52 protein-coding genes and 3 pseudogenes (1 of these 55 cut by a window edge) are annotated in these 56296 nt (G+C 60.4%); 10 read left to right on the top strand and 45 right to left on the bottom strand.

The window, feature by feature from the left end; all coding sequences use genetic code 11:
• Positions 1-16, bottom strand: partial view of a DNA-binding protein gene (locus P1P91_RS08240; RefSeq protein WP_311881880.1) — the start only. 1028 nt of this gene lie to the left of the window's left edge; only the first 16 of its 1044 coding nucleotides appear in the window; the start codon lies at positions 14-16; the stop codon falls past the left edge of the window.
• A 195-nt stretch (positions 17-211) separates the two neighbouring features.
• Between P1P91_RS08240 and P1P91_RS08245 the strand changes: the two genes are divergently transcribed.
• A complete protein-coding gene (locus tag P1P91_RS08245) occupies positions 212-1396 on the top strand; it encodes a tyrosine-type recombinase/integrase (RefSeq protein ID WP_311881881.1) in 1185 nt (394 codons plus the stop codon).
• 45 nt (positions 1397-1441) lie between these two features.
• Positions 1442-1858: a SufE family protein gene (locus tag P1P91_RS08250; protein WP_311881882.1), complete on the top strand. Its 417-nt coding sequence runs from the start codon at positions 1442-1444 to the stop codon at positions 1856-1858.
• A gap of 91 nt (positions 1859-1949) precedes the next feature.
• Here P1P91_RS08250 and P1P91_RS08255 read toward each other — a convergent pair.
• A pseudogene (locus P1P91_RS08255) lies at positions 1950-2516 on the bottom strand (Na+/H+ antiporter NhaC family protein); the annotation flags it as partial.
• A 660-nt stretch (positions 2517-3176) separates the two neighbouring features.
• Between P1P91_RS08255 and ltrA the strand changes: the two are divergent.
• Positions 3177-4442: a group II intron reverse transcriptase/maturase gene (ltrA, locus tag P1P91_RS08260; protein ID WP_311881884.1), complete on the top strand. Its 1266-nt coding sequence runs from the start codon at positions 3177-3179 to the stop codon at positions 4440-4442.
• Positions 4443-4527: 85 nt separating this feature from the next.
• Here the strand turns inward: ltrA and P1P91_RS08265 are convergent.
• The 4 genes and pseudogenes from P1P91_RS08265 to P1P91_RS08280 all read right to left on the bottom strand — a co-directional run.
• Positions 4528-4878, bottom strand: a pseudogene (locus P1P91_RS08265) (integrase core domain-containing protein); the annotation flags it as partial.
• A 16-nt stretch (positions 4879-4894) separates the two neighbouring features.
• Complete coding sequence (locus tag P1P91_RS08270; protein WP_311881886.1) at positions 4895-5974, bottom strand: IS110 family RNA-guided transposase; 1080 nt, start codon at positions 5972-5974, stop codon at positions 4895-4897.
• A gap of 178 nt (positions 5975-6152) precedes the next feature.
• Positions 6153-6446, bottom strand: coding sequence for a DDE-type integrase/transposase/recombinase (locus P1P91_RS08275; protein ID WP_311881888.1), 294 nt, complete (start codon positions 6444-6446; stop codon positions 6153-6155).
• 128 nt (positions 6447-6574) lie between these two features.
• Complete coding sequence (locus P1P91_RS08280; protein WP_407650522.1) at positions 6575-7543, bottom strand: reverse transcriptase domain-containing protein; 969 nt, start codon at positions 7541-7543, stop codon at positions 6575-6577.
• 73 nt (positions 7544-7616) lie between these two features.
• Here P1P91_RS08280 and P1P91_RS08285 point away from each other — a divergent pair, with 73 nt between their 5' ends.
• Entirely contained in the window at positions 7617-8366 is a 750-nt protein-coding gene (locus tag P1P91_RS08285; RefSeq protein ID WP_311881892.1) for an IS5 family transposase, read from the top strand.
• Here P1P91_RS08285 and P1P91_RS08290 read toward each other — a convergent pair.
• The 14 genes from P1P91_RS08290 to hutI form a co-directional block, all read right to left on the bottom strand.
• Complete coding sequence (locus P1P91_RS08290; RefSeq protein ID WP_456068223.1) at positions 8349-8945, bottom strand: reverse transcriptase domain-containing protein; 597 nt, start codon at positions 8943-8945, stop codon at positions 8349-8351. The genes P1P91_RS08285 and P1P91_RS08290 overlap by 18 nt on opposite strands.
• 656 nt (positions 8946-9601) lie before the next feature.
• The gene (locus P1P91_RS08295; RefSeq protein ID WP_311881894.1) at positions 9602-10060 is read right to left on the bottom strand and encodes a helix-turn-helix domain-containing protein; all 459 of its coding nucleotides are present in this window, start codon (positions 10058-10060) and stop codon (positions 9602-9604) included.
• On the bottom strand, positions 10057-10548 hold the full coding sequence (locus P1P91_RS08300) for a transposase (RefSeq protein ID WP_311881896.1): 492 nt from the start codon (positions 10546-10548) through the stop codon (positions 10057-10059). Before P1P91_RS08300 ends, P1P91_RS08295 begins: the two co-directional genes overlap by 4 nt.
• A gap of 55 nt (positions 10549-10603) precedes the next feature.
• Entirely contained in the window at positions 10604-11935 is a 1332-nt protein-coding gene (locus tag P1P91_RS08305; RefSeq protein ID WP_407650523.1) for an IS1380 family transposase, read from the bottom strand.
• 134 nt (positions 11936-12069) lie between these two features.
• Positions 12070-13602, bottom strand: coding sequence for a histidine ammonia-lyase (hutH, locus tag P1P91_RS08310; protein WP_311881897.1), 1533 nt, complete (start codon positions 13600-13602; stop codon positions 12070-12072).
• A 13-nt stretch (positions 13603-13615) separates the two neighbouring features.
• A complete protein-coding gene (locus P1P91_RS08315; RefSeq protein WP_311881898.1) occupies positions 13616-14929 on the bottom strand; it encodes an aminotransferase class I/II-fold pyridoxal phosphate-dependent enzyme in 1314 nt (437 codons plus the stop codon).
• 57 nt (positions 14930-14986) lie between these two features.
• Complete coding sequence (locus P1P91_RS08320; protein WP_311881899.1) at positions 14987-16330, bottom strand: YjiH family protein; 1344 nt, start codon at positions 16328-16330, stop codon at positions 14987-14989.
• A 145-nt stretch (positions 16331-16475) separates the two neighbouring features.
• Complete coding sequence (locus P1P91_RS08325) at positions 16476-17402, bottom strand: electron transfer flavoprotein subunit alpha/FixB family protein (RefSeq protein WP_311881900.1); 927 nt, start codon at positions 17400-17402, stop codon at positions 16476-16478.
• On the bottom strand, positions 17399-18151 hold the full coding sequence (locus P1P91_RS08330; protein ID WP_311881901.1) for an electron transfer flavoprotein subunit beta/FixA family protein: 753 nt from the start codon (positions 18149-18151) through the stop codon (positions 17399-17401). The genes P1P91_RS08325 and P1P91_RS08330 overlap by 4 nt, the downstream gene beginning before the upstream one ends.
• 24 nt (positions 18152-18175) lie before the next feature.
• Entirely contained in the window at positions 18176-19315 is a 1140-nt protein-coding gene (locus P1P91_RS08335; protein ID WP_311881902.1) for an acyl-CoA dehydrogenase family protein, read from the bottom strand.
• Positions 19315-20430 carry a CaiB/BaiF CoA transferase family protein gene (locus tag P1P91_RS08340; protein ID WP_311881903.1) on the bottom strand — a complete coding sequence of 372 codons (1116 nt, stop codon included), beginning with the start codon at positions 20428-20430 and terminating at the stop codon, positions 19315-19317. Before P1P91_RS08340 ends, P1P91_RS08335 begins: the two co-directional genes overlap by 1 nt.
• Before the next feature lie 69 nt (positions 20431-20499).
• The gene (gene hutU, locus P1P91_RS08345) at positions 20500-22179 is read right to left on the bottom strand and encodes a urocanate hydratase (protein WP_311881904.1); all 1680 of its coding nucleotides are present in this window, start codon (positions 22177-22179) and stop codon (positions 20500-20502) included.
• 38 nt (positions 22180-22217) lie between these two features.
• Complete coding sequence (gene hutG / locus P1P91_RS08350) at positions 22218-23144, bottom strand: formimidoylglutamase (RefSeq protein ID WP_311881905.1); 927 nt, start codon at positions 23142-23144, stop codon at positions 22218-22220.
• 7 nt (positions 23145-23151) lie between these two features.
• A complete protein-coding gene (gene hutI, locus P1P91_RS08355) occupies positions 23152-24381 on the bottom strand; it encodes an imidazolonepropionase (RefSeq protein WP_311881907.1) in 1230 nt (409 codons plus the stop codon).
• Between the two features lie 265 nt (positions 24382-24646).
• On the opposite strand from hutI, the gene P1P91_RS08360 reads away from it, so the two are divergent.
• On the top strand, positions 24647-26032 hold the full coding sequence (locus P1P91_RS08360) for a YjiH family protein (RefSeq protein ID WP_311881909.1): 1386 nt from the start codon (positions 24647-24649) through the stop codon (positions 26030-26032).
• Positions 26033-26123: 91 nt separating this feature from the next.
• A complete protein-coding gene (locus P1P91_RS08365) occupies positions 26124-26873 on the top strand; it encodes an IS5 family transposase (RefSeq protein ID WP_311881913.1) in 750 nt (249 codons plus the stop codon).
• Positions 26874-26904: 31 nt separating this feature from the next.
• Here the strand turns inward: P1P91_RS08365 and P1P91_RS08370 are convergent.
• Together P1P91_RS08370 and hutC are read right to left on the bottom strand one after the other, a co-directional pair.
• Positions 26905-27654 (bottom strand): annotated as a pseudogene (locus P1P91_RS08370) (IS5 family transposase).
• Positions 27655-27782: 128 nt separating this feature from the next.
• On the bottom strand, positions 27783-28493 hold the full coding sequence (gene hutC, locus P1P91_RS08375; protein ID WP_311881915.1) for a histidine utilization repressor: 711 nt from the start codon (positions 28491-28493) through the stop codon (positions 27783-27785).
• 103 nt (positions 28494-28596) lie between these two features.
• Here hutC and P1P91_RS08380 point away from each other — a divergent pair, with 103 nt between their 5' ends.
• Positions 28597-29250 (top strand): DUF938 domain-containing protein, encoded by a 654-nt coding sequence (locus tag P1P91_RS08380; protein WP_311881916.1) that lies wholly within the window; start codon positions 28597-28599, stop codon positions 29248-29250.
• Here P1P91_RS08380 and yidD read toward each other — a convergent pair.
• From yidD to gorA, 10 genes are all read right to left on the bottom strand, one after another.
• The gene (yidD, locus tag P1P91_RS08385) at positions 29238-29543 is read right to left on the bottom strand and encodes a membrane protein insertion efficiency factor YidD (RefSeq protein ID WP_311881917.1); all 306 of its coding nucleotides are present in this window, start codon (positions 29541-29543) and stop codon (positions 29238-29240) included. The genes P1P91_RS08380 and yidD overlap by 13 nt on opposite strands.
• A complete protein-coding gene (gene hisI / locus P1P91_RS08390; RefSeq protein WP_311881918.1) occupies positions 29543-30010 on the bottom strand; it encodes a phosphoribosyl-AMP cyclohydrolase in 468 nt (155 codons plus the stop codon). The genes yidD and hisI overlap by 1 nt, the downstream gene beginning before the upstream one ends.
• Positions 30011-30016: 6 nt before the next feature.
• On the bottom strand, positions 30017-30481 hold the full coding sequence (locus P1P91_RS08395) for a Fur family transcriptional regulator (protein ID WP_311881920.1): 465 nt from the start codon (positions 30479-30481) through the stop codon (positions 30017-30019).
• A gap of 24 nt (positions 30482-30505) precedes the next feature.
• The gene (locus tag P1P91_RS08400) at positions 30506-31501 is read right to left on the bottom strand and encodes an alpha-L-glutamate ligase-like protein (RefSeq protein ID WP_311881922.1); all 996 of its coding nucleotides are present in this window, start codon (positions 31499-31501) and stop codon (positions 30506-30508) included.
• Positions 31498-33021, bottom strand: coding sequence for a UUP1 family membrane protein (locus P1P91_RS08405; RefSeq protein ID WP_311881923.1), 1524 nt, complete (start codon positions 33019-33021; stop codon positions 31498-31500). Before P1P91_RS08405 ends, P1P91_RS08400 begins: the two co-directional genes overlap by 4 nt.
• A 50-nt stretch (positions 33022-33071) precedes the next feature.
• On the bottom strand, positions 33072-33914 hold the full coding sequence (locus tag P1P91_RS08410) for an ATP-dependent zinc protease family protein (RefSeq protein ID WP_311881924.1): 843 nt from the start codon (positions 33912-33914) through the stop codon (positions 33072-33074).
• A gap of 305 nt (positions 33915-34219) precedes the next feature.
• Positions 34220-34615, bottom strand: a complete 396-nt coding sequence (locus P1P91_RS08415) for an ectoine synthase (RefSeq protein WP_311881925.1) — start codon at positions 34613-34615, stop codon at positions 34220-34222.
• Between the two features lie 131 nt (positions 34616-34746).
• Positions 34747-36015, bottom strand: coding sequence for a diaminobutyrate--2-oxoglutarate transaminase (gene ectB / locus P1P91_RS08420; RefSeq protein ID WP_311881927.1), 1269 nt, complete (start codon positions 36013-36015; stop codon positions 34747-34749).
• 114 nt (positions 36016-36129) lie between these two features.
• Positions 36130-36714, bottom strand: a complete 585-nt coding sequence (gene ectA, locus P1P91_RS08425; RefSeq protein WP_311881929.1) for a diaminobutyrate acetyltransferase — start codon at positions 36712-36714, stop codon at positions 36130-36132.
• Between the two features lie 165 nt (positions 36715-36879).
• On the bottom strand, positions 36880-38262 hold the full coding sequence (gene gorA, locus P1P91_RS08430; RefSeq protein WP_311881931.1) for a glutathione-disulfide reductase: 1383 nt from the start codon (positions 38260-38262) through the stop codon (positions 36880-36882).
• 184 nt (positions 38263-38446) lie between these two features.
• On the opposite strand from gorA, the gene can reads away from it, so the two are divergent.
• The gene (gene can, locus P1P91_RS08435; protein WP_311881932.1) at positions 38447-39094 is read left to right on the top strand and encodes a carbonate dehydratase; all 648 of its coding nucleotides are present in this window, start codon (positions 38447-38449) and stop codon (positions 39092-39094) included.
• Positions 39095-39110: 16 nt separating this feature from the next.
• Here the strand turns inward: can and msrA are convergent, their stop codons facing one another.
• From msrA to P1P91_RS08465, 6 genes are all read right to left on the bottom strand, one after another.
• Entirely contained in the window at positions 39111-39722 is a 612-nt protein-coding gene (msrA, locus tag P1P91_RS08440; RefSeq protein WP_311881933.1) for a peptide-methionine (S)-S-oxide reductase MsrA, read from the bottom strand.
• Between the two features lie 78 nt (positions 39723-39800).
• A complete protein-coding gene (tamB, locus tag P1P91_RS08445; RefSeq protein ID WP_311881934.1) occupies positions 39801-43907 on the bottom strand; it encodes an autotransporter assembly complex protein TamB in 4107 nt (1368 codons plus the stop codon).
• Between the two features lie 9 nt (positions 43908-43916).
• On the bottom strand, positions 43917-45740 hold the full coding sequence (gene tamA / locus P1P91_RS08450; RefSeq protein ID WP_376717469.1) for an autotransporter assembly complex protein TamA: 1824 nt from the start codon (positions 45738-45740) through the stop codon (positions 43917-43919).
• A gap of 93 nt (positions 45741-45833) precedes the next feature.
• The gene (locus P1P91_RS08455; RefSeq protein ID WP_311881936.1) at positions 45834-46607 is read right to left on the bottom strand and encodes a hypothetical protein; all 774 of its coding nucleotides are present in this window, start codon (positions 46605-46607) and stop codon (positions 45834-45836) included.
• On the bottom strand, positions 46607-47962 hold the full coding sequence (locus P1P91_RS08460; RefSeq protein ID WP_311881938.1) for a nucleotide sugar dehydrogenase: 1356 nt from the start codon (positions 47960-47962) through the stop codon (positions 46607-46609). Before P1P91_RS08460 ends, P1P91_RS08455 begins: the two co-directional genes overlap by 1 nt.
• A gap of 14 nt (positions 47963-47976) precedes the next feature.
• Entirely contained in the window at positions 47977-48873 is an 897-nt protein-coding gene (locus tag P1P91_RS08465) for a UTP--glucose-1-phosphate uridylyltransferase (RefSeq protein WP_311881939.1), read from the bottom strand.
• A 95-nt stretch (positions 48874-48968) separates the two neighbouring features.
• Here P1P91_RS08465 and ubiG point away from each other — a divergent pair, with 95 nt between their 5' ends.
• Complete coding sequence (gene ubiG / locus P1P91_RS08470; protein WP_311881941.1) at positions 48969-49703, top strand: bifunctional 2-polyprenyl-6-hydroxyphenol methylase/3-demethylubiquinol 3-O-methyltransferase UbiG; 735 nt, start codon at positions 48969-48971, stop codon at positions 49701-49703.
• A complete protein-coding gene (locus P1P91_RS08475) occupies positions 49700-50431 on the top strand; it encodes an HAD-IA family hydrolase (RefSeq protein WP_311881942.1) in 732 nt (243 codons plus the stop codon). Before ubiG ends, P1P91_RS08475 begins: the two co-directional genes overlap by 4 nt.
• Here the strand turns inward: P1P91_RS08475 and P1P91_RS08480 are convergent.
• From P1P91_RS08480 to tolQ, 7 genes are read right to left on the bottom strand one after another with little or no spacing between them, the layout of a single operon-like run.
• Positions 50391-51152: a YciK family oxidoreductase gene (locus tag P1P91_RS08480; protein WP_311881943.1), complete on the bottom strand. Its 762-nt coding sequence runs from the start codon at positions 51150-51152 to the stop codon at positions 50391-50393. The two genes, P1P91_RS08475 and P1P91_RS08480, sit on opposite strands and share 41 nt — an antisense overlap.
• Positions 51153-51179: 27 nt before the next feature.
• On the bottom strand, positions 51180-52016 hold the full coding sequence (ybgF, locus tag P1P91_RS08485) for a tol-pal system protein YbgF (RefSeq protein ID WP_311881944.1): 837 nt from the start codon (positions 52014-52016) through the stop codon (positions 51180-51182).
• Between the two features lie 37 nt (positions 52017-52053).
• Positions 52054-52638, bottom strand: a complete 585-nt coding sequence (gene pal, locus P1P91_RS08490; protein ID WP_311881945.1) for a peptidoglycan-associated lipoprotein Pal — start codon at positions 52636-52638, stop codon at positions 52054-52056.
• 30 nt (positions 52639-52668) lie between these two features.
• A complete protein-coding gene (gene tolB / locus P1P91_RS08495; RefSeq protein WP_311881947.1) occupies positions 52669-53928 on the bottom strand; it encodes a Tol-Pal system beta propeller repeat protein TolB in 1260 nt (419 codons plus the stop codon).
• 56 nt (positions 53929-53984) lie between these two features.
• Positions 53985-55103 (bottom strand): cell envelope integrity protein TolA, encoded by a 1119-nt coding sequence (tolA, locus tag P1P91_RS08500; RefSeq protein WP_311881948.1) that lies wholly within the window; start codon positions 55101-55103, stop codon positions 53985-53987.
• Positions 55096-55533 carry a protein TolR gene (gene tolR, locus P1P91_RS08505; RefSeq protein WP_311881949.1) on the bottom strand — a complete coding sequence of 146 codons (438 nt, stop codon included), beginning with the start codon at positions 55531-55533 and terminating at the stop codon, positions 55096-55098. The genes tolA and tolR overlap by 8 nt, the downstream gene beginning before the upstream one ends.
• Positions 55534-55562: 29 nt before the next feature.
• Complete coding sequence (tolQ, locus tag P1P91_RS08510; RefSeq protein ID WP_311881950.1) at positions 55563-56255, bottom strand: protein TolQ; 693 nt, start codon at positions 56253-56255, stop codon at positions 55563-55565.
• Between the last annotated feature and the right edge of the window lie 41 nt (positions 56256-56296).

Genomic DNA, 56296 nt, shown 5'->3' on the forward strand with positions numbered 1-56296 from the left:
TACCGGTGCGTGCCATGCCTGTGCTCCTTGTGTGTTGACCCGGAGCATTGTCGGGCCGGGGGTGGCAAAAAGCAATATTACATAATGCGTATTACGTAATATTATTTACATTAAAAGGCATAAATTCAAGATTACCCGCCTTATCTTGAATTTTTATCCGCGCAGCGCCAGACTGAGCGCAGACTAGCTGCCACCGGAGCCCATAGCTGCCATGACAGACCCGCTTGCAAAGCTCGATAAAGCGCTCTCGAGCGGCTGCGCAGAAGCGCACCTCGTACTGCCGGCGCGCGAAGGCAGGAGTGGCGCGCTTATCCGCGCGTCGAACGACGCAGAAGCGGTAGCCCAGTGGCTGGCGGAATACCGGGACACGCCCCAAACCTGGCGGGCCTACCGCCGGGAAGCCCGGCGCCTGCTTTTGTGGCTTGACAAGCAGGGGGCAGGCCTTGGCGACGTTGACCGCGAAACGCTGCGCCGCTTCGAGGCGTTTCTGGCCGACCCGCCGGCCAGCTGGACAGGGCCCGCGCGGCCGGAAGGGCATCCTGGATGGCGACCGTTTCGCGGCGCGCTGTCGCCCGCCAGCCGCCGCCAGGCGCTGGTGATATTGCAGGGGCTTTACGGCTGGCTGGTGGAAGCCGGCTGGGTGACACACAACCCTTTCCGGCTGATGCGCGATAAATCGCGCCGGTTGAACAATCAGGCAGGGCGCATCGAGCGTTATCTGGAGCGCAACCTGTGGGACTGGTTCTGGCGGTGGTTAAACCGGCCGCCGGCGGCGGATGCCACGCCCCGGCAGCGCTACGAACAGGCGCGTCGGTGCGTTGTGTTTGGCTTTGCCTATCTATTAGCCCCTCGCATTGCCGAAATGGCGGCCGCGGGCATGAACGATTTCTTCCTCCTGGAAGGACGTATCTGGTGGCGAGTAACAGGGAAGGGCGGCAAGCTGGCCGAAGTACCGGTGCCGGACGACTTTCTTGCCTGCCTCAAACAGTGGCGAGGCGCGCTGGGGCTTTCTGCGCTGCCGACCCATGACGAGGACACCCCGCTGATTCGCGCGCTGGACGGCAGGCGGGCCGTTGGTGATAACCAGCTGTACCGGCTGATACGCCGGACGTTCGACCGCGCGGCCGAGGCGCTAAAGGGCGAGGGCGGTTCGGCCGCAGCGGTCAACACCCTGCGCCGGGCCACGCCGCACTGGCTGCGCCATACGTCCATCACCCATCAGGCCCAGGCGGGCATCGATCTTCACTATCTTGCCGAAAGTGCCCGCCACTCAAGGCTCGACACCACCTCGCGCTACCTGCACACCGAAGAGGCACGCTGGCACGCCGAGCAGCAGCGCCACCGTCTGACGCCGCCAACGGACGAAGACGCGCCCCGCGTTTCACCGGGGCGCTAACGCGTTATAATGCGGCTATATTCACCTGACGAAAAAGGACTCGCCATGAGCGCCGAAGAAGCTCAGCAAGAGCTCGTCGAAGAGTTCGAAATGTTTGACAACTGGATGGATCGCTACCAGTACATCATTGACATGGGCAAACAGCTGCCGGCCTTCCCCGAGACGTGGAAAATCGAGGAATACAAGATCAAGGGCTGCCAGTCCAATGTCTGGATGAATCACGAAAAACAGGACGGCCAGCTGACGTTTTACGCCACCTCGGATGCGGCCATTGTGTCGGGGCTGATTGCGGTACTGCTGCGCATCTACAACGAGCGCAGCCCGGCAGAAATCCGCGCGGCGGAGCCGCATTTTCTCACCGATCTGGGGCTTGATAAGCACCTTTCGCCCACGCGCAGCAACGGCCTGCACGCCATGCTGCAGCGAATTTTCCAGGTGGCGGAAACAGAAGCCGCTGACTAGAAAACTTGAGCGGTGAGGTGATTTAGTGACAAGACAGGCCGCAAGTAGACGCGGCCGGGCTGCAAAGCCCGACCGCGTAGATTGACCCATGTTAAAGCACCATGGCGGCCAGCCATCCCGCTGCCAGCAGGGGCAGATTAAAATGTAGAAAGGTTGGCACTACGGTATCCCAGATATGGTCGTGCTGCTCATCGGCATTGAGACCAGCAGTCGGACCTAGAGTAGAGTCGGATGCCGGCGAGCCGGCATCACCCAGGGCGCCCGCAGTGCCGATCAGGGCGATCGTTGCTAGTGGCGAGAAACCATAAGCAATGCAAAGTGGTACATAGATCACAGCGATAATCGGTACCGTCGAAAAAGATGAGCCGATACCCATGGTAACCAGCAGCCCGACGAGTAACATTACGATAGCGGCTAGAGCCTGGCTATCGCCAATCAGGGCAGTTGAGCTTTCTACCAGGCTTGATACTTCACCAGTGGCCACCATCACCGAGGCAAAACCCTGGGCTGTGACCATTATGAAACCGATCAATGCCATCATACGCAAGCCAATAACGAAAACGTCATCGACTTCATTCCAGCGAAAAAAACCTGAAAGGCTCAAGATGGCAAAACCAATCAATCCCGCCAGCAGCATTGAGCCCAGCATTAGCTGTGCGACCAAGGCAGCCACGATGGCCAGCAGGCTAAGACCAATCTGACTCGTTTTGAGCTCGATCTTTTGTGGTTTCTGGTCGGTGTCTGCAATTGCCCTTGTCTTGTACTCTCGGGGCGATGACTGTCAAGCTTGTTGGAAGTGTGCCCTGAAGGCTGAGCATGAGTAACGTGCCAGTCATGCTGTATCTGTGATGAGGGCGGGCCCCTCGGATACGCCGATCAGGCGGTGTGTCCAAACCACCCTGAGCTGCTGGCGTCAAGAGCGTCGGTGGTGAGCGTCAGTGGAAAAGGCAAGGCGAGACCTTGTCAGGTGTGAATAGCGGAGACGAACGAAAGTGAACCACCGACGAAGTGTCGATAATTGCAACCGATATCAAAACTGGGGTCTTTCCAATGCCCCAGGACAAGTCAGGCGGCAACCTGAACGTGGGCCTGATGGTATCCGGCATAGAGGTGGCGTGACCGTTATTCAGGCGCAGATACGGAACAGGGGAACCTGTCACGTCGATGCCAAGGGAGCGATTCAATCAGAGGCCCTGAGAGAATCTGAGTACCGATGCGACGTACAGGGGCGGAGTCGTGCGTAGTAGTGATGAAAAGGCTGTAATGGCCTTGGAGCGAAGGCACGGCCCTATCCAGCCGGAGCCAGGAGACAACTGTCATGAGGCAGGATGACCTTCAGGTGACGGCAAAGCCATTCGAGATACCCAAGCGGATACTTTGGGAGGCATGGAAACGCGTGGCGGCCAATAAAGGTGCGCCGGGCGTCGACAAGGAGAGCATTCAAGCCTTTCAGGAAAAGCTTGGCCCCAAGCTGTACAAGTTGTGGAATCGCATGAGTTCGGGTAGCTATCATCCTGCACCTGTTCGCCAAGTTCTGATACCGAAAGGTGATGGGCAGTTCAGGCCGTTGGGGATTCCCACGGTCGGCGACCGGGTGGCGCAAATGGCAGTAAAGATGATCCTGGAGCCCAGGCTCGAAAGGCTCTTCCATGCGTCGTCATTCGGCTATCGTCCGAGGCGTGGTGCACATCAGGCGGTGATGCAAACACGTCGCAACTGTTGGCGATATGACTGGGTGGTAGATCTGGATATGAAGGCATTCTTCGATACCATCGACCATGATCTTCTGATGAAGGCGGTGGAGAAGCATGTGCCCGAGCTCTGGATACGTCTTTATATTCGCCGTTGGCTAAAAGCACCACTGATACAGGAAGATGGGGCGCAAGTAGATAGGGATCGAGGCACGCCGCAAGGCGGGGTCATTTCACCAATCTTAGCAAACCTCTTCCTGCATTATGCCTTTGATGCCTGGATGGCCCGCACGTTTCCCCATCTTCCCTTTGAAAGATATGCCGATGATGTGGTTTGCCACTGTCGGACAAAAGAGGAAGCGGAGACGCTGCTGACCACCCTGCATCACAGGATGAGCGAATGCCGGCTGGAGTTGCATCCCGACAAGACCAAGGTGGTGTACTGCAAGGATGGTCGCCGGAAAGGTGGTCACCCGCATACCCGCTTCGATTTTCTGGGGTTCAGCTTTCACGCGAGAACCGTTCAGGACAAGCAGGGAAACCTATTCACTGGGTTCAATCCTGGGGTGAGTCGCAAGTCACTCAAGCGGATACATGAAACGCTCCGACGTATGAATATTAATCGAGCGACATGGGCAGACCTTCGTCAACTGGCGGATTGGCTCAACCCCATGGTGCGAGGATGGGTAACATACTACGGAAAGTTCTATCCGCAGCCTCTGGCACGAGCGCTGGTGAAGATCGATCTCCGTCTTGGCCGCTGGGCACGCAACAAGTACAAGCGATTGAGAGGGCACAAACGCCGGTCATGGGCTTGGGTAAAGAAGGTCCGTACGGCACAGCCAACACTCTTTGCGCACTGGGAGTTCGTCTACTCGAAGAAGGCCGGATAGGAAGAGCCGTATGAATCGAGAGGTTCACGTACGGTTCTGTGAGGGCCTGAGGGGGGTGGTTCCCTCGGGCTACTCGACCCTGGAATCAGGCGGCTTCTAATCGCTGATCCTGTTGAACCAGCGGGTCTTCCTGGTCGGGGTTCAGCCAGACTGTCCGGCGCGGTGTCCAGTTGCGGGTGGCACTGCTCCACCGCCCGGGATGTTGCCGTTTCGCCTCGGCATAGATGGCGCCTCGCCTTGCCAGCACCTCGTTATCCAGGCCGGCATGCCGCTCACCCGGGGTGACGAACCGTATGGCGCTGTGGCGGTGTTCGTGGTTGTACCAGTGCACGAAGCGCGTCACCCACTGCTGCGCCGCTAACAGGCTCTCGTAGCCGTCCATCGGGTAGTCGGGCCGGTACTTGCAGGTCCTGAACAGCGACTCCGAGAAGGCGTTGATGCTCCTATATCTGTCAAGTCGCGTATTCAGCTACTTTGGGGCCATACCGTAGGAGACGATAAACCTCACGAATGATGTAACGCTTGAGGCACCTGACAATGTCACGTTTCGTCTTGCCTTCTGCGGTCCTTCGCGCAACGTACACCTTAGTTGGCTCGTGGCCTCGCATTCGCACAATCGCCGCGCGATAGATGGCAGCATTGAGCTGTCTGTGTCCACCCCTGTTGATTCTATATCGGCCTGATGTCATGCCTGATGAGGCGGGAATAGGGCTAATGCCGGCCAGCTTTGCCAATGCCGCCTCGGATTTGATCCTTTCAGGATTATCTCCCACAACAATCAGTATTTCTGCTGCCGTGTGAGTGCTGATGCCATACGACTCGACCAGCTGCGGTACGGCTTCTTGGACAAGGTCATAGATCATTTTATTCAATGCACCGGCTTCCTCATCCAGAGAAATCCAGCGCCGAGACAGGGAACGAAGCGTATGTTTAATGCTATCTGTCGTATTCTCCAACAAGCTGGGACGTAGCCTGGAAAATTTGTGTGCAAGCGCCAATGGCGTTTTCGCTTCAGCGCTAGCCCGGACATCGTCTGGTGCATGAACCAGCATGGCCTTCAGGGTCACCATGGCCGCTGTACGGGCTTTGACGGCCGTATCATAAGCCACCTTCAGCTGCCGAACCATTTCAGCAGTGCCATCGGTCACCTTGGGTATAGCGGTTGCCGTTCTGGACAGAACAGCACGGGCGGCATTCTCGGCGTCTAGGGTATCGGATTTTCCATTCAGCCGCCTGAGACGGCGATTGGGGCGACTCACCTCGATGACCAACGTGTCATGCCGGCGAATGAAGGAAGTCAGAGCGGCGCCGTAGGAACCGGTGCCTTCCACACCAAAGGCCAGGATTCGACCAAAAGAGCGTGCCCAGGCCAGCAGCTTTTCAAAGCCGTCACGGTCCGCCGTAACTGAAAGCGTTGATCGTAGGCCAGCGGTTGTATCTACAACGGCAGCAACATGGATATGCTTATGCGTATCCACCCCAACGACGATATGGCCGGAAGGTGCGATATCAGGTAACTGTAAAGCCGTCATGTCAGCCTCTGAGTATGTCGAGTTATGGTCTCCAGAATCGGCCAAGTGGACAGGACTGTCATGAGAGTATATGCCTTCAGGCTCCTATTAAGTCACAGCTTCGCCATACTGGATCAGGTGCCCGGTCCGGAGCTGACAGATCAACGCCAAGGCATGCAACGGCCAATCATTGCAAGAGTCAAGCCACCAAGACCAGGTCTTCCGGATCGATTATGAATCCGACGTATAAAGACTGACAGTCATTGGAGACCCGAGGGCGGCTGTACGATGGGGTGATGTTTAACCGCTGCAGCGTCGCCTGAAGCGTCGAGCCTTTCATGGCGGAGCCATTATCGGCGTGCAATACCAGTGGCTGGTTGATGCAGCCTTCCCGCAGTACGGCACGCTGGATTACCTCGCTGCTGTTGGCCATGGATTCCTGGTCGAAGACCTCGGCATCGACGATTTTGCGGCTGTAGATGTCGATGATCATGTACAGGTAGTAGAACTGCCCACGCACCTGGGTCGGTAGTGGAGTAAGAAGCAGGGCGTAGTCGAGCTATTTCCCTACTTCTCCTCCCCGAACCGTACGTGCACCTCTCAGCGCATACGGCTCTCCATTCAAGTGTGGCTCAAAGCCATGGCAACATCTCGGTAGCGCGAAGTGACGGTGTTGCGTACCTCTTCCTGTGGCAGATAGGGATTTGCCTCAGGAAGCCGCCATCGGAAGGTCATCTTTCGACTGGTTACCAGACGTCTCAGGCTCGTTACGCAGAAAACACCTCTGCCATTTGGGCCAAAGAATTTCCATGTCTTGGCTTGTTTCTCTGTTGGTCTCAGGAAGTGTTTTCGCATCATGGACTTTATCGATGCGCGATACTTCCTTGATAGCCAGTGGCCAAATCGCCAGAAGACAATGCCATCTATCTTCCTGTAAGTGATCGCGGTGTAGTCGGTATGCTGGTAGAAATTTGCCCATCCCGCCAGTCGGCGATTCAGGCGGTCCACCATGTCAATCCTATTCGCGCTATGATTGCTAGACAATTCTTTCGCCAGTGATGCAGCGAAATTCTTTGCCTTTTCACGGGGGATGGACGTGACCGGGCGCATTGTGCCATTGGGACCGCGTTTACGGACTACTCTATGACCCAGGAAAATGAACCCATCATTCACATGTGTAACATGGGTCTTATCCATATTCAGAGTTAATGAGAGGTCGTCCTCAAGGAACAGTCGGCACTCCTCGCGGATAGCCTCAGCATGAGCCTTGTTTCCTTTAACAACCAAGACGAAATCATCAGCGTAGCGACAGTAAGCTACCGCTGGTCGCCAATGTCGTCTTTCTCGCATGGCGATTGGAAATTCTCGTTGGATGCTAGAGTTCCAGTACCAACGATCTTTGCGAGCCTTCTTGCCAAGATAGCGTTTCTCAAGCCATTGGTCGAATTCATTCAGCATGATATTCGACAGTAATGGTGAAAGCACACCACCTTGCGGAACGCCGTCGTGAGCAGCATGAAACAGCCCTTTGTCGACATGGCCCGCTTTGATGAATTTCCAGAGGAGGTCTAGGGCCTGTTGACGTTTCATGGCAGGGGTATTGGCAGGATAGGGGCAAGCTCGCAGAATAAAAGTTCCCACACCAACAAACTGCAAGCCTGCCATGCCCCGACAAATGCTCACGGATGAACACTGGTCGAAGCTGAAACCTATCCTGCTTCAACAAGGTATTTATGACAAGGCCGACTTGCGTACCACGATAGAAGGCATCCTTTATCGGATGCGCACCGGCTGCCCGTGGCGGGACCTACCGGAGACGTTTGGCCCCTGGAACACGGTCTACAAGCGTTTTAACGCCTGGTCAGCGAGTGGAAAGCTGATGAGGCTTTTCAGCTCTCTGGTGGAGGAGCCTGATGTTGAGTGGCTGTTCATTGATGGCTCCTACGTCAAGGCCCACCAGGACAGCACCGGAGCTGCCACGGAAGACGCAGAAGCCATTGGCAAAAGTCGTGCAGGCAATACCAGCAAGATCCACTTGACCGTAGATGCCTATGGGCTACCGATCACCTTCAGAATAACCGGGGGTGAGGTGCACGACAGCACGGAAGCCCGGGCATTGATTGACGATTTGCCAGCGGGTGATGCATTGGTGGCTGACAAGGGCTATGACAGCGAGCGTATCCGTGAACAGATCGAAGCCAAGGGCATGGCTGCCGTCATTCCACGCAAACGCAACTCAAAGAAAGGAAATGCCAATCTGGACAGAGGCTTATATCGCTATCGGCATCTGGTTGAGAATGCCTTTGCTCGATTGAAGCCGTATCGCGCCATCGCAACGCGTTACGACAAGCTCAAGCGAAACTACGAAAGCATGGTGGCCTTGGCCTGCGGCTTTTTATGGCTGCCCATGTGAAACGTCAACACGCCCTAGGAAACGACTGTCACAAATCCGCCTGCGAACGCACCGCATCAGCTTTCGGTGGTGGACAGTATCAAAGTAGCTTGCCAAGTCGCCTTCTATGACCCAGCGGCCCTTTGTTTCTCCACTATCCGTAAGCTGCAATTTCACGGTTCGGATAGCATGGTGCACGCTTCTTTCGGGGCGGAAGCCGTAGGATAAGCGATGGAAGTCGCTTTCCCATATGGGCTCCATTGCCATCAGCATCGCACGTTGTACAATCCTATCTCGCAGTGTTGGTATCCCCAGTGGGCGCTTCTTGCCGTTGGCCTTCGGAATATAGATACGACGAGCAGGCTGAGGCTGATAGGTTCCAGCCAGCAGCTCTGAGCGAATATCATCCACATAGTGGCTAATATCCTGCTCTACTACTCGTCGAGTCTCACCGTCTACCCCAGCAGTCTTGGCCCCCTTTGATGCCAGTGTTTTCCACGCAGCATCCAGGAGCCAATCGCGCCCTGCAATCAGCCTCAACAGTCGATCAATCCTACGATTCGGATCTTCTGTTGACCATGTTGCTAGCTTGCTCTGCATTTCCCTGATTATCAAAGGTCTTCACCTCTCTCAGTCAGGTAATTAGTGGAACAAGCCACTTGAACTGCCTCCCTTCGCCATGTGGTGGGCTTTCCCCACCTCGGACTACTACGGAGGCTCCGCCAGCTTGTTGGGCATCGGGGTCGCACTCCCTTACCATCCCATACAAGCCTTCCCTCGTTTACATGCTGGACTCAAGCGTATGGAGGAGGTTGCCGATCGCAATCTTTACCCTTGCATGCTGCAAGTTGGTGTACCCGGTACGGATTAGCTGCGCACTGTCCATACCTCTGTTGGCAACGACTTGGCTATTCGTTGCCCGCAGCAGAAGTGAGCCGTACCTGTACTCACTGCTGGGGTACACACCTCCAATAAGCCGTGTAGGAGGTGGCGACACGTTCAGCCCACAGACGCGGATTAATCGGTTCGTGTTCCTCAACCTTTCCATACTTAGCCTAGAGGTGCATCTTGGCGTAACGGCTTCGCCTCACACCCCGTTTCCCACGGGTTACATCACCCTGCCAGTGCACTGCAGGTCACTGCCGCTTCGGCTCATGCCCTCTCACAGCAGAGGGCAGCCCTTCACTAGGAGCATCCTGCTCGTCATGAAGGTATTCCAGTCATGCTCGTGCCCATTCAGCTACTTCCTGCTGCCTTCAGGGTCGAGGCACACAGTAGGTCACGTCCCAGCTCCAGCAAGCATTGGGGCGTGTCACCCGGTGTCGCTGTGGGTCGCCCTTGGGACGTGGAGCGCGAGCGCGGCCACGGTGGTGCTGCTCACCATGCTCCCGGAGGATGCGGTAGTAGCTGGACTCTGACGCCACGTAGCGGCCTTCTTCGTCCAGCAGCCGCGGCACGATCTGTCCGGGCGGCAGGCTGGCGAACTCAGGACGATGGCAAATCTCCAGCACCTGCTGACGTTCCTCCGGCGATAGGGCATGGCGCGGGACAGGCCTCACCGCTTTAGGCCGGCGATCCTGATCACCCCGCACCCAGCGGCGATACGTGTTGGTACCGATGCCGAGCTCTGCACACGCGGCTTGCAGGCGGGCTCCTTCGGCGAGGGCCTCATCGATCAGCTGTATGGCGTCCTGGCGATCTGAAGTGCTGATCATTCGTCCTCGTCCCCCCAGATCGCTCGGGCCTTTTTTCGCAATGTCAGTAGTGCAGCGGTTTCCGCCAGCGCGGCCTCCTTGCGGCGGAGCTCGCGCTTGAGTGCCTTGTTCTCCTGGCGCTCCGCCTTGCGTGCCTCACTCTGCTGCTTGGTGGCGGCATCGCTTCGGTCGTTAGCGCCTTCACAGCTCGCACGCCAGCGCTGGACCTGCTCGGGATAGAGGCCACGCTGCCGGCAGTATTCAGCACGCTCAGCTTCGCTGAGGGCCGCTGTCTCCAGAACGGCGTGGAACTTGTCCTGCGAGCTCCAGCCTTCGGGATCATCGCTCTGGTCAGGTAGCAAACGGCCTGCTTGTCGAGCCTTCTTGCGCCAGTTGTACAGTGTCGCAGCGGAGATGCCTTCTTCCTGGGCCACTTCTGCCACCGTGCGGTTGTGCGGTGGGAGCAGCTTCTTGAGGATGGCTTCCCGGCGCTCGTCGGAGTACTTCATCGGAACCTCATCACGCCCCATATGGTTCAGAGTCTAACAGCCGCAGAAACTCCAACTAGCGTGACAGTGGGGGACCCAGATGAAGGGTGATCCGCCGGGCATGCAGCTTCAGTGTGGCGGCGACCTTAAGCACCTGCTCGCGCATCCGACTCAGGCTCCAGCCTTGCCGAGTCTGCCGCTCCAGCAGGCAACGCAGACCATGCAGGACCTGGTAAGCATAGAGGCTGAGTAGCAGGCTCACCTCGTTACGCGCCATCACGTCCTGAACCGTGGAGGCGCCACGATCCGTCGACGAGAGGTGTACGTCGAGCGCTGATTTCACCTCGCCCATGTGCGCTTCGGCGCTACCGCGCTTGCGGTACAGTGCCAGGACCTTCTCCGGCGGCCAGTCGAACTTGTTGAGGTTGGTGACCAGGAAGAAGGCATGCAACAGCAGGTCATCGGGTCGCTCTTGCACGACCAGTACCACGCGCCGTGGTTCAGGCCAGGTGCCGGCCTGGTACTCCAGGTCATGACACCATTCCCGTGGCTGCTCGGGCGGCCGACCTCGGGGCCGCTTCAGGTACGGCGCCGCCAGTGTCTGCAGCCCCGTGTGACTGCGCAGCCGGCCCAGGTACTCGATGCCGCGATCTTCCAACGCCTCCAGCGTGTCGTTGTCGGTGAACCCGGCGTCGATACGCACCCGAACCTGGGCGCCGGTGCTTTCGTTGAGCCGCTTCACCAGGTGCGGGATCCAGGTATCGGCGTTCTCGGCCGGGCCGGCGTTGCCTTCGCGTAGTAGGCCGCCCACCATGTCACCGGTTTCGGCCAGCGAGGCGACCAGCGGCGAGTAGATGCGGACCCCGTAAAGGCCATGATAGGCCGAGCCACCTTGGTGACCGTGGACCTCGATCGGCAGGCCGTCGATGTCGAGGGTCAACTGCTTGGGTCGCTCGCCGTTCTTCAGCGAGGTCAGGCGCCAGACTACCAGTCGCAGCAGGCCTTCATGCACGGCATCGATGTTGTCGTTGCGTCCAAGGCAAGTCAGCAGCCGCGACAGCGTGGCTTGAGACGGCCGGTCCTGGGCCAGTGGCGTCATTCCACGCGCATCGCTGCAGGCCAGCTGCCAGAGGGGATCACGCCGCAACGTGTCGGTATCGCTGAGGTCGATCCAGCCCATCGCGCGCTGCAGCACCAGGGTTCGCAGCTGGCTGGCCAGCGAGTGGCGGATGCGTAGCGGGTGGCGTTGATCGACCAGATTGTCTTCGAGCGCCTCGATCACACCGCTGTTGTCGAGGGCTTCACGCAGCAGCAGAGCGCCGCTGTCACTGGTGGTGCGGTGGCCGCTCAGCTCGACACGGACGGAGCCGTTGCACGAGGGCGTCCAGGTAGATAGGCTTTCACCCATAGCGGATGGCTCTCTTGGTTCAGGTTCTTGGCGGAACACATTGAATTTTCAAGAGAATACCATCCGCTATCTTCGTTTTCAGGCCGGCCTCATGAATAGGCCGGGTTAAAGGGACCATCTTATTGCATCGATTTTTAATAACTCGGAAGCAGTGTCCCAGGCATTAGGCCGTTCAGGATACGCTTGTGCAAAAGATCAGTAGCCGCGTCGATATCCGGAGCGAAGAAGCGATCCTGATCGTAGTGGGTGACGCGCTCGCGCAGCGCCCTACGTGCCTGTTCCAGCCTCGGCGAAGTACTCAGGCCGGGGCGCATATCGAGGCCCTGGCAGGCGGCCAGCCATTCGATGGCCACGATGCCGCGCACGTTGTCTGCCATTTCCCACAGGCGCTTTCCCGCAGCCGGCGCCATGGAGACATGGTCTTCCTGGTTGGCCGAGGTTGGCAGGCTATCAACGCTGTGAGGATGAGACAGCGCCTTGTTCTCGCTAGTCAGCGTCGCAGCGGTAACCTGAGCGATCATGAAGCCGGAGTTGACGCCGCCTTTTTCTACCAGGAACGGCGGCAGCTGGGACATGTGCTTGTCCATCATCAAGGAAATTCGCCGCTCCGACAGCGCACCGATCTCGGCAATAGCCAGTGCCAGGTTGTCGGCGGCCATAGCCACCGGCTCAGCATGGAAGTTGCCACCGGAGATGATGTCACCCCCCTCGGCAAATACCAGCGGGTTGTCCGACATCGCGTTGGCTTCCACTTCCAGCACCTCAGAAACCTGGCGCAGCTGGGTCAAAACCGCGCCCATTACCTGAGGCTGACAGCGAAGCGAGTAAGGGTCCTGCACCCGATCGCAGTCGATATGCGAGATACTGAAGTCGCTGCTCTCACCGAGCAGGTGGCGATAGGCAGCAGCAGCATCGATCTGTCCTTGCTGGCCACGAGCTTCATGGATGCGCGGGTCGAAGGGCACGCGAGAGCCCAGAGTGGCCTCGACGGTCAGTGAACCGCTCACCGTGGCGGCGCTGAACAGGTCTTCGGCATCGAACAGCCCTTTGAGGGCGTAGACGGTAGACACCTGTGTGCCGTTGAGTAGTGCCAGGCCTTCCTTGGGGGCGAGCTGCATAGGCTCAAGCCCTGCAACTTCCAGCGCCTTGGTAGCGGGAAGCCACTTGCCCTGATGACGCGCCTCACCTACACCCAGCAGCAGTGCGCTCATATGCGCCAGCGGTGCCAGATCGCCGGAAGCACCTGCTGAGCCTTTGAGCGGAATACGCGGATACACCTCGGCGTTGATTAACGCGATCAGAGCATCCAGCACCTCGCGGCGAATGCCCGAGAAGCCTCGTGCCAGGGCGTTGACCTTGAGCACCATGATCAGCCGCACCAGGCTATCGTCTATGGGAGAACCCACCCCGGTGGAATGGGATAGCACCAGCGAACGCTGCAGATCTTCCAGCTCGTCGTCGGCAATGCGGGTTTGGGCCAACAGACCGAAACCGGTGTTGATGCCGTAGACCGTACGGCCTTCTTCCACAACCTGATTAACGCAGTCAACGCTGCGCTGAATGGCTGCATTGGCGCTGTCCGGCAGGCTAACCTGGACTGGCGCTTCGAACACCTGGCGCAGATGCGCCAGGGTCGTCTTGCCTGGGGAGATAGTTAAGGTTGTCATATGCTGTTCCTGTTTACTCAGGTGTCGTGATGGGGTAACAAAGATTATTCTTGGTTCTTGCTTTTTCGCTGACAGCGAGACGAATACTTAAAGCAATTCCCTCTGCAGCCTGTTCGATCTCTTCCATTGACAGGAAGGTTGGAGCAATACGAAGGTGGCTATCTTCTGGGTCGTTCCCATAGGGAAAAGCCGCGCCAGCTGGGGTCATTGTAACGCCAGCTTTCTCGGCGAGTTCGACAGCACGACGAGCGCATCCCTTGGGAGTGTGTAAACTAATAAAATAACCGCCTTTAGGGCGAGTCCAGTTTGCCACTGTTGGATCGGTGAGCCAACGATCGAAAGCAGCGTGCACTGCTTCAAATTTAGGGTCGATGATCTGACGATGGGCGTCCATGAGAGCGTGCAATGCCTGCTCATCGGGGAGCAGGGCCATATGGCGAAGTTGATTGATTCGATCTGGAACGATTGAACGTTTTCCGATTTTCTCGAGAAACCACTGCAGGTTATCTGTGGAACTGGCGAAAGCAGCGATGCCTCCGCCCGGAAAGGTAACTTTGGACGTCGAGGCAAAAACCAGCGCCCGATTGGGATGCCCCGCGCTTTCACATGCGTCGAGGATGTTGGCGATTGTAATGCGTTTTTCGGTGAGGTGGTGGACAGCGTAGGCATTGTCCCAGAATAGGCGGAAATCAGGCGCTGCAGTGGTCATGGAGGCAAGACGTTTAATCACCGAGTCTGAATAAATTGTGCCCGTAGGATTACTGTATTTGGGCACACACCACATACCTTTGATGGAGGAGTCTTCTGCTACCAATTCCTCTACTTGATCCATATCGGGACCATCAGCATCGAGTGATACTGGGCACATCTCGATGCCATATTCCTCAGTCATATTGAAGTGGTAGTCATAGCCGGGTACCGGGCAGAGAAAGCGTATTTTTTCTTCCTGGCTCCAAGGTAACAAACTGTCAGAGTTTCCTCTGAGAAGGCTGAACACTAGATAGTCGTGCATCAGTGCAAGACTGGAATTGCCCTCGACCAAAGTGTTCTCCGGTGGAGCGCCGACCAGTGCCGACATTAGCTCACGAGCTTCAGGCAAACCACGCTCACCGCCGTAGTTGCGGCAGTCGGCGCCATCGCTTGCCATGTAGTTACCACTACCGGGCAAATTTAATAGCTGCTCGGCTAATGCTAGCTGCTCTGGTGCTGGCTTGCCGCGGGCCATGTTAAATTGGATACCCATAGCCTTAAATTTGTTATATTCTTCGTTTATCTTGCGATGGACCTTGTCTAATTCAAAATTATTTAATTGTTGTAATGTGGTCATATCCTACCTCGCATGCATAGGTCGCATCAAAGTACAACCGAATATATCAATGTTTTTTTAAAATATTAAGTGAGTCGCAATTGCCACTAAGGGGATGGCGATAATAGTTCGAATCAAGAAAATGACAACCAGGTCAAGGATAGATAGTGGGATGTCTGACTCGAGTATAGCATTAGCGTTTTCTGTAAAGAAGATAATTTGAACTGTTGACAGAGTGCATACAAAAAAGATGCTCATTGGAGCGGCATCGGTTCCAGAAATAATGATGACTGGCAGCGCAACTTCGGCAATGGAAATCAAGACTGTTGGCGCGATTTTATCCGCATTGGGAAGCTGAAGCATATCCAGAGGATATTGAAAACCAGCGCCAAGATATTCAAAAATTGGTGTATAAGTAGCCAAAATAAGTGATAGCGTTGCAATAGCAATAACGTAGGCGACTATCTTCTGTGTAAAAGCAATTGCATCCCAGAAGGCTTTTTTGAAAACCTCAGGGCCCGAAGCAGCAGCACGTCTTGACGCTGCTTGACAGGCACGCACAAAAATATTTCCTTTCGCTAGATTATCCGTGTCACTTTTTATATATTCCTGACTATCGATATAACTATCACTTTTCCTGGATAGCGGAGGGATTCGGATCATTATAGCGGCAAGTAAAAAAGTTATAACGAATGACGTGATGATCATATGCGGGAGATAGTTAAGAATTCCACCAATCGATACCAGTAATGCAAAAAAACCAATACTTACCACACTGAAGTTTGTTGCAATGCTGGCAGCTTCCCTCTGATTATATTTTCCTTCTCTATAAAACTGATTCGTGACAAAAACGCCGACAGCGGGCGAGGCGACAAATGAAGTAACCGAATCCACTGCTGCCCTGCCAGGAACACGATAAAATCTTCTCATCATTGGCTCCATCAATGTGCCAATAAATTCGGGAAAACCAAATGCCATCAAAAAAACCACCAAGAATCCCGCTATGGAAACTGTTAATAACACGCTACCACCGAGCGTGAGCGCTAACCCTCCCACATCCTCGTGGAGCAGCCAGTCGGGCCCAACTTCAAATATAATAAGTATCGAAAATATGGCTGATAATATGAAAAGAAGTCCAATAATATTCCCGTCTTTTTTATGATAGTTATTGACTCGCCTATTACTGGTAAATCTAGAGGCTATCCATGTAGTGCAGAGTAGAACAACCACCCCAAGGGTAATATACTGCAGATTTCCACCGAGAATATCTTTGACGTAATCAATAAGTATTACCAAAGGTATTTTGGTTTCGCCTTCCTGCACTGAAAAAGGGATAAAGAAAATGCCGACTCCGATAAGGCTGCCAAAGATTGCCTTCAACGCAGCAGAGTTTGGAGTGTTAGTCACTTCCGTCTTGTTCATTGTTTTCTCCTTTAGTATTTATATTGAAAGCTCGGCTACAGAGAAAATTGGCCGGTTTTGGTGACAGCAGAGGTGATAAAACATGCTGTCATTTGGTGGTAACACCCACAACTACTGGGAGAGTCTATAGGCAGGTGCTGATTATTTAGAGCTTGCTTTCCAGTTCCGGCACAGCCTCAAACAGATCAGCAACCAAACCGTAATCGGCTATCTGGAAGATGGGTGCGTCGTCATCTTTGTTGATCGCCACAATCACCTTGGCGTCTTTCATTCCCGCCAGGTGCTGAATGGCACCGGAAATGCCCACCGCGACATACAGATCGGGGGCAACGATCTTGCCGGTTTGCCCTACCTGCATGTCGTTGGGCACAAAGCCGGAGTCCACCGCGGCTCGGGAAGCGCCAATCGCGGCACCTAGCTTGTCGGCGATGCCGTTAAGCAGCTTGAAGTTGTCGGCACTTCCCATACCGCGACCGCCGGAAACGACCGCTCGCGCGGCACCCAACTCGGGACGATCGCTCTCAGCCAAGGACTCCTTGACGAAAGCCGATATGCGATTCTCGATGCTCTGTTCGACTGCCTCGATACTTGCGTTGCCACCTGCGGCCACCGGGTCAAAGCCGGTAGCACGCACCGTGATAACCTTTAGGGCATCGCTGCTCTGCACGGTGGCGATGGCGTTACCTGCATAGATCGGTCGCCTGAAGGTATCGGCGGATTCCACGGCAATGATATCAGATATCTGCGCTACGTCTTTCAAAGCGGCAACCCGAGGCAGCGCATTTTTGCCATTCGTCGAAGCCGCCGCCAATACGTGGCTATAGTCATCGGCCAGCATGGCCAGCAGTTCGCTTAGCGGCTCGGCCAGCTGGTGGGCAAAAACGTTACTATCGGCCACGCGCACCTTGGTCACACCGTCGAGTTTGGCGGCCGCCTCCGCCACGGCGTCAACGTTGTCGCCGGCTACCAGCAGATCAATATTGCCGCCGATCGCCTGGGCGGCAGCAACGACATGGGCAGTCACACTGTCCAGCTCACCGTCCTGATGCTCTGCCAAAACCAGAATACTCATGAAATCACCTTGGCTTCGTTCTGGAGTTTGTCCACAAGCTCATCAACTGAGCCCACCTTTATGCCACCTTCACGTTCGGCCGGTGGTTCAACCTTGATCAGAGCCAACTTGCTGGCCACGTCGAGGCCCAGCTCTTCCGGGGTTTTGACGTCCAGCGGTTTCTTCTTGGCTTTCATGACATCCGGCAGCTTGGCATAGCGCGGCTCATTCAAACGCAGATCGGCGGTCACCACCGCGGGCAAAACCAGCTCAAGCGTCTGCAGGCCGCCGTCGATTTCGCGGGTCACCTGCAGCTTGCCGTCTTCCACGGTAATCTCGGACGCAAAGGTGCCCTGAGGGCGTCCGGTCAGCGCCGCCAACATCTGCCCCGTCTGGTTGTTATCGGTATCGATGGCCTGCTTCCCAAGAATGATCAGCTCCGGCTGCTCTTCCTCAACCAGCTTGGCCAGCGCCTTGGCAGCGCCCAATGATTCAACGCGCTCATCGGTTTGTACATGGATACCCCGATCCGCACCCAGTGCCAATGACGTTCGCAGCTGTTCCTGAGCCGCTTTAGGCCCAACAGTAACGGCGACCACCTCGGTAGCCACCCCCTTCTCTTTCAGGCGTACCGCCTCTTCCACGGCGATCTCGCAGAAGGGATTCATGGCCATCTTGACGTTGGTTAGGTCAACGTCGGAGTTATCCGGCTTCACGCGAATCTTGACGTTGTAGTCAATGACGCGCTTGACAGCGACGAGTACTTTCATGGTTATAGCTCCAAGTCTAGCGAACTAGAAAGTGATGGCACGCCCGATAATAAGCTTCTGGATCTCGGAGGTACCTTCGAAAATACGTGTGATTCGGGCATCACGATAATATCGTTCGATAGGGAGGTCGCTGATATAGCCGTAACCGCCATGAATTTGTACTGCGTTATCGGTAATTTTCGCTGCAGTTTCGGATGCAAATAGCTTGGCAACAGCAGATTCAACGCTAAATCTTTGGTCTGTATCACGCGCATCAGCCGCTTTGTAAGTGACCAGTTTTGCTGCTTCCAGCTGAGTATGCATCTCAGCTAACATCCACTGGAGGCCTTGGTGTTTGCATAATGGCTTACCACTAACCACACGCTCTTTTGACCACAATATGCTGTCATCGTAAGCCGCCCTAGCAATACCTAAACTCATAGCAGCAATCTCTACGCGACCACGGTCAAGAACTTCCATAGCAGTTGAAAACCCTGCACCCTCCTTACCTAATAGAGCGCTTTCGGGTACGACGCAATCAAAACTGATTTCGTAGATATGACTACCACATAGCCCAAGAGTCTTTTCAGGACTAGCATAGTTAATACCTGAATTATCGCTATCGACCAAGAAAGCGGAAATACCTTTATGACCTGCATCAGGATCTGTCATGGCATAAACCACAAGGAAATCAGCGTAAGCACCATTAGTGATATAGTGCTTGGTTCCTGTTAGATGCCAACCTTTTTCAGTACGTGTTGCCTTCGTCCGCATCTCAGCCGGATTTGAACCAGCTCCAGGTTCAGTAAGGGCAAAAGCCCCGAGTAACTCGCCGGCAGCGCATCTTGGCAAATAATCTTGCCTTTGCTGCTCGGTGCCGCCTATCAAAATTGAGTCAGTTGACAAAAAATGTGCTGTTAGAGAAGAACAAGTAGCAGCACAGTGGTAGGCAACTTCTTCTACAGCTAGTGTCATGCCGATACTGCTAATATCAACGCCATCATAGTCGGACGGCAAATTCATTCCCCAAAAACCAAGTTCGCCTAAAGCTTTTAAGCTTTCAGTACAAAATTCGCGCGTTTCATCATAATATTTGGCATTATCCTTCAACACCTCGGAAGAAACTTTTTTGGCAATATCTTGAAAGGCGATTTCGTCATCGTTAAATGTGAAGTCCATAATCATTAACCTTTTAGCAAGCTGTTGTGTTGTCCAAGTTTTGGTGCGGGCTGGTCATTAGCAACTTTTTTCCCGTTAAAATACACCGGTTGTGCAGGGGATCGCCATTGGCCCATATCCATCAGCAGCTGTCGGCTGTCGGCATGCTGGGACTGTGATGTTTGCTTGATGTCCCAGATAGGAGAGGCCGGCACACCTGCTGCATCAAGCTTAATGCAGATTCCATCCACTGTATCCTGCTCCGTCCATGCTTCGATAATTGCCTTAAGCTCTGCTTGGTTAGCACAGCGCCGTTCATCGCTTGAGAAGCGCTCATCGCTAATAAGTTCAGACATTTCCATACATTCAGCCAAACGTTTAAAAAGACCGTTTGATATAACAGCGATAATCACTTTACCATCGCTTGCTTGGAAGCTATCGAAAGGAGCAGAGAGTGGGTGGCGATTGCCAATTGGCGAAGGAGCCTGGTCATTAGCAACATACTGGGCAAGATTGGTGACTTGCATTGAAAATAGGCAATCGAGCATGGATACGTCGAGATAGCAGCCTTTTCGCTCAGGGTCACGCTCACGCTGAAAAAGTGCTGCACAAATTGACCAGCTGGAAAACATCCCGGCACAGACATCCCCCATGGATTCGCCAATCCGAGTTGGCGGGCCACCTTCAGGGCCAGTGGCTGCCATGATGCCGGATAACGCTTGGGCGATGATGTCATAGGCTGGTTTAGAGGTCATTGGTCCTGTTTGCCCAAAGCCTGAGATAGAACAATAAATCAAGCTTGGGTGACGCTCACGAAGCGTTTTTTCATCGATACCAAGGCGTGAAGTGACTCCGGGACGGAAGTTTTCTACTATAACATCAGCATTTTTACACAACGTATCAAAATGAGATTTATCTTTGGGATCTTTAAGGTTCAGGCATAGACTTTTTTTTCCACGATTGAGCATTGAGAAATAAATGCTCTCATCTTCCATAAAGGGGGCAATATGACGGCTGTCGTCACCGTGCTCAGCTTCAATCTTAATAACCTCGGCCCCTAGATCGACTAGCATCGAAGTACAATAAGGGCCGGCTAACACGCGCGACAAGTCAAGAATAGTCACGCCCTGTAATGGCTGCATAGCCACCTCCGGCTTTCGCTTATAAACAGGCACTCTGTTGAGTGCCTGTGGAATTTTATTAGGCGCTTTTTATTTGACCATCGGCAAATCCAAGCCGTTTTCTTTGGCAGATTCAACAGCGATGTCGTAGCCTGCATCGGCGTGACGCATGACGCCGGTCCCCGGGTCGTTGCGTAGTACGCGACCAAGGCGAGCATGGGCGTCGTCGGTGCCGTCGCAGACGATCACCACTCCGGCGTGCTGGGAGTAGCCCATACCTACGCCCCCACCGTGGTGTAGCGACACCCAGGTAGCTCCGCCGGCGGTATTGAGTAGGGCGTTGAGCAGCGGCCAGTCGGAAACGGCATCCGTCCCGTCCCGCATCGACTCGGTCTCACGGTTGGGGCTGGCTACCGAGCCGGAGTCTAGGTGGTCGCGACCGATGACAACGGGCGCCTTGAGCTCGCCGTTTTTGACCATCTCATTGAAGGCTTGGCCGAGACGCGCGCGGTCCTTGAGGCCGACCCAGCAGATGCGTGCCGGCAGGCCCTGGAAGGAGATACGCTCCTTGGCCATGTCGAGCCAGTTATGCAGGTGCGGATCGTCGGGAATCAGCTCCTTGACCTTCTGATCGGTCTTGTAGATGTCCTCCGGGTCGCCGGAGAGCGCTGCCCAGCGGAAGGGCCCAACGCCCTGACAGAACAGCGGACGGATATAGGCCGGCACGAAGCCCGGGAAGTCGAAGGCGTTCTTGACACCTTCTTCCTGGGCCATCTGGCGGATATTGTTGCCGTAGTCGAAAGTGGGAATCCCCATCTTCTGGAAGTCGAGCATGGCCTGGACGTGGACAGCCATAGACTGCTTGGCAGCCTTGACGACGGCTTTCGGCTCCTGCTTGCCGCGAGCCATATAGTCATCCCAGGTCCAGCCGGAGGGCAGGTAGCCGTGCAGCGGATCGTGGGCGCTAGTTTGATCGGTTACCATGCCCGGGCGCACCCCGCGCTTGACCAGCTCCGGTAGCACATCGGCCGCGTTGGCACACAGCCCGATGGATACTGCCTTGCCTTCCTGAGTGTGCTTTTCAATACGCTCCAGAGCGTCATCAAGATTCTCGGCCTGCTCGTCCAGATAGCGGGTACGCAGACGGAAATCGATACTTGACTGCCGGCACTCGATATTCAACGAGCAGGCACCGGCCATACTGGCTGCCAACGGCTGAGCACCGCCCATGCCGCCAAGGCCGGCGGTGAGAATCCAGCGGCCCTTGAGATCACCCTCATAGTGCTGACGCCCCGCCTCGACGAAGGTCTCGTAGGTGCCCTGGACGATGCCCTGAGAGGCGATGTAGATCCACGAGCCCGCAGTCATCTGGCCGTACATCATCAGGCCCTTGCGATCCAGCTCGTTGAAATGCTCCCAGTTGGCCCAGGCCGGCACCAGGTTGGAGTTGGCGATCAGCACCCGCGGGGCATCTTTATGGGTTTCGAATACGCCTACCGGCTTGCCGGACTGAATCAACAGGGTCTGATGGTCCTCCAGGCGCTTGAGAGTCTCGATAATCTTGTCGTAGCACTCCCAGTCCCGGGCGGCGCGACCGATACCGCCGTAGACCACCAGATCCTCGGGGCGCTCGGCCACGTCCGGGTGCAGGTTGTTCATCAGCATGCGCATGGGCGCTTCGGTCAGCCAGCTCTTGCAGCTAAGCTCGGGGCCAGTAGGTGAAGCAATCTTGCGGCTAGGGTCGTGACGCTTCTGGTCTTGGTTGCTCATATTTTCATTTCCTCGTGTTGTCATTAGCTGTTATGCACTCAGCCGTTCAGTGTCAACAGATGAACCAGCCGCGCTGCCAGCTTGGCGGTACGATTGTCGATGTCGTAATCGGGGTTGAGCTCGGCCAAATCGGCCAGCCGCAGCTTGCCGCTGTCGCGGATTGTTTCGATCAGGGGTTCAAACAAGACAAGCGACACGCCGCGAGCCGCGGGCGCGCTGACGCCGGGCGCTTCGCAGGCCGGCAGGACATCAAGATCAACGGTCAGATAAAGGTGGTCGCAGGAAGCGATGAAGCGTTCAACATCCTGTCTCAGCTCTTCGATGGCTGTAGGCGAGAAATCACGATCTTCGCGAATCAGCACCTGGAGCTCAGCGGCGCGCTCAAACAGCGCCCGGGTATTGCTGGCTCGGCTGACGCCCAGGCAGGCGTAATGAAATGACCAGCCGAGCTCCTCGCACTGCTCGGCAATTTGCGCAAAGGGCGTACCGGAAGAGCGCACGTGCTGCGGATCGCGCAGGTCGAAATGGGCATCCAGATTGATAATACCGACCCTGGGCGACTTGTTGCCCTGGTTTTCCAGGTGACGCGCCAGCCCCAGCCAGCTGCCAAAGGCAATCTCGTGGCCGCCGCCCAGCACCACCGGCAGGTGACCGGCATCAAGCAGCGGAGCGAGGCGCTCACCAAGATGTTGCTGAGCCTGCTCCAGGGCATCGCCTTCACAGATCACGTCGCCGACGTCATAGGCCGGCCCCTGACGATGCCAGGCCTGCGAAGCCAGCGCGCGACGAATCGCGACAGGGCCCTTGGCCGCCCCGACGCGGCCCTGATTTCGCGCGACGCCGGAATCGCTGGCAAAGCCGAGCAGGGCGCAGCCTGCTGCTGCGTTTTCGCTCAGCGGTCGGACGCGCTGATGCCAACGCTCACTGTTGAACTCGGGGTCGGTGCGGCCTTGCCAGATTGTCATATCGATCTCAGCGCTCATTGGACAGTCCCTCGGTCAGCTCCCCGCGATAGAGACGCTGAGCCAGCCGCCCGGGCTGGACGGCGTAGGCCAGTTCGGCCGGCGTTTCGATGTGCCAGCGGCACAGGTCAGCCGGCTGTCCGGGGGCAACGCGGCCCAGCTCATTGAGTCCCAGCGCCTGAGCGCCGTGCGCCGTCATTCCGGCCAGCGCTTCGCCCGGTGTCATGCGAAATAGCGTGCATGCCAGATTGAGCATCAACGTGGCTTGAAAGAGCGGCGAGGTGCCGGGGTTGGCATCGGTGGCGACGGCCATCGGCACGCCGGCTTCGCGTAGGGCCTCAATAGGCGGCTGCTGCGTTTCACGTAGCGTATGGAAAGCACCGGGCAGAATGACAGCAAGAGTGCCGGCTTCACGCATTGCCTCAATGCCGGCTTCGTCGAGATATTCGATGTGATCCGCAGACAGCGCGCCGTGGCGTGCGGCAGCAGCGCTACCGCCCAGGTTGGATAGCTGCTCCGCGTGGGCCTTGATCGGCAGGCCATAGGCATTAGCGGCCTTGAAGACGCGTTCGCACTGAGAGACCGAGAATGCGATTTTCTCGCAGAATACGTCCACCGCATCGGCCAGGCCCTCGGCGGCAGCTCTTGGGATCATCTCGTTGCAGACCAGGTCGATGTAGTCGTCGCTGTCGTCCTTGAACTCCGGCGGCAGAGCGTGAGCGCCGAGCAGGGTGGTGACGACGCGTATCGGGCGCAATTCGCCCAGTCGCCGCGCCGCGCGCAGCATCTTCATCTCGTGCTCGACATCCAGCCCGTAGCCCGACTTGATCTCTATCGTGGTGACGCCATCGGCGATCAGCGCATCCAGGCGCGGCAGGGCGCTTGCAACCAGGTCGTCCTCGCTTGCCTGGCGGGTAGCGTTGACGGTGCTGAGAATGCCGCCACCGCGGCGTGCGACCTCTTCATAACTCACGCCTTCCAGTCGCGCCTCGAACTCTTCGGCACGATTGCCGCCGAAGACCAGGTGGGTGTGGCAGTCGATCAACCCGGGCGTAATGACGCCGCCTGAGCCCATGTCTTCGCCGCTATCAAGCAAGGCGGCATCGGTATCGGCCATGGGCAGCACATCGACAAAGATGTCGCCCTCAACAATCACAGCCTGGAGGCCTTCAAGGGTCTGATCGCCATCAAACACGGTGACATCTCGCCAAACGCGGCGGCTTTTATCACTGCTAGCCATAGGGTTATCTCCTCTGAAGCTGCTGAGTTGGGCTTAGTTATGTATATACAATACAAACTAGCTGACTTGCGTGGTGCATGCCAATACTGGAACGTTGTTTTTAATAGTGGAAGAAGGTCAGGCCATCCGAAATAATAATATAAGTTGTTGAATACAATATATTATTTTTGAAATAAAGAAATGTAGAGAAAAACAAAAATAGACTAAAGTCTAGTTTTGAAGGGCGCGCCAGAGCCAGAAGCAGTGTTACTTTGTGTATATACAAATGAAGAATGAAGCCTGCCTACGCCAGCTATATTCGATTTCTTACCTACCACTGCGGAGCCAGTCCATGTCGCCATCTGACCCCTCAAAGCCACAGCAGTCCTCGCGGGCTACCGTTGTCAAGTTACTGCTGCCCAGCCTGCTGGGCATTTTCATATTCTTCGTGCCAATCACGCTCAACGGGCATACCACCATCGCGCTGGATCATATGGTCACAGGCGCGCGGTCTCTAATGGGCAAGGGTAGCGGCCTGTATGCCATGGCAATGATCATCGCCGGCGGGCTTTACCCGTTGTTAACTGGCACCTGGCGCGAAAACCTGACCAATAGCGTGTTCACCGGTCTTAAGCTGATCGGTATTCCGGTGGCCGGAATAGCGCTGACAGGCTGGGGGCCGGACTTTCTGCATACGCCGGACATGCTGCCGTTTCTGTTTGACAAGCTGGTCATACCGGTAGGGCTGATCGTCCCGATTGGCGCCATCTTTCTCGCACTGCTGGTCAGCTTCGGCCTGCTTGAGCTGATCGGCGTTCTGGTGCAGCCGGTAATGCGACCGATCTGGCGCACCCCGGGGCGCAGTGCCATCGATGCAGTAGCCTCCTTTGTCGGCAGCTACTCTATTGGCCTGCTGATCACCAATCGGGTCTACATCGCCGGACACTACTCGGCACGCGAAGCGGCCATCATCGCTACCGGCTTCTCGACAGTATCGGCGACCTTCATGATTATTGTCGCCAAAACCCTCGACCTGATGAGCGTGTGGAACACTTATTTCTGGCTGACCCTGCTCATCACCTTCGTGGTCACCGCGATCACGGTGCGTTTGCCGCCGCTGGCAACGATGGACGACACAAGCGAAGGCGGCGAGCCGGTGGCCGAACCCGGGCGACGTTTCGTGACTGCCTGGCGGACCGGACTTGATGTGGCTGCCAAGGCGCCTTCGCTAGCGGCAAGCGTGGCGCTGAACTTCAAGGAGGGCCTGCTGATGGCCATCAGCATTCTGCCGTCGATCATGTCGGTAGGGCTTGCCGGTCTGCTGGTGGCCAAGTACACGCCGCTCTTCGACTGGGTCGGCTGGCTGTTCTATCCTTTTGTCGCGATCTGGGGGCTGGAGGAGGCACGTCAGCTGGCTCAGGCTTCAGCAGCCGGTCTTGCCGAAATGTTTTTGCCTGCTCTGCTGATGGACGACGCTGGCTTTGTGGCACGCTTTGCCGCCGGTGTCGTCTCGGTATCGGCGGTGCTGTTCTTCTCGGCGTCGATTCCCTGCATTCTGTCGACTCGCATTCCGCTCAGCGTGGGCCGCATCGTCATCGTCTGGTTCATCAGGGTGGCGCTCAGCCTGCTGCTAGCCGTGCCGACAGCCATGATAGTGAATAACATTGGCTAGGGTCTGTTGACGTTTCATGGCAGGGGTATTGGCAGGATAGGGGCAAGCTCACAGAATAAAGGTTCCTAAGCCAACAAACTGCAAGCCTGCCATGCCCCGACAAATGCTCACGGATGAACACTGGCCGAAGCTGAAATCTATCCTGCTTCAACAAGGTATTTATGACAAGACCGATCTGCGTACCACGGTGGAAGGCATCCTTTATCGGATGCGAACCGGCTGCCCGTGGCGGGACCTACCGGAGGCGTTTGGCCCCTGGAACACGGTCTACAAGCGCTTCAACGCCTGGTCAGCGAGTGGAAAGCTGATGAGGATTTTCATCTCTCTGGTGGAAGATCCTGATGTCGAGTGGCTATTTATTGATGGTTCCTACGTCAAGGCTCACCAAGATAGCACTGGGGCTGCCACGGAAGATGCAGAAGCCATTGGCAAAAGTCGTGCAGGCAATACCAGCAAGATCCACTTGGCCGTGGATGCTTATGGGTTGCCGATCGCCTTCAGAATAACCGGGGGTGAAGTGCACGACAGCACGGAAGCCCAGGCATTGATTGACGGTTTGCCGGCAGGTGACGCGCTGGTGGCTGACAAAGGCTATGACAGTGAACGTATCCGTGAGCAGGTCGAAGCCAAAGGAATGGCTGCCGTCATTCCACGCAGGCGTAACTCGAAAAAAGGAAATGCCAATCTGGACAGAGGGTTATATCGCTACCGGCATCTGGTTGAGAATGCCTTTGCTCGATTGAAACCGTATCGCGCCATTGCGACGCGCTACGATAAGCTCAAACGAAATTACGAAAGCATGGTGGCCTTGGCATGCGGCTTTTTATGGCTACCAATGTGAAACGTCAACAGGCCCTAGGGGGCGTTAACAATTAGGCCAGCCATATGGCGGCTGACACGAGGCAGAGGAGTGACTGGTAGTTTCTTGCCAGTCGCTCATAGCGTGTAGATAACCGCCGGAACTTCTTGATTTTATGGAAAAATCGCTCCACCAAATTGCGATCTTTGTAAAGGTGCCAGTCTATATCCCGGGGCTCACGGCGATTTTTTTTGGGGGAATCACGGCCGTTGCCCCGGCCTCGGCAATCACTTCCATCAGGGCGTCGGAATCATAACCTTTGTCACCCAGTACCGCTTGCGGGGAAAAGCCTTCGAGCAGTGCCGGAGCGGGGCCGTACTCGGAGGCTTGGCCAGGCGTCAGAAGAAGTCGCATTGGGTTACCCAGGGCGTCTACCGCCACATGAATCTTGGTGCTCAATCCGCCTCGAGATTTGCCCATGGCTTCGACGTCTTGCGTGTTTTTTTGACGCTCCATGCTGGTGCACCCTGACGATGCTACCGTCGATCATCAGCTGCTCTAGATCGGGATCGTCGGCTACTGTGTCAAAAATACGCTGCCAAACGCCCTTTCGTGACCAACGGTTATACCGCATGTAGACGGTGTGCCAGCGCCCAAAAGATTCGGGAAGATCACGCCACGGGGCGCCGGTCCGAGCGATCCAGAGCACGGCTTCCACGAACAGGCGATTGTCCTTGGCAGTTACCCCACAGTCTGAGGCTTTGCCGGGGAGCAGGTGCTCGATTCGCTCCCACTGATCATCGCGTAACTTCAACCGACTCATGGCCCACCAAAATCTATGAATACTAAATCAGTTTAAACAAAACTAATGATTGTTAACACACCCTAGCAATTTCCAAAAGATCTCCGATGTAATACCACAGCAGGTGCTGGCCGAAACGCGATATTTTCTCAGGAAGTATGCAGCGAAGAGCGAAGCTTGTAACGGCCACCGGGATGCGTCAGGCGTGCATAGCTAATCAGCTGCTCTCCTGACCAAGTGCGTCGTATCAGCTGCAAGCAAGGTTGTGGTGAATCAATGTCCAGCAGGGCAGCTGTTTCTTTATCCACCAGCACCGCTTCGACTACGTGCTCCACGTCGGTAATCGGACAGGCTGCTACCAGCACTTCATTGGGGGTATGCTGGTGAAAATTGGTTTCCAGGTAGCGAGGAGCGTGGCGCGGGTTTACGTAGCGCTCCTCAAGCTGAATGGGCGTTCCGTTTTCATAATGGAGAATCAGGGTGTGAAATACTTGGGCACCCAGCCGTACTCCTAAACGCATGGACACTTCATCATCGGCACTTTTTGCTTCAACAAGCAGCACGTCGCAGCTATATTCGTGGCTGCGGTTACGCACTTCGTCGGCGATATTATGCACTTCGACCAGCGAAGATTCGGCCTTATGGTCAGTCACAAAAGTGCCGACTCCTGCCTGACGCACCAGGTAGCCTTGCTGGACCAAATCATGAATTGCCTTGTTAGCGGTCATGCGGCTGACGCCGAAATCACGTGCCAATTGCTCTTCCGGAGGAATTTGGTGTTCTGCTGCCCAGTTACCGCTCTGGATTTTCTCCAGCAGGTGCTGTTGAATCTGGAGATAAAGAGGGATCGTTTTGCCCATGACGTCTTGGCATTCCTTGCAATTGAATCTCTATTAGTTTACCTACTGGCTTACAGAAGGGCATTCTTGCAGACCCTGCCATGATGATAAACGAGTTCAGAAAATGACGGCAGCTGATGACAGGCGGCTAACAATTGCTGCTACGGCGCGCAACCGCGACCCCATACTGGCGGTGCTGCGCGAACATCTGCCGCCTCGGGCCCGGGTGCTGGAGCTTGCCAGCGGCAGCGGCGAGCACGCCGCCCACTTCACGCAGGCCATGCCCGGCTGGCAGTGGCAGCCAAGCGATACTGACAGCAAGGCGCTTGCCTCCATCGCTGCCTGGCGTGGCCATGAGCAGCAGCAAGGGCGGGGCGCCAACCTGCTGGCTCCGGTTGAGCTGGACGTCACCGCCGACTGGCCGGAAAAATGCCGGGGCGCAGCGTTCGATGCCATGGTTGCCATCAACCTGATTCATATTGCGCCCTGGAACGTCACCGCCGCGCTGATGCGCCGGGCCGGCGAACACCTCACGGATAATGGCGCGCTGTTCCTCTACGGCCCCTACCGGCGCGGCGGCCGGCATACGGCGGCCAGCAACGAGGCGTTCGACCGTGATCTGCAGGCGCGCAATCCGGCCTGGGGCATACGCGACATGGAAAGCGTCGAAGCGGAGGCGGCTGCCAACGGCCTGGCGTTGGAAGCCGTCGTTGCCATGCCGGCCAACAACGTCAGCGTGGTTTTTCGCCGCGCCGGCCAGGTACGTTACTCCCGGTAACGGCGCGGGCGGAAGTTGTCGTCGAGCTCGGGATCTTCCCGGCAGAGAGTTTCGCTGGGCCCGCCGGGAACCGGGTCGATGCCGCCGGCGCTGCCCGGGTGGCAGCGACTCATCCGCTTTAACGCCATGGCGCCACCTTTCAGCGGCCCGTGAACTTGCAGCGCCTCGACCGCATAGGCGCTGCAGCTGGGCCAGAAGCGGCAGCGCGGCCCCAGCACCGGGCTTATTACCCACTGATAGCCCCGCACCAGCCCCACCAGCACTGCCGTCAGCCAGCGGCGCAGCGGTCGCATTAGGCCTTGCCCCCGTAAAGGCTTGCCGGGTCGACCAGCGGAGCACGCGTAATCCGCGGCCTGGCGGTGACGTCGATATAAAAGCAGCTGCGCCGGCCGCTGTGGCAGGCCGCTCCGGTTTGCTCGACCTGCATCAGCAGTGTGTCGCCGTCGCAGTCCAGAAATGCGGCCTTGAGCCGCTGCTGCTGGCCGGACGATTCGCCCTTGCGCCAGAGCTTGCCCCGGGAGCGGGAGAAATAGCACGCGCGTCCGGTGCGCAGGGTTTCCTCGAGGGCATCGCGATTCATCCACGCCATCATCAAGACTTCGCCGCTGTCGTGCTGCTGGGCGATGGCGGGGATCAGCCCGTCGGCGTTAAAGCGCACCGCGCGCAGAACGTCAGCGGCAGCGGGCAGAGCATCGTCGGGGAGGGCGCTTTCCAGGCGCTTGAACAGCGTGTTGAAAGGTTCGCGTGCGATATCGGTCATGGGGAATCACTCTGGACAGGTCGAGGCGGGGGATGATGCCAGGCAGGGCGCGCACAGCCCGATCAGCTCGATGGTTTGACGCTCTACCCGAAAGCCTTCGCGGCCGGCGCGGCGCGCCAGGCACCGGCTGATGTCGTCAAAGTGGATTTCTTCCACGTACCCGCAGGCTCGGCAAATCAACAGCTGAAACCCGTGGGCATGCTCGGGGCAGGCGCAGGCCACGTAGGCGTTCTGCGACTCGATGCGGTGGACAAGCCCCTGCTGAATCAAAAACTCCAGCGCGCGATAGACGGTGGGCGGGCGCGCGGCGGCATGCTCGGCCGACAGCTGCTCAAGCAGGTCGTAGGCTTTCAGACCGCCGCCGCTGCGCGCAATCAGTTCGAGAACGCGCCGGCGTATCGGCGTAAAGCGCGCGCCGCGAGCCCGGCAGCGGGCCTCGGCCTGCTCCAGCAGATGATGAAGCTGACTCATAAGCGGCTCAAAATAAAAAGGCGGCTATGCATCATTCATCAGTTTAGCAGGCTCGACAAGCTCGCTGCGCCGGGCGAAATGCCGCTGGGCAAAGGCCACGCGCTCGGCAGGCGGCACGTTGTCGGGCTGATTCTCGACCAGGTCGAGGCGCCGGCGCAGCCCCTCGCCGTTGGTCATCTGAATGGCAAGCCCCGGGCGGGCGTTAAGCTCCAGGAGCATGGGGCCGTGCTCGCGGTCAAGCACCATATCGGTTCCCAGATAGCCAAGGCCGGTCATTTCGTAGCAGCTCGCCGCCAGGCTGAGCAGAGTGTCCCACTGGGGCACCACCAGGCTTGCCAGACCGTGCCCGGTATCCGGATGGCGCTGGCAGGGGCGGTCGAACTGCACGCCGCGCAGCGCGTGGCCGCTGGCGATATCAATACCCACGCCAACGGCACCCTGGTGCAGGTTGGCCTTGCCGTCCGAGGCGGCGGTGGAAAGCCGCATCATGGCCATCACCGGATAGCCCTTGAACACGATGACGCGAATATCCGGAACGCCTTCGTAGGTATAGGCCATCAGGCTGTCTTCAAAATTGATCAGCGTTTCCACCACGGCGACGTCCGGCGAGCCGCCTAGGGAGTAAAGCCCCGAGAGGATATTGGATACGTGCCGTTCGATATCGGTCAGCGTGAGCTCAGCTCCGCTGGGTTTGAAAAAACCGTCGGGGCCGGCCTTGTCCACGACCAGAATGCCCTTGCCGCCGCTGCCCTTGGCCGGCTTGATCACAAACCCCGGGTGCCCATCGAGCATCGTGGCAATACGCTTGACGTCGAACTGGGTGGTCACCGTGCCGATCAGCGCCGGAGTCGTGATGCGATAGGTCTGGGCCAGCAGCTTGGTCTGCAGCTTGTCGTCCACCAAAGGATACAGCCGACGATCGTTATAGCGGCCGATATAGTAAATGTTGCGCCGGTTCATGCCGATGATGCCGCGGGCTTTCAGGCGCGAAGGAAGGGTCCAGTTCTTGAGCCAGCTCATACCCCGGACTCGTCATCGGTGATGGGCTTGAAGCGGCGCAGCTCCAGCAGCCGGTAGCCGGTGTAGTTACCCAGCAGCAGTATCAGCGCCATCAGGATCAGCTGTACGCCCAGAAAGTTGAAGGTGATGTGGCGCACCACAGGGTTGTTCATGGCCAGGTAGACGATGACCGCGGTCATCAGGCTGCCGCCGCCCTGAATCAGCACCTCTTTGGGGCCTTCCTCCTCCCAGAGAATCGACATCCGCTCGATGGTCCAGGAGAGGATGATCATGGGGAAGAAGGTAATCGTGAGGCCGGCGTTGAGCCCCATGCGGTAGGCAATCACCGAGAATATCGAAATGATGGCAATCACGGTAATGATCACCGCCGATACTCGGGCGACCAGCAACAAGTTCAGATAGGACAAATAGTTGCGTATCACCAGCCCTACGGCAACGACCAGCAGAAATCCCAGAAGGCCGGTAAGCAGCGACGTCTGGATAAAGGCCAGGGCGATCAGCACCGGCATGAAGGTGCCCGAGGTCTTGATGCCCACCAGCACGCGCAAGAACACGACCACCAGCGCGCCGATGGGAATCAGCAGAATGGTCTGAAACAGCGCCTGCTCTTCCAGCGGCAGGCTGTGAATGGAGAAGTTCAGCAGAGTATCGTCGGAATGATGGTTGCGGACCGCCGCGGCCGCCGGCTGGGAGTGGGTCAGCATGGAGAAGGTGACGCGGGAATCGCTGCCGCCCTGAAGCTCCAGCACCGCCTGGCCGCCAACTTCCCACAGCAGCAGGTCGTCCGGCTTGCCCTGCTCGCCGGTAGCCGGATCGAACAGCCACCATTGCTTTTCGTCGTCGCTATAGACCTGTATCCAGCTGCTCAGCGTCTGCCGGCGACGACCGTCCTTGAGCTCAAGCCCGCTGACGACGCGTGCCTTGATCTCGGCCTGGTGCAAAAGGCGCACGATCAGCTCGGGAGCGTCGAACTGGGTCAGCAGCAAACGGGCATTTTCTCCCTGCTGCTCGCCGCTGATGTTGCGCATCAACTCTCGTGCAAAGGTTGCGTTGTCGGCGCTGCGTGCCCAGGCGCGTTCGATCACCTGGCTTGCCGCCGTATCGTAAGGGCGCTCCCAGGCGGTGGCGGACGAAAGCTCCGGCGGCGGCGGCCCCTTGGCCCGGGCCTCGGGCGCCACGAGCAGCTGCACCGAATAGTAAAGCTGCTGCTCGCCGCCGGCCTCGCGGGTGGTCCACTCGGCGCGCCGGCCCCGTTCGTCGGCGCTGTAGGCCAGACCGTAGCCCGAAGACGCCGTGTTTTCGGTCAGCACGCGAAATCCTTGCTGCTGCGAGGGCAGGGCGAAGTTCACCGATACCGGACCGTCGTCGGCGTTGTAGGTTATCATCGCTTCGACTTCCCAGACCTGGCGCTGCTCGCCGGGCAGCCAGGGAATCTCGAACTGCAGATGACGATGCGCCGTCATGGCAATGCCGACAATCAGCAGACACCCGACGATCAGGTAAAACGGTAGCCGTGACATTCAAAAATCCTTATGAAGCAAAAGCGGCGGCAGGAAGGGAGTGCCGGACGTTAGTCGTCGTCGTCGTCATCGTCGTCATCATCATGCTCGTCCCCCTCGTCGTCATCGTCATCGTCGGGTGACTCATAGGAAGGGCGTTCGTGGACATAGCGCTGGGCGACGTCGACCAGGGCGATATCCAGCAGGAACCGCCGACCCAGCAATACGGGATAATCCAGATGGGAGCGGTCGTTGAGCGTGAATTCCACTTTCTGGCGGATCGGGCCCAGCGTCATGAGCAGAGAAATCACCGGGCGCGAGGCCTCGCCGGTGGCCTGGATGATGCGCACCCGGCGCTCAACCGGCGCTTCGATCCATTCGTCGCGGCGAGCTTCTACCACCTCGTCCTCGTCTTTCAGCGACAGCTTGAAACGCACCCAGTCGTCGCCGTCGCGTTCAAAGTCGGTAATCTCCCTGACCGAAAGCGACGACGTCTTGGCGCCGGAATCGATGCGTGCCTTCAGGTACGTCTCGAGCTTGGGCAGACCCACCCATTCGCTGCGGCCCACCAGCGTTTTGGTGCTCAGCAGGCTGTCGGCTTCGCAGGCCTCGCGGATGACCCGGGGCTCGCTATCCTGGCGGATCTGAAGCGTTGCCACATCGCCGCGCAGGCGGCGCAGAAGGCCGCCAATCTCGCGCACATTGGCGCTCATCTCCTGGTAATGATCAAGCTGCTCCTGGCGCATGGCGGAGGTGTCGCACTGGCGGGCAATACGGCTTTCCAGCTCGCCCATGCGCATCCGGAAATCCGGTTCGGTCAGCGGGGCAGGCGTGGATGTTTCGTGTGGCGTCATGGAACAACCGACCAGCACCAGCGAGAACATCGCCGCCAGCCCGGCAAAACCGTAGCGCATAATAAACGTACCTTTAAGCCATATAAGAACAGGGATGATAAGGATAAGGCGGCAGGGCTGTCCATCCGAACGAGATTTCACAAGAAGGGACGGCGCTTTTTACCCGATTTTGTTCATTATCATGGTAACTTGGCAGCCAGTATTTAACATAATATATATTATGCGAACCTTTATGGCTGCCGTGTTCCGGCTCATGGCCGTGCCGCTGGTCTGCTGATATCCCAGACACGCGAAAGCCCCGCCGAAGCGAGGCTTTCGGTTGCCGGTGTCGGCAGCGCACGCCGGCACTCGCCGTAGCGTGGCGACTAGTCTTCGCCGGCCGGCGCGTAAGAGCCGTCTTCGCGGTGATCTTCGTTGCCCGTCAGCCCCGGCGTGAACACACAGGCCAGATGCAGGGTCTTGGTGGCGCGCAGCAGATGCTCGTCGTGCTGGTCGAGAATATAGATATCGCCGGGCTTGATCGGCCAGACCTTGCCGTCGGCCAGCGTTTCCACTTCGCCTTCGCCCTCCATGCAGTACACGGCTTCGAAGTGGTGCTTGTAGTGGATATGGGTCTCGGTACCCGCGAAAATACGGGTGATATGAAACGAGCAGTTGCCGCCGTCATCGGCCAAGGACAGCCGCGTGCTGTCCCAGTTGCCGTTTGCCGCGGTTACCATGCGGTCGGTCTTGCGGGCTTCTTCAAGGTTGCGAACGATCATGCTTGGCTCCAAAAAAACGGCCCGCTACCGGGCCGTTGGCAGAAGTTTTTTAACAAGAATGTGCCTGGAAAGGTATTCTGCGGCGAGTCGCCACGGGGTGGCAACGACCAGCCGGCAGAATCATAGCAGCGTTAGCCGCCGATCACCTCTTTTACCGCGGTTTCGAGGATGGAAAGGCCTTTCTCCAGCTCTTCGTCGGTAATGGTCAAGGGGCACAGGCACTTGACCACCTCGCCGTCCTGGCCGCTGGTTTCGATGATCAGGCCGTGCTCGAACGCCTTGCCGGAAATCTTGTCGGCAATGTCGCCGGTTTCCACGTCGATACCGCGCATCAGGCCGCGGCCGCGCTCGCTTGCCGGCATGCCGGCATCGGTCAGCTGGGACGCCAGCTTCTGAAAGCGCTCCTCGACGATCTTGCCCTTGCGCTGCACGTCCTTGGCCAGAGTGTCGTCCGACCAGTACTGCTTGAGCGCCGCCGCGGCGGTGATCATGGCCAGGTTGAAGCCGCGGAAAGTGCCGTTGTACTGGCCGGGCTCCCACTGGTCGAGCTCCGGGCGCATGAGCACGTGGGAAAACGGCAGGCCAAAGCCGGACAGCGACTTGGAGTTGAGCACCATGTCGGGCACTACGCCGGCGTGCTCGAAGCTGAAGAACTTGCCGGTACGCCCGCACCCGGCCTGAATATCGTCGATGATCAGCAGGATATCGTTATCGTGGCAAATGCCTTCGAGGCGCTTGAGCCACTCGAGGCCGGAAACGTTGATACCGCCCTCGCCCTGAACGGTCTCGACGATGGCCGCTGCCGGCAGATCGAGGCCGCCGGACTTGTCGCCGAGCAGCTTCTCGAAATAGTCCAGCGTGTCGATGGCGTCGCCCATGTAGCCGTCGTACGGCACGAAGCTGCCGCCTACCGTGGGTACGCCGCCGGTGTTCTCGCGGAACTTGCGGTTGCCCGTGGGGGCCAGCGCGCCCATGGTGATGCCGTGGAAGCCGTTGGTGAACGCCACGATGTTGTGACGCTGCTTGACCTTGCGCGCCAGGCGGATGGCCGCTTCCGCGGCGTTGGTGCCGGTGGGCCCCGGCAGCTGGATCTTGTAGTCCAGGTTGCGCGGCTTGAGGATCAGCTCATCGAGGGCTTCAAAGTATTCGCGCTTGGCCGAGGTCCACATATCGAGGCCGTGCACCACGCCGTCGGTGGCGAGATAGTCCACCAGCGCCTTTTTCAGCTCCGGGTTGTTGTGGCCGTAGTTGAGCGTGCCGGCGCCGGCGAGAAAGTCGATGTACTCGCGACCGTTTTCATCGGTCAGGCGCGCGCCCTGGGCCTTGCTGAAAACCACCGGAAAAGAGCGTGAATAGGTACGAACGTTCGATTCCATGCGTTCAAACGTCTGGGTCTGCATGAGCGATCTCCTTTGTTGGATCGTATTCCGAACAATAAACGGGTCGGGTGTCTGTCAGTATCGATAGCTCCCCTCGCCTGACGTCAAGCGAAGGGCGCTGAACCGACAACAGTGTCATGCCTGGATGGCATCCGTCTGGAAGGGACCGATGCGTACCAGGTTTTCCGGATCGTGCTCACCTCCCAACTGCTCGGTTGAGAAATATTCACGGCTGTTCAGCGGCGTTTGCCAGCGTGCCGCCAGACGACGAAACAGCCCCCAGGACGCCATGTTGTCCGGGGTGATAGTGGTTTCGAGATGATGGACGTCTTCAAGCTCCGGACGCGTCATGATGGCCTCTACCAGCCGGCGGGCAAGGCCTGTTCCACGGGCCTTTTCACCGACGGCAACCTGCCAGAGAAAGTACGTGTCCGGGGCATTGTCCTTGACGTAGCCGGAAACGAAGCCCACTACCTCGCCTTCTTCATTCGTCGCTACCGCACAGGTATCACGAAATTGGGTAGCAAGCAAAAGGTATGCATACCCGGAATTGACGTCCAGCGGCGGGCAGGACTTGATCAGCTCATAAATTCCCCAGCCGTCTTCCGCATTGGGTTTGCGGATAAACAACGGCATTTCCGCACGCCCCACCACCGCATCGGCAACGGTGGGCTTGACGAGCTCGGCGGAGGGAGTAAAGGGCCGCATTGGTTTGTTCATGTAGTTACTTCGCTGTTGCGATTTTGTGCCAAGGATAACAGTCGCTTGTGACGAGTTCAAAACTGCTTTTATTCATTGAACCTCTTTCCATAATTTATTTTTATAAAGACAGAATGGCCTCACGTTCCCCGCACCACACCGAAAGCCTTCGTCTACCTTGCCTATTTATCGCCGGCTTAGCGTGCGCAGGGTGACAAACTCTTCGGCGCTGGTGGGGTGAATGCCCACGGTGCGATCGAAATCGGCCTTGGTCAGGCCCGCGCCCACGGCGATGGCGATGCCCTGAATCAGCTCGCCGGCGTCTTCGCCTACCATGTGGGCACCCAAGACGACGTCGCTGGCATCGTCGACCACCAGCTTCATCAGCGTCCGCTCACCGCTGCCGGACAGCGTGTGCTTCATGGCGCGAAAATCCGTGGAGTACACGCGGATACTGTCGTGGGCCTCGCGCGCCTCCTCTTCCGACAAGCCCACGGTGGCTATATTGGGATGGCAGAACACCGCCGTGGGCACGCTTGCGTAGTCCAGCGGCGGCGGCGTTGCGCTCTTGAAGTGGATATCCACCAGCTGCATGGCTTCCGCCAGCGCCACCGGCGTCAGCTCCGGCGTGTCGATCAAGTCTCCCAGAGCCAGAATCGAGGGAACGACGGTTTCAAAACGCTCGTTGACCGGCACCTTGCCTTGCGCGTCGGGGGTAATGCCCAGAGTGTCGAGGCCCAGCCCCTCGACATTGGCGTGGCGACCGGTGGCAGCGAGCACCGTGTCCACCTCGATGACCTCACCGTCGGTGAGCGTTACTCGATAGCCATTGCGGCCCTTTTCTATCTGCACGATGTTGACGTTGAAGTGAAGGTTGACGCCCTTGCGCTGCATTTCGTCCCGGGTGAACTCGCGCACCTCGTGATCAAAGCCGCGCAGAAACAGATCCCGGCGGTAGATCAGGTGCGTCTCGCTGCCAAGTCCGCTGAAGATACTGGCAAACTCCACGGCGATATAGCCGCCGCCCAGCACCAGAAAGCGCTCGGGAAAGGTCTCCAGGTCGAACACCTGGTTGGAGTCGACGACGTGCTCGCAGCCGGGAAAGTCCGGCACCCAGGGCCAGCCGCCGGTCGCCACGAGGATTTTGGCAGCGCTCACGTACTGCTCATCCTGATCGCTGACCAGCATGACCGTATGCTGGTCGACCACCGTGGCCCGGGCGTGGTAAAGCGCTACCCCGGCGTTTTCCAACAGGCGCTGGTAGATGCCGTTAAGCCGCTTGATTTCGCCTTTCTTGTTCTCCCGCAGGGTGGGCCAGTCAAAGCGCGCCGGCGTTTCGAGCTCCCAGCCAAAGCCCGCCGCATCGTCGAAGCTGTCGTGAAAGTTGGCAGCGTAGGAATACAGCTTTTTGGGCACGCAGCCGACGTTGACGCAGGTACCGCCCAGGTAGCGGTCTTCGGCGATTCCCACGCGCGCGCCCTCCGCCGCGGCCATTCGCGCGGCGCGGACGCCGCCGGAGCCGGCGCCGATAACAAAAAGATCATACTCATAGGATGCTGCGTCTGCCATTATATGCTCCTGTGCGATGGCACTTGTCGATACCTCCGACTGGGCATGCCAGCCGAGCGTACCGGCGTTTATGCTGCCGCTACGCTAGCAGCGTATGCCGGGGCCGTCACGGGTTATTCGGGCGCCCTGCCCGCTGCCGTTTTACCATTTTTGCTACCTGCCGAGACCAATAGCCGAGACTCTCATGCCAGACTCGTTGAACCACCTGCTGGATAACAACCGCGAATGGGCCGAACATATCTGCGAGGAAGATCCCGACTACTTCGCCCGTCTGTCCCGCCAGCAAAACCCCGACTACATGTGGATTGGCTGTTCGGACAGCCGCGTACCGGCCAACCAGATCATTGCTCTGCCGCCGGGCGAAGTGTTTGTGCATCGCAACGTGGCCAACCTGCTCAACCATACCGACATGAACGCCCTTTCCGTGGTGCAGTACGCGGTGGACGTGCTCAAGATCAAGCACATCCTTATCGTCGGCCACTACGGCTGCGGCGGCATCAAGGCGGCCATCGAAGGCGGTGAATGCGGCATGGTGGACTACTGGCTGCACTCGGTGCGCGAGCTCTACAACCGCCACCGCGACTCCCTAGATCACCTGCCGATGAGCGATCAGGTGGACCGCATGTGCGAGCTCAACGTCAAGGCCCAGGTCAACAGCCTGTGCCGCACCAAGATTCTTCAGCGCGCCTGGCAGCGCGGCGAAAACGTCGCGGTCCACGGCTGGGTCTACGGGCTCAGCGACGGCCGGGTGAAAAACCTCAACTGCACCGTCTCCGGGCTCGATCAGGTAGAAACCCTCTACCGCATCGACCGCCTGGCGCCGAGCGACTGAGCCTACCCGCTCGCTGCTAAGCCACCGGGCAGCTGACGCCGGTGCCCTTCAGGCCGCAGTAGCCGCCCGGATTTTTCGCCAGATACTGCTGGTGATAGCTCTCGGCGTAGTAGAAGCGCTCCAGCGGGCGGATCTCGGTGGTGATGTCGCCGCACCCTGCCTTTTCAAGCGAGGCCTGAAACGCCGCGGCGCTCTGCTCGGCGGCAATCCGCTGGGCCTCGGTGGTGGTCAGGATGAGCGAGCGATAGTGAGGGCCGATATCGTTACCCTGGCGGTTGCCCTGGGTCGGATCGTGATTTTCCCAGAACGTCTTGAGCAGCGTCCCGATATCGATGACCGCCGGGTCGTACACCACCTGAACCGTTTCGGCGTGGCCGGTGCGGCCGGTGCAGGTCTCTTCGTAGGTCGGGTTGGGCGTCTGCCCCCCGGCGTAGCCCGCCGCCGTGACGAATACGCCGGGCAGCTCCCAGAAAAGCTGCTCCACGCCCCAGAAACAGCCCATGCCCAACACGATCACCTCGTGACCTTCGGGGAACGGCGGGTGCAGCGGAGCACCGCTGACCGCATGGATGTTGCTGGTTTCAATCGGCGTTTGGCGCCCGGCAAGGGCGCCGGCAAATAGCGTCATGCTGTGTTTCCTCCGCTCTCTGTCAGTGGTCATCTATCCGCAGGTGCCGGGGTTTGACTCTCATTCGGGCGTCGCTGTTCACTCCTCGCCCTTGAGCACCCGGGGGTTGCCCTTGCGGCTGAACTGGTAAATCAGGTCTACCGCCTGGTTGGCGCCGGAAACCGCCTGCAGGTACAAATCCCGCCACAGAGTGTAGCGCAGCGTGAGCTCGGCAATGGGCGAGAATATGCCCACGCCGTAGCTGACCCGCAGCCGGTCGCTGAGCTGGCCGCTGACCGCTACCTGGCTGTCGTCTCCGGCGCCGGTGGTGTCAAGGGTCAGATCCTCGATGCCGAAGGCTTCGCCCACCGAGCCGACCGCGCCGCCGGCGCGGCCCAGCGACATGCCGATCAGGGCGGTGGTCAGGGCGTTGTCCATGCCGCCGCCGGAGGCGTCCGGCGCGCGTCCGCGCAGCAGGTACGACAGCGCCCGAGTTTCGTCCATGGCCGGCTCCGAGAAGATGGCGATGTTGGGCTCGGCGGCAATCCCCGTGACTCGCACCCCGGCAATCACGTCGTCCTCGGTCACCTCGGGGTTGCGAATCGCTTCGAAGTCCAGCGACGGCAGCCCCGGCGGGCCGCTGAAGTAGATCTTGCCCCGGCGGATCAGCAGATCCTGGCCGAACGCCTTGAAGCGGCCGTCTTCCAGATTGACGTCGCCAAAGAGCTGCAGCCCGCCGCTGTCCTGGCGTACTTCCAGCGTGCCGGCAAGGCCGGATTCCAGCCCGTAGGCGGACAGCTCCATATCGCCGCCCAGGGTAACGGTCAGATTCACGTCCATGGCCATGCCGGCGCTTTCCAGCTCGTCGGCGGCGCTGGGCGCGTCCGGGTTGCGGGCCTTGCGTTCGGCTTCTTTATCCTCGCGCTCGGTGATGATGACCTCGTCAGCGCTCGGGGCCGTGGCCGAGCGGGGAATGTCGCCGACCTCCAGCCGTGCCCAGGGCACGTTGACGTCGCCGCGCACCTGCAACCGCTCGGGCGTGGCGCGGATGCGAATATCCGGCGAGGCTTCCAGACGGCCAAACGCCGGCAGCGTCACCAGCAGCGGCGAGTCGGCTTTGAGGTCAACGCCGACTCGCCAGGCATCGCCGCCGGGCCATACGGCATCGCCGTCAATATCAAGCCGGCCACGCTCGGCGTTGAGAAAACCGTCGATGCTGCCGCGCTCGCCGTTGAACGAAACGCTGACTTCACCGTCGGGCACGGTCACGGGAATATCCGGCCCGGAGGCGTTGATACCGGTGAGCTCAAGCGTCCCCTGGAGGTCCGGCTGCTGCGTCGAGCCGCCGATGTTGACCCGGCCGTCCAGCGTCCCGGCAAGCTTCTCCATGCCCACCACCAGGGGACGGTACGGTGCCAGCGTGACGCCGTTGATCGACAGCGTTCCGTCAAGGGTACCGGCGCCCAGCGGATCGTTCACGGCCACGCTCAGCCGGGCGTCCCCGGCTTCGGCGAGCGACAGGCTGACGTCGGCGCCCGCCCGGGCGGTATCGGCGTCCAGGTCGGCGTCCAGGGTCAGCTGCGGCAGCTCGACCGGCTGGCCGTAATCGTTGAGCGCGGTGATCGCAAGCCGGCTTGCCAGCTGGCCGTCGGCCTGCCAGCGGGAACCGCCCGCCGACCAGGAGGCGGTGAGGTCAGCGGTGGTGTCGCCGGCAAGCTGCCAGCCCTCGGGCAGAAACGGCTCGGCGGCTTCCATCGGCACTTCGCGCAGGGAAAGCGCCGCCTCCCCCTGCTGGGCAGAGGCCGTCAGCGGCTTTTTCGAGCACACCACGCCGCCCTGCTCCCGGCGCAGGCAGAAAGGCGTAAGCTTCAGTTCGCCGCGGCTCAGGGCATAGCGGATGTCTACCGGCGATTCCAGGCGAACGTCCCCGGCGCTGGAATCGGCCTCCAGCCGGGAGAGCGTTCCCCGGTAGCGGCTGCGCGCCTGATCGAGGCCGCCGGACAGGACCAGCCGCGCCCGGCTCAGGGTGTCGTTGTCCGCACCGCCCCGAGCGTCAAGCGTCAGCTGATGCCGGGAAAGCTTGCCGTCAAGCTCGAGCACGACGCTTTCAAGGGCCTGCCCGCCGGCGTCCAGCCCCAAAAGCTCGAGCCCCACCTCGAGCGCGGGATCGTCAATGCCGCGGACGTCGGCGTCAAGGCGCAGCCGTTGCAGGCCGTTGTCGGCAAAGCGCAGCGCGTCGCCGCTCAGCTGTGCCGTTACCTCCGGCGCGGAGAAGCTGCCTCTGGCGGTAACGTCGCCGGTCAGGGTGCCGCCAAGCTCTCTGGAAATGCTGTCGAGCTCGCGCAGGTTAATATCGGCGTCGAGGTCGATATTGCTTTCGCTGACTTGGCCCCGAGCGTTGAGGCGGTTGTTCCCCTGGGCGAAGTCGAGCCGGCGAATGGTCATGTTCAGGTTGCTGTTGGCCTCGAGCGCGGCGTCAAGCGTGAGCGGGTAGCCCTGGAGCGTACCGTCGAGGCTAAGCCCCGGCACATCCACGGCCCACTGGTCGTCGAGCTGGCGCAGGCTGAACTCGGCGTTGCCGCTCAGCTGACCTTCCAGCGCGTCGACAAAGCGGTTGGGGTCAACGTCGTCCAGCGCAAGCGTGGCGTCCACGCGAAACGGCGCCTGCCATTCCACCCGCCCCTGGCTGCTCAGCCGGCCGTCGCCGGTGTCGACGTCAAGCGATTCCCAGGCAAAGTGAGCGATATCGCCGCTGCCGGCGAGTGCCACCTCGGCGGGGGGCACGTCCGGGCCTTCGGCCTGGAAACCGAGCGTCGCCCGGTAGCCTTCCAGGCTGCCGCTGGCGGCCAGGTCCAGCGCGCGCAGGCGGTACGGCTGGATATCTTCCTCCGCCTTTGTCGGCGGTTCGGGGGCGGGAGCCGGCGCCACTTTTGCGGCCGCCTCGGCGTTGACCGCCGTGCTCTCGGCAAGCGCGGCGGCCTTGCGTGGCGGCAGCGGCCACTGCAGCGACTCGCTTTGCAGCCGCAGCTCGAACGGAATAGCCGGGGCCAGCAGATCGGCGCTGGCGCTAAAGCGTGCGTTGACGGTGCCCCGGGCATCAAGCTCGGCGTGCAGGTCGTCAAGTGCCCCGGAAAGCGTGAGGGTCAGCTCTTCGCCGCTGAGCTCGGGCATCAGCTCGGGCAGAAACAGCACCACGTGCAGCCGGGCCGACAGCGGATAGGTATTGCTCAGGGTGGTATTGGCGTCAAGCCGAGCGCTGGCGTCCGGCGTCACCAGGTTGAAGCGGGTCAGCGTGACTTGATCGCCGTCGCCTTCAAGCCCCAGGCGCAGCTCGTTGACGGTATAGTCGGTGACGCCGCTGACCTCGAAGTCCTCGACGTCCAGCAGCGCCAGATCGACGTTGACCGGCAGCCTGATCGCCGGCAGCTCCAGAGGCTCGCGGGCGGCCAGGGCTTCGTCCAGCGGCACGGCCTCATCGCCGGCTCGGGCCGGCGCCTCGGGCAGCGTTTGCACCGCAATCGCGGCGTCGATGCCTTCGGCGTAGAGCGGCGTGTCGGCGTTTTGGGTCAGGCGCACTCCGGGGCCTGGCGGCAAGTACAGGCGCGGCTTTTGCCACGCGGTCGGCGCCACCCTGATCTGGCCATCCTCGGCGGTCAGGGCGCTGTCAAAATGCGCCCACCCGATGCGGGGGCCGTCGCCCAGCTGCACGCTGACGTCGTCCAGCACGAGCTCTCGCAGCTCCATCGGGAACGGCAGGTGAATCTCCCCGGCCGGAGTATCGTCCTCGGGTTCGGGCTCGGGGGCGTTTTTCTCTGACGGGTCCAGGCGGATATCGGCGCCGGCCACGCGCAGGGTGTCCAGGCACAGCCGGCCCGACAGCAGGCAGTCGTCCGCCCAGGCGAGCTCGAACTCGTCCACCCGGGCGTGAACGCCGAAGGCGTCCATGGCGAAGCCCTGCAGGCGGAAATCGTCCAGCAGCCCGCCCTCGTGGTGCTCGACGCGGATCAGCTCGTGCTTCTCCGCCTGGGAGAGCAGAAAGCCGGTCCCGAACGGCGCCAGGGCAAGCCCAAGCACCAGCATCAGCAGGGCCATAAGCCACAGCGGCAGCCAGAACAGCAGGCGCAGCATGGCCCAGGCAAAACGTCCGAGCCGCTCTTTGCCGCTCATTCGGCGGCGCCCGGCCGGCGTGGATCGAGTATCAGGCACGCATGCCTCCTAGAATTCCGGGCCGATGGAAAAATGAATCCGAAAGTCGCTGTCGTCATCGTCAAAGGGATGGGCAACGTCGAAACGGATGGGGCCCACGGGGGATACCCAGCGCACGCCCAGGCCGGCGCCGGTTTTCAAGTCGGCCGGCCCCCAGCTGTCGAAGGCATCGCCGGTGTCGACGAAGGCCGCGCCCCACCAGCTGCCGGTGACGTTACGCTGATATTCGGCGCTGGCGGTAAACATCTGCTGGCCGCCGCGGCGTTTGCCCTTGGCGTTGCGCGGCGACAGGCTTTCGTAGGAATAGCCGCGCACGCTGTTGTCGCCGCCGGCAAAAAAGCGCAGCGACGGCGGAATCTTGCTGAAGTCGTCGGTTTCGATGGCGCCCAGGCTCACCCCGCCGACAAAGCGGTTTTTCTCGCCCAGCATGCGGATCCACTCGCTATCGCCGGTCGCGCGGAAAAACTGCGCGTCCGACCCCCAGGCGGTATCCGAATACTCCAGCGAGAGCTGCTGACGATCGCCCCAGACGGGAAAGCGCTGCTCCCGGGTGCGGGTGCGCGTCCACTGAATGCCGGGGTAATAGATCCAGACCTTTTCGCTCTCGCCGCCCTGGGTAAAGTCTTCGTAGGTGGTGCGCACGTAGACCGACTGCACCCAGTCGTTGTCAAACTGCCAGCGCCGGGCGAGCTCCACCGTGCTTTCCAGAGAGTGAGTATCGCCGTCGTCGAGGTTTTTGATTCCGTACTGCAGGCGGTAGCTGTCGCGCAGCGGATCTTCCAGCGGCACGTTGTAGGCGCCGGAAAAGCGCTGCTCAGGGCCGGAAAGGTAAAGATCGTGATCCAAACTGTGGCCGTAGCGATTGATCCAGGGCTGGTTCCAGGAAAAACGCGTGCGCGGCCCCACGTCGGTAGCGTAGCCCACACCAACCTCGAACTGGTGACGCTCGGCCGGCGTTACCACGACGTCTACCGGCAGCCGGGTATTGTGATGGCGATGCACGCGCATGGCGCTGCCCAGGGCGTCGCGCTCGAGCCACGCGGTTTGTGGCTGGGTCTCGGTGGTGCGGTGCCACCAGCTTTGCGAGCCGTCCGACGGCGCCATGGCGAGCTCCTTGGCACTGTCTAGCCTGGGGCGCACCATCACCGAGCCAAACCAGCCGGTTTCGGCCAGCCGCTGGTTGTACTCGGCGATCGAGCGCGCCAGGTACGGCTTGCCGGGCTCGAAGGTGCGCATGGATTCCAGCCGCTCGGGCTCGATATGGCTGCCGCTGACGACGACGTCGCCGAAGCGGTAGCGCGGTCCGCTGTCAAAGTCCAGGTAGAGCCGCGCGCTCTGCTTGTAGGGGCGCACTTCCATGCGCCGCCGGGCAAAGCGCCAGTCGAAATAGCCGCGCTCGAGCGCCGAGGCGGAAAGGCTGCCGCGCAGCTTGTCCCAGGGGGCATGCAGCAGCGGATCGCCCTTTTCCAGCGGAAAGTCGTCGACCGCCTCCTGAAACGGCGGATCGTTTTGAGCATCGCCTTCGAGCGTAATCGACAGGGTCTCGATGCTGACGCGTTCGCCGGGGTCGATGGCGATGCTGACGACCTGCTGGCCCTTGGGCTCGTCGACGGTAACGTTGATCTCGGGCTCGTAATAGCCGTAAACGCGCATGGCTTCGCCGCTGCGCCGCTTGACCTCGCCGGCCAGGCGAGTCCTGGTATAGGCCTCGCCGTCGAGGTTTTCCAGATACGCCTCGATGTTGTCCTTGACCGCTTGGTCCAGCTCGCCGTCAACGTCCTTGATCGTCGCGCTCAGGCCAAACGCCAGCGGCGCGGTGCACAAAAGCGGCATCGCCGCATAGCGCGCAAGCCGGCCGGCGTCGGGACATCGGAAGTATTGTCTTGTCACGTGCACTGTGCTCCGTCGAAAGCGTATCCGTCTCTATTAGCGCAGCATTTCCAGCTGGGCACTGAAGGCCAGCTGGGACTGGCGCAGCTGGCGCACGTCGCTTTCCAGAGCGTCGAGTCGCTTGGCCAGCGTTTCCCGGCCGGCATCGCCTCCCTGGTCGAGCGCGGCCATGTCGTCGGCAAGCGTCGCCAGCGCCTCGTTGAGCGACGCCAGGCGTTCGTCGTACGCCTGTGCCTGACGCTCAAGGCGGTCGGCGAGAGTGGCTTCCAGGTGGGCGATGTCGTCGTCGAGCTGCCCGTGCTCGCTTTCCGCAGCGCTCTCGAGGGAGTCGAGCGAGGCGCCGAGCGCCGCCAGCCGGTCGTCACGCAGGCTTGCCGCCTGCTCCTGCTCCTTGACCTGGGCCAGCAGCGACTCGATCGCCTCGGCCGAGACAATATCCTCGCTTGCGGGCACCAGGTCCAGCAGCTCTTCGCGCATGCCGTTGAAGCGTACCGACAGCTGCTCCTGCTCCTGGAACAGCGTGCTCAGCTGCGCCTGGATCAGCGCTATTCTGTCCTGCACTTTGCCGTCACCCGAATCCAGCCGCGCGTGCACGTTGGAGACCTCCCCCTTGACCCGGGAAAGCTCGTCCAGCAGCCGCTCACGTTCCAGCCAGGCGCCTGCCGCCAGCGCCGCCATGGCGGCGATCAGCAGCACGATAAAAAGCCACAGCGGCCACAGGCGCGGCCTTGACGGCTGGCGGCGACGCGCCGGCCCCAGGCTCTGGCTGGCGTCGGGAACAATGCGCGAAGATGCGGCGTTTTCAGACATTAACTCTCCTTGCCTCGGGCTTCCCCCGGGCCTTGCGCCTGCTGTGGTAGCGACTCCCGGGGCCCCGGGGAAGCCGGGTCCGCCCGGCGGCCGATCCCCCGGTAGCATAGCCCACAGCTTGCCACAAAGTCGGGATCATAAATATTGCGCCCGTCGAGTATCAGCCTGGCGCGCAACGTCCCCGCCAGCCGCTCCCAGTCCGGATTCCAGTAGGTTTTCCATTCGGTTACCAGCAGCAGCGCGTCGGCGCCTTCGCAGGCGCGGTAAGGGTCGTCGCTGAAGACGGTCAGGTCAGCGCGCTCGCCCACGGCCTCGACAAGCGCCGGTATGGCGGCGGGGTCGTGCAGCTTCACGTGCACGCCCTGGGCCCACAGCGCCTCGAGCAGCGTCAGCACCGGGGCCTGGTCAATGCGCACGGTACCGGGTTTGAAGGCGGCTCCCCAGATCGCTATCGTCCTGCCCGCCAGCTCACCGCCAAAGTGTGCCCAGAGCTTGCGAAACAGCGTCTCTTTCTTCTGCTCGTTGATGTCCATCACCCGGTCCAGCAGCGCCGAGGCGCGCCCGCTGGACAGCTGGGCGTCAGCCAGGCGCATGAGGTCCCGGGAAAAACTCGGCCCGCCAAAGCCGCAGCCGGGGTAAAGATACTCAAAGCCGATGCGAGTATCCGCCCCCATGCCCTGGCGCACGTGCTCGACGTCGACGCCCAGGGTATCGGCAAGGCCGGCGATCTCGTTCATGTAGCTGATGCGGGTGGCCAGCATGCCGTTGATCGCCAGCTTGGTCAGCTCCGCGTCCCGCCGCGGCATGCGCTGAAATACCTCGCTGCGGCGGTTGAAGGCGCGCAGCAGCTCGCGCACCAGGCGTTCGCCGCGGGCATCGTCGCAGCCCAGCAGCCAGCGCGTGGGCCGAGTGAAGGTGGTCCAGGCGCGCCCTTCCTCGAGCATGTCGGGCAAGGCCACTCCGATATGGGGCCCGCCCAGGCAGCGCTCCAGCCGCTCGGTTTCGCCCACGGGGAACGTCGAGTTGTTGACCAGCACCAGGCGCGCCTTGCTCCCCATGGCCGGGTGGCGCAGAAGGGTCTCGGCGTCCTTTCGCTGGGACGGGGACAGCCCCAGCCAGAGGGCATCGAGGTCGCCAACCGCTTCGACGCTGTCCACCAGCGTCAAGTGGCCGTCGGCCCGGCTGTGCTCGATCTGCTCGAACAGCTGCGGCTCCCGGCGCAGCCAGTCGGCTTCGCGCAGCGCAGACCAGGGCTGGGAGGCGTGGGGCAGCCAGCTTACCCGGTGCCCTACCCAGGCAAGCGCGGCGGCGGCGGTAGCGGCGGAAAGCTCGCTGCCGTAAATCAGGATCCTCATGTCCGTTCTCCCGCTTACTTTCCCCGGTAGCGCGACAGCAGTGCGCGGAAGTCCTCACCCAGCGCCGGGTGGCGCCGGCCAAAGGCCAGGGTCGCTTCCAGGTAGCCAAGCGGCTGGCCGCAGTCGTAGGTCAAGCCCTGCATGCGGTAGGCCTGAACCCCCTGACTCTCGCGCAGCGCCTCGATGGCATCGGTGAGCTGGATTTCGTTTCCCGCCCCCGGCGGGGTATCGGCGAGCAGCGGGAAAATGGCGCCGGGAAGCGCATAGCGACCGATCACCGCCAGGTTGGACGGCGCCTCGGCCCGGGTGGGCTTTTCCACCATGCCGGCAAGCGCCGCCGCCTCGCCCGGGGCGGGAACGGCGTCGCTTGGCGAAACGATGCCGTAGCGCTCGACCTCCGCCCAGTCGACCTCTTCCACCATCAGCTGGGCTCTGCGGGTGAGTTCGAACGCCGCCAGCATGCCGCGCAAATCGCTATCCCCCCTGGCCTGGCCCTCGGCCGCGTCCACCAGCACGTCCGGCAGCAATACGGCAAAGGGCTCGTCATCGCCGATCACCGGGCGGGCGCAGAGTACCGCGTGTCCCAGGCCCAAAGGCTCGCCCTGGCGCACGCTGATAAGATTGACGCCGTCCGGGACGATATCGCGGATGCTTTCCAGCAGCGCCTGCTTGCCCTTGGCTTCGAGGCTGGCTTCCAGCTCGGCATGGGTGTCAAAGTGGTTTTCGATCGCGCCCTTGCTGGCGCTGGTCACCAGCACGATGTCGCGAATGCCCGCCGCTACCGCCTCTTCGACCACGTACTGGATGACCGGGCGGTCGACCACGGTAATCATTTCCTTGGGGATCGCCTTGGAGGCAGGCAGGCAGCGGGTGCCGAATCCGGCGACGGGAAGTACAGCCTTGCGAATCATAGCGGTCCTTACTGATGCTTATCGGTCATGCTTTACGTACCGGGAGTGGTAGAATGGCCATCATACACGACACACCGTTCCCAAGGAGCCGATACATGCATGCCAACGCCAGGAAAGCCCGTCGCGGCAACGTGGATGCCGCGGAAGTGGCCAAGTTTGAAGCGCTGGCCGAGCGCTGGTGGGACCGCGAGGGCGAGTTCAAGCCGCTCCACGACATCAACCCGCTGCGGCTGGACTTTATCGACGCCCGGGCGGGGCTTGCCGGCAAGCGCGTGCTGGATGTGGGCTGCGGCGGCGGCATACTGAGCGAGTCCATGGCTCACCGCGGCGCCGAGGTCACCGGCATCGACCTGGGCGAGGCCCCCCTCGAGGCGGCGCGGCGCCACGCGGCAGAGCACGGCGTCGACGTTTGCTACCGCAACGTGGCGGTGGAAACCCTGGCCGACGAACAGCCGGGCGAGTTTGACGTCGTCACCTGCATGGAAATGCTCGAACACGTCCCCGACCCGGCCTCAATCGTCGAGGCCTGCAGCCGGCTGGTGCGCCCCGGCGGCACGGTGTTCTTTTCCACCCTCAACCGCACGCCCAGGGCCCGGGCGCTGGCGATTGTCGGCGCCGAGTACATTCTCGGCCTGCTGCCCCGGGGCACCCACGACTACGCCAAGTTCATCCGCCCTTCGGAAATGGCCGCCTGGTGCCGCCGGCACCGGCTTGACGTCAGCGAACAGACTGGCTTGACCTACAACCCGCTGACGCGTCGCTACCGCCTGGCGCCCCGGGACGTGTCGGTCAACTACATGATGGCCTGTCGCAAGCAGGAGGACGCATGACGTCGATAGCTGCCCCCGAGGCCGTCCTGTTCGACCTTGACGGCACCCTGGTGGATACCGCACCGGATCTTGCCACCGCCACCAACGTTCTGCGCCGCCACCACGGCCTTGTGCCGCTGCCGTTCGAGGTGATTCGCGGCCAGGTGTCCAACGGCGGCAGCGCCCTGGTGACCCTGGCGCTGGGGCTTGCCGCCGATCACCCGGACCACGGCGCCGCGCGGACGATTCTGCTCGACGCCTACGAGCAGGCCCTGGCCACCCACAGCCGGGTGTTTGCTCCGCTGGATACCTGGCTTGACGACTGGCACCGCGAAAAGCGTCCCTGGGGCATCGTCACCAACAAGCCCCGCCGCTACGCCGCGCCGCTGGTGGAAATACTCGGGCTGCAGCCGGGCGCGCTGCTGTGCGCCGACGACCTGCCGACGAAAAAGCCCGCCCCCGAACCGCTCTGGGAAGCGGCCCGGCAGCTGAATACGACACCGAAAGCCTGCTGGTACGTAGGCGATCACGTGCGCGACATGGAAGCCGCCAGGGCCGCGGGTATGACCGCGGTGGCCGTGGGCTATGGCTATATCGCCGAGGAAGAGGACTATCGCCAGTGGCCGGCAGACGTCTGGTTTGACGACTGCGCGGCCCTGGTAGACGCGCTGGGCGGCGGCAAGGCCCGGATGACAGCCGGCGCGGCGGCTACTGGCGCGGCGGCTGGGCGTCGACTTTCTCGCCGTTGACGCCCTGGCTGTCCGGCCCCATCAGCCACAGATAGGTGGGCATGATGTCGTCGGGGGTACGCAGGGCATCCGGGTCCTCGCCGGGAAACGCCGTGCGCCGCATCTGGGTGCGCGTGGCGCCGGGGTTCAGGGTGTTCACGCGGATGGCGTGCTGGTTGTCCATTTCGTCGGCCAGCACCTCGACGAACCCTTCGGTGGCGAACTTGGACACCGCATAGGCGCCCCAGTAGGCCCGCCCCTTGCGCCCCACGCCGGACGAGGTAAACACCACCGAGGCGTCGTCGGACGCCTTGAGCAGCGGCAGCAACGCCTGGGTCATCCACACCGGCCCGGTGACGTTGACCTGCATGACCTGCTCCCAGAGCTCGGGGTTGTACTGCTCGAATGGCGTGATGCGCCCGAGCAGCCCGGCGTTGTGCAGCACGCCGTCCAGACGGCCGAACTCCTGGTGCAGGGTTTCCGCCATGTCCAGATAGTCGGCGTGGGTGGCGCCTTCCAGATTCAGCGGAAAAATCGCCGGTTGGGGGCCGCCGGCCTGCTCGATGGCGTCGTAGGTGCTTTCCAGCTTGGCGATGGTGCGCCCCAGCAGAATGACCGTCGCCCCGTGGCGGGCACAGGCCAGCGCGGCGGCGCGGCCAATGCCGTCACCGGCGCCGGTGATCAGGATGATGCGCCCCTGCAGCAGATCGGCTGCCGGCTGATAATCTATTTTGCAAAGCATGGTAATCCTCGGGGTCAATGCCGTCCGTCACTCCGACTGGCGCAGGAAATCGCCGGCAAGCCCGGCGGCGCTGCTTTGAGGGTAGTCCTCGCGGAGCGTTTCGAGCAGCTCGCGGCTACGCTCATTGTCGCCCTGCCGGGCCTTCATCAGCCCCAGCTTGTACATGGCGTCGGGCACCTTGCTGCTGTCGCCGTGCTCTTCGATGACCCGAGTAAAGGCCTGATCCGCCGCGTCAAGGTCATCCTCCGCCGCGTAAAGCTCGCCCAGCCAGTAATGGCCGTTGGGCGTCAGCCGGGTATCCGGATAGTCGCTGACGAACTGCTTGAAAGCGGCGATTGCTTCGTCGAACTCCCGGGCCTGAACGTGAGCGAAGGCCTGCTGATAGGCCTTTTGCGCCTCCTCGTTATCGGCCCGATCGGCGGCCTGCTCGGTATCGGCGGACTCGCTAGCGGAGGCGGACAGCGCCTCGGCGTCGCTTTCCGCCTCGGCCCTGTCGCTTGCACTCTGCTCGTCGCCTGTCTTCTCACCGCTCGCCGCCGAAGCGCTGGCCGCGCTGGCCAGCCGCTCGTCCAGGTCAAGGTAGCGCTTTTGCGACTGGCGGCGCAGCTCCTTCAGCTCGTGGCGCAGCTCTTCTACCGCGCCGCGTAGCTCCTTCAGCTCGCGCTGATGCTCCTGGACCTGGTTGAACAGCACCAGGCTGCCCGAGGAGCGGGTTTCGGTCTGGTTATAGAGTCCGTTCGGCGACTGCGCCAGGGCGCTCCCCGGCCACAGGGCGCCGACAAGCGCCAGGTAGCAAAGGCCTTGAAGCGCCGCGCCGCGCCACCTGACGATGGCGGGCCCGGGCGTTATCCAATCAGAGGTCATAATGGCTCCCGTGCTCAAAGCGCGCTATCACGCCAGCTCAGTAGCTGAACTCGACACGGCGATTCCGGGAATACGCCGACTCGTCCGAGCCGCGCCTGGCCGGACGCTCTTCGCCATAGCTCACGACGCTGATCTGAGAGCTGGACACGTCCTGCACGCGCAGAAAGCGCTTGACCGCGTTGGCCCGCCGCTCGCCCAGCGCCAGATTATATTCCCGGGTGCCGCGCTCGTCGGTATGGCCCTTCAGCACGACGTTGGCATTGCCGTTGGCGCGCAGGTAGCGCGCATGGGCCATGACCACGGATTCGTATTCGTCCTTGATGGTGTCGCGGTCGAAGTCGAAATAGATGGTGCGCACCTCGGGAATGCGCGAGTCGGCCTGCTGACCGGTACCGCTGGTGCCGGTGCCCGAGCCGTACTGGCCGCCGCTGCCGGTCCCCGCGGTGGTGGCGCCGCCGGCCGTGCCGTCGCCGCTGCGGGTACCGTCGCCGTAGGACTCGCCGGTCTGGGTGCCGCCGGTGCTGGAACAGCCGGCCATCACCGCCAGGGAAAGCGCCACGGCGAAGGCGCGGACCAGCGGTACGCGCCGCCGGGACAGGGAAGACGGGATAGATGTCGACATGGTGTCACTCCATTGGATAAGAGAGTCGGGTTACAAAAACGGCGACCATGCGGGTTCACGCACGTCTCCGCGGGCCGCCGGCAGGCGGAACGAGGAGCGACCGTCGGCGGACACCGCGCTCAATACGCCCTGCCCGCCCTGCTGGGTAGCAAAGAGTATCATGGTGCCGTTGGGCGCAACACTGGGCGACTCGTCGTGGGTGGTTTCGCTGAGGACCACCAGGCGACCGGAGTCCAGCTCCTGGCGGGCGATCTGATAGCCGTCCCGGGAACGGTGTACCAGATAGATCTGTTCGCCGTCCGGCCCGAACCGACCGCGAGCATTGTACTTGCCGGTAAACGTCAGCCGTTCAGCGTCGCCGCTGCCGAGGCTATAGCGATACAGCTGGGGGCCGCCGCTGCGATCCGAGGTAAACAGCAGGCTGCGCCCGTCCGGCGCCCAGTCGGGCTCGGTATCGATGCTCGAGTTTTGCGTCAGGCGGTTGAGCGAGCGGTCGGCCAGGTTCATCACGTAGATTTCCGGCTGGCCGTCCTTGGACAGCGACATGGCAAGCTTGCGCCCGTCCGGTGACCAGGCCGGGGCGCCGTTGATGCCCTCAAAGTCGGTGAGCTTGATACGGTTGCCGCTGGCCATCTGCTGCACGTAGATCGCCGGGCGCTCGCCTTCAAAGGAGACGTAGGCCAGCTTTTCGCCGTCCGGTGACCAGGCCGGCGACAGGACCGGCTCATCCGAGGTCAGCACTTCCCGGCTGTTATGGCCGTCGGCGTCGGCCACGTAAAGCCCGTAGTCGATATTGTCGCCCACGCCCCGGGAAGTGACGTAGGCAATACGCGTGGAAAACGCGCCGGGAATGTCGGTGATGGCTTCGAATACCGCGTCGCTGATGCGGTGCGCCGCGCCGCGCAGCTGGTTGCCGCCCGCGGTGATCCGCTCCTGGAGCACCGGGCGACCGCCGCTAACGTCCAAAAGATCATAGCCAATCTCATAGCCGCTGGCGGTTTTCTCGCCGCGCCCCACCAGCAGGTAGCGCACGTCCAGCGAGCGCCACTCGCCAAAGGCGACGTCGTCGGCGCGGTGCGGCCGGGCGAACATGGCGCCGCGCTCCAGGGGATCAAAATAGCCGCTGCGCTCAAGGTCATCCTGGACGATCCGGGCCACGTCTTCCGACATGCCCTCGGCGCCGTCAAACGGCACCACGCCGATGGGCAGGGCGCTGTCGCTGCCCCGGGTGATCTCGATGGTCAGGTTGGCGCTCGCGGCCGTGCTGAACAGCACAAGGGCAAGCAGCATCGCGGCGTGCACCGCGTACGTAAGGCGGCACAGGGGGGTAGGTCCTGGCGTTATCATCAGCGAATCTCTCCCGGTGTGAAACGTAGGTTGAACTGACGTAATTCAGACTGCTGCGCCGGGGGTAAGTCAAGCAGTTCGGTAAACGGCGCGGCCGCTTCCACCGCCTGAACGGCCGAATTGTCAAAGCCGCCGTCGCCGCTCGAGCGGGCAACGGTCACCGCCAGCACCTCGCCCGAGGGCCCCAGGCGCACGCTCAGCTTCGCGCTCATGCTGTCGCCGGCCCGGGGCGGAATGCGCCAGGCCTGCTCCACCGCGCTGCGCACGATGGCAATAAAGCTGTTGGCCGCCTCCTGTGCCTGCCTGGCCTTGGCAGCCGCTTCTTGCTGGCCCTCGATTTTACGCTGCAAAGCGGCCTCGGCCTCTTCCCGCTGGCGCTTTTGTTCCGCTTCGCGCTCGCGCCGGGCCTTTTCTTCCTGCCGGCGCTTCTCTTCTGCTTCGCGCTTGCGCCGTGCTTCCGCCTCGGCCTCTTCTTTTCTGCGCTGTTCTTCTGCCTTGCGCTGCTCTTCGGCTTCCTTTTTTTGCCTGGCTTTCTCGGCGCGTTTTTTCTCGGCTTCCTCCTGCTGGCGCTTCTCCTCTGCTTCGCGTTCCTTTCTGGCCTTTTCCGCGGCTTCCTTCCGGCGCTGCTCTTCGGCTTCGCGTTCGCGACGGGCCTCTTCCTCGGCCTGCTGGCGGGCGCGCTCTTCCCTGCGCTCGGCGGCTTCCTGCTCTTCCTGACGCGCCTTTTCCGCGCGGCGTTCGGCCTCGGCCCGGGCTTTCTCCCGAGCCTGCTCGAGCGCCTGCCGTTCGCGCTTTTCGGCCATCTTTGCGGCCTGGTCCACCACCGCCTGCTCCAGCTCGTCCGGGGCTTCGTCCACGGGCTCCGGTTCGGGTTCGGGCTCGGGTTCGGGCTCGGGTTCCGGCGTCGGGGCGCCGGCGGCGGCCTGCTGTTCCTCCACCTGCTGGGCCTGATCCGTGCGGGTTTCGGTACTCACCAGGGTGGCCTGCACCACTGACGAGGACGGCGGCTCTTCGTCCCCCCAGGGAAACTTGACCAGGCTGAACAGCACCACCGCCAAATGCAGGGCAACGGCCAGCACCGTAGGCCAGAAGTAGCTTTCCGTCGTGCGCTTACTCATCGCTTCCCGGCTCGGAAATCAGCCCCACGTTGGCCACGCCCGCGCGCTGCAGCGTCGTCATCAGCGTCACTACCTGGCCGTAGGCGACGTGGCGATCGCCGCGCACCATGACCGGCGTATCCGGGCGGCGCTGAACAATCGCGGTGACTCTTTTGGAGAGCTCGTCCGGGGCCACGGCGGTGCTGTCCTCACCCAGGGTGATGTAATACTCGCCGTCCTTGTCCACCGAGACGATCACCGGCTCAGTGTCATCTTCGGTATCAATGGGCTCGGCGGTGGCCCGGGGCAGCTCGACGTCGACCCCCTGATTGAGCATCGGCGCGGTAATCATGAAGATGACCAGCAGTACCAGCATGACGTCGATGAACGGCACCACGTTGATTTCCGCCATCGGGCGGCGCTGGCCGCTGCGATTAAAAGGTCCCTGCATGGAAGGCTCCCCCTGTTTAACGGGCGGGTTTAACGGGCGGAGGCGTCACCGCGCCCTTGCAGATTGCGATGCAGTATGGCGTAGAACTCTTCGGCAAAGTCTTCATAGCGGCCGAGCAGGCTCGTGGCCTGGCTTGCCAGGCGGTTATAGAAGATAACCGCCGGAATCGCTGCCAGCAGCCCCATGGCGGTGGCGATCAGCGCCTCGGCGATCCAGGGCGCGACGGTGGCCAGGGTCGCCTGCTGGGACATGGAGAGCGACTGGAACGAGCCCATGATGCCCCACACGGTGCCGAACAGGCCGACGTAGGGGCTTGCCGAAGCCACCGTGGCAAGAAAGACCAGGTGGCGGTTCAGGCGCTCTTCTTCCCGGGACCAGGCCACGCGCATGCTGCGCTGGACACCTTCGAGCACGGTGTCGGCGCGGGGCGTCTTGGGCGCCAGGCGGTGAAACTCGCGAAATCCGGCCTGGAAGATGTGCTCGCCGCCCTGGCGGGCGTCGTCGGCCGGAATCTCGCCGTACAGCTCGTTGAGGTCGACGCCGGACCAGAAGGTATTTTCGAAGCTTTCATGAGCCTTGGCCGCGCGGCGCAGGGCAAAGCTGCGCTGGAAAATCACCACCCAGGAGGCCAGCGATGCCGCAATCAGCAGCAGCATGACGAGCTGTACCACCAGGCTTGCGTTGGCAATCAGGTGGGGGATGGACAGGGTCGTTTCGTTCACGGTCGTCCTCTTTCCAGGGGGTGTTGAACAGGATGCCCGCT

The organism is Halomonas piscis (genome assembly GCF_031886125.1).
Classification (GTDB): Bacteria; Pseudomonadota; Gammaproteobacteria; order Pseudomonadales; family Halomonadaceae; genus Vreelandella; species Vreelandella piscis.

Coding starts and splice junctions, on each gene's coding strand:
- P1P91_RS08405 (WP_311881923.1), bottom strand. CDS start 33,021: ATGTCACGGCTACCGTTTTACCTGATCGTCGGGTGTCTGCTGATTGTC.
- P1P91_RS08460 (WP_311881938.1), bottom strand. CDS start 47,962: ATGAGGATCCTGATTTACGGCAGCGAGCTTTCCGCCGCTACCGCCGCC.
- P1P91_RS08295 (WP_311881894.1), bottom strand. CDS start 10,060: ATGATCAGCACTTCAGATCGCCAGGACGCCATACAGCTGATCGATGAG.
- hutC (WP_311881915.1), bottom strand. CDS start 28,493: ATGGGCAAAACGATCCCTCTTTATCTCCAGATTCAACAGCACCTGCTG.
- P1P91_RS08300 (WP_311881896.1), bottom strand. CDS start 10,548: ATGAAGTACTCCGACGAGCGCCGGGAAGCCATCCTCAAGAAGCTGCTC.
- tolB (WP_311881947.1), bottom strand. CDS start 53,928: ATGCTGCTTGCCCTTGTGCTGTTCAGCACGGCCGCGAGCGCCAACCTG.
- P1P91_RS08365 (WP_311881913.1), top strand. CDS start 26,124: ATGCCCCGACAAATGCTCACGGATGAACACTGGCCGAAGCTGAAATCT.
- hutH (WP_311881897.1), bottom strand. CDS start 13,602: ATGACAACCTTAACTATCTCCCCAGGCAAGACGACCCTGGCGCATCTG.
- P1P91_RS08480 (WP_311881943.1), bottom strand. CDS start 51,152: ATGCTTTGCAAAATAGATTATCAGCCGGCAGCCGATCTGCTGCAGGGG.
- msrA (WP_311881933.1), bottom strand. CDS start 39,722: ATGACGCTATTTGCCGGCGCCCTTGCCGGGCGCCAAACGCCGATTGAA.
- P1P91_RS08285 (WP_311881892.1), top strand. CDS start 7,617: ATGCCCCGACAAATGCTCACGGATGAACACTGGTCGAAGCTGAAACCT.
- tamA (WP_376717469.1), bottom strand. CDS start 45,740: ATGCCGCTTTTGTGCACCGCGCCGCTGGCGTTTGGCCTGAGCGCGACG.
- hutG (WP_311881905.1), bottom strand. CDS start 23,144: ATGACAATCTGGCAAGGCCGCACCGACCCCGAGTTCAACAGTGAGCGT.
- P1P91_RS08290 (WP_456068223.1), bottom strand. CDS start 8,945: ATGCAGAGCAAGCTAGCAACATGGTCAACAGAAGATCCGAATCGTAGG.
- P1P91_RS08245 (WP_311881881.1), top strand. CDS start 212: ATGACAGACCCGCTTGCAAAGCTCGATAAAGCGCTCTCGAGCGGCTGC.
- yidD (WP_311881917.1), bottom strand. CDS start 29,543: ATGCGACCGCTGCGCCGCTGGCTGACGGCAGTGCTGGTGGGGCTGGTG.
- P1P91_RS08360 (WP_311881909.1), top strand. CDS start 24,647: ATGAAGAATGAAGCCTGCCTACGCCAGCTATATTCGATTTCTTACCTA.
- ubiG (WP_311881941.1), top strand. CDS start 48,969: ATGCATGCCAACGCCAGGAAAGCCCGTCGCGGCAACGTGGATGCCGCG.
- hutI (WP_311881907.1), bottom strand. CDS start 24,381: ATGGCTAGCAGTGATAAAAGCCGCCGCGTTTGGCGAGATGTCACCGTG.
- P1P91_RS08325 (WP_311881900.1), bottom strand. CDS start 17,402: ATGAGTATTCTGGTTTTGGCAGAGCATCAGGACGGTGAGCTGGACAGT.
- P1P91_RS08270 (WP_311881886.1), bottom strand. CDS start 5,974: ATGACGGCTTTACAGTTACCTGATATCGCACCTTCCGGCCATATCGTC.
- tolR (WP_311881949.1), bottom strand. CDS start 55,533: ATGCAGGGACCTTTTAATCGCAGCGGCCAGCGCCGCCCGATGGCGGAA.
- P1P91_RS08280 (WP_407650522.1), bottom strand. CDS start 7,543: ATGAAACGTCAACAGGCCCTAGACCTCCTCTGGAAATTCATCAAAGCG.
- P1P91_RS08380 (WP_311881916.1), top strand. CDS start 28,597: ATGACGGCAGCTGATGACAGGCGGCTAACAATTGCTGCTACGGCGCGC.
- pal (WP_311881945.1), bottom strand. CDS start 52,638: ATGTCGACATCTATCCCGTCTTCCCTGTCCCGGCGGCGCGTACCGCTG.
- gorA (WP_311881931.1), bottom strand. CDS start 38,262: ATGGCAGACGCAGCATCCTATGAGTATGATCTTTTTGTTATCGGCGCC.
- P1P91_RS08415 (WP_311881925.1), bottom strand. CDS start 34,615: ATGATCGTTCGCAACCTTGAAGAAGCCCGCAAGACCGACCGCATGGTA.
- ectA (WP_311881929.1), bottom strand. CDS start 36,714: ATGAACAAACCAATGCGGCCCTTTACTCCCTCCGCCGAGCTCGTCAAG.
- P1P91_RS08475 (WP_311881942.1), top strand. CDS start 49,700: ATGACGTCGATAGCTGCCCCCGAGGCCGTCCTGTTCGACCTTGACGGC.
- P1P91_RS08465 (WP_311881939.1), bottom strand. CDS start 48,873: ATGATTCGCAAGGCTGTACTTCCCGTCGCCGGATTCGGCACCCGCTGC.
- P1P91_RS08330 (WP_311881901.1), bottom strand. CDS start 18,151: ATGAAAGTACTCGTCGCTGTCAAGCGCGTCATTGACTACAACGTCAAG.
- P1P91_RS08335 (WP_311881902.1), bottom strand. CDS start 19,315: ATGATTATGGACTTCACATTTAACGATGACGAAATCGCCTTTCAAGAT.
- P1P91_RS08250 (WP_311881882.1), top strand. CDS start 1,442: ATGAGCGCCGAAGAAGCTCAGCAAGAGCTCGTCGAAGAGTTCGAAATG.
- ectB (WP_311881927.1), bottom strand. CDS start 36,015: ATGCAGACCCAGACGTTTGAACGCATGGAATCGAACGTTCGTACCTAT.
- hisI (WP_311881918.1), bottom strand. CDS start 30,010: ATGACCGATATCGCACGCGAACCTTTCAACACGCTGTTCAAGCGCCTG.
- P1P91_RS08305 (WP_407650523.1), bottom strand. CDS start 11,935: ATGGGTGAAAGCCTATCTACCTGGACGCCCTCGTGCAACGGCTCCGTC.
- P1P91_RS08410 (WP_311881924.1), bottom strand. CDS start 33,914: ATGCGCTACGGTTTTGCCGGGCTGGCGGCGATGTTCTCGCTGGTGCTG.
- P1P91_RS08455 (WP_311881936.1), bottom strand. CDS start 46,607: ATGTCTGAAAACGCCGCATCTTCGCGCATTGTTCCCGACGCCAGCCAG.
- can (WP_311881932.1), top strand. CDS start 38,447: ATGCCAGACTCGTTGAACCACCTGCTGGATAACAACCGCGAATGGGCC.
- P1P91_RS08400 (WP_311881922.1), bottom strand. CDS start 31,501: ATGAGCTGGCTCAAGAACTGGACCCTTCCTTCGCGCCTGAAAGCCCGC.
- P1P91_RS08340 (WP_311881903.1), bottom strand. CDS start 20,430: ATGCAGCCATTACAGGGCGTGACTATTCTTGACTTGTCGCGCGTGTTA.
- P1P91_RS08315 (WP_311881898.1), bottom strand. CDS start 14,929: ATGACCACATTACAACAATTAAATAATTTTGAATTAGACAAGGTCCAT.
- P1P91_RS08275 (WP_311881888.1), bottom strand. CDS start 6,446: ATGATCATCGACATCTACAGCCGCAAAATCGTCGATGCCGAGGTCTTC.
- ltrA (WP_311881884.1), top strand. CDS start 3,177: ATGAGGCAGGATGACCTTCAGGTGACGGCAAAGCCATTCGAGATACCC.
- ybgF (WP_311881944.1), bottom strand. CDS start 52,016: ATGACCTCTGATTGGATAACGCCCGGGCCCGCCATCGTCAGGTGGCGC.
- tolA (WP_311881948.1), bottom strand. CDS start 55,103: ATGAGTAAGCGCACGACGGAAAGCTACTTCTGGCCTACGGTGCTGGCC.
- P1P91_RS08395 (WP_311881920.1), bottom strand. CDS start 30,481: ATGAGTCAGCTTCATCATCTGCTGGAGCAGGCCGAGGCCCGCTGCCGG.
- hutU (WP_311881904.1), bottom strand. CDS start 22,179: ATGAGCAACCAAGACCAGAAGCGTCACGACCCTAGCCGCAAGATTGCT.
- P1P91_RS08320 (WP_311881899.1), bottom strand. CDS start 16,330: ATGAACAAGACGGAAGTGACTAACACTCCAAACTCTGCTGCGTTGAAG.